Genomic DNA, 56,771 nt, shown 5'->3' with positions numbered 1-56,771 from the left:
GCCCAGTCTACCCAGGTGCACGGTCGCGATAATGCGCCGCAACCGCGTCGGCGAGCCCCGCGTCACCGCCGTCGAACCAACGGATTCGCGGGTCGCGCCGGAACCAGGAGCGTTGGCGGCGCACGTACCGCCGCGTGCCGATGAACGTCAGCTCGCGGGCGCGGTCGACGTCGTATTCGCCGTCGAGATGAGCCACGACCTGCGCGTATCCGATGGCCCGGATCGCTGTCTGCCCGTCGCGCAGACCGGTCGCCAGCAGCCCTTCGACCTCGTCGACGAATCCGGCGTCGAACATGTCGTCGGTCCGCGCGGCGATGCGACGGTCGAGAGCCTCGGTGTCGCGGTCCACGCCGACGATCACCGCGCCCCACCGCGGATCCCCGATCTGCGGCTGCGAGGCGGCGAAGGGCCGTCCGGTCAGCTCGACGACCTCCAACGCTCGGACGATCCGCCGGCCGTCGGTGTCCAGGATCGCACCGGCCGCCACCGGATCGACCTCCGCCAGCCGCCGATGCATCTCCGCGGTCCCTATGCGCGCCAGCTGATCCTCGTATCGCCCTCGAACGGCAGGGTCGGTGGGCGGCAGGGCCCACTCGTCGACGAGCGCCTGGAAGTACATCATCGATCCCCCGACGACGACCGGCGTGCGCCCGCGGGCCATGATCGCCTCGACGTCGGCGATCGCCGCGCGCTGATAGCGGGCCACCGTCGCCGTCTGCGTCACGTCCAAGACGTCGAGTTGATGGTGGACGATTCCCCGTCGTTGCGACGACGGCAGCTTCGCCGTTCCGATGTCCATGCCGCGGTACTGCTGCATGGCGTCGGCGTTGACGATCTCCCCGTCGAAGCGCTCCGCCACGTCGAGGGCGACGTCAGATTTTCCGCTCGCCGTCGGGCCGACGACGACGATCGGAACCGGTCGGGTCATCGGAACCGCCAGGTCACGACGTTGTACCCGACCCCCAGCGGTGCTCCGCGGTAATGCACGTTCGCCTCCGCGGTCGCTGGCGCACAGCGGGCGGCCACCTCCCATGCCCCGCGGCCGGAGACGCCCCATCGCGAGCACTCGCCCCAATCCAACGACCGCACGGCCGCCGGGTCGCCGGAGCCCAGGGCGGCGTCGATGCGCGCCTGAAGCGCTACCGCTTCGGATTCCCTGCCGCCGCCGGGCGCGCGGTCGCTCAGATGAATGGCGCCATCTCCGACGACCAGTAGGGCGACCGGCACAGACCCGGTGAGACGCTCGTTCAACTCATCGGCGATCCGCTCGCAGTCATCCGGATCGGAATCTGCCCGAAGCACGGTCGGCACGACCGTCACCCGGTCGGCGTCGGGAACGCATTCGCGCGCCCAGCCGGCCAGCAGCATCGAGGTGGGCAGGGAGCCGACCAGCCCGGCCTCGACGCCCGGGCGCAGGGCCACGCGTCGGTTCACCCCGAACCCGCCGAAGGAACCGGCGTCGGGGTGAACCGCGTCCGGACTGGCGATCGACCCGGCGTCGTCGGGGCCGACGGCCAGCCAATCCCCGGTCAGCGCCGCTTGGTCGGCAGCCGCCGCCCGCACCGCTTCCCGGACCGGCGCGACTTCGACCGCTCCGGCACCGGACACCTCGGGAACCAGCGCCGGGGCGCCCGGGACGAAGACCACCGAAATCAACACAACCCACGACGCTAGTCGACCTGCTTGAATAGAGCCCAGCGCCCCGGGCCTCCGGGCGCGCACCGATGAGATCCAGGCAGCCGTGACGCGCGGCACGACAACGGTGAGGACACCGCCATGACGACCTCCGACTCCGAGAACGCGACCGACGCAACGCCCGCGGCCGCACCCAAACCGGCTCCGAAACCCGGACCGCGCCCCGGGCCGCGACCCACTGCGCGCCCGGTGACCCATGCGCCGATCACCCACCAGCCGACGCACGCGGGAGATCCGCACGAGTTCGGCCGGGTCGACGAGAAGGGCGTGGTCTGGCTCAAGACCCCCGACGGCGAACGCGAGATCGGCCAGTGGCAGGCGGGCAGTCCCGACGAAGGCCTGGCGCACTACTCGCGGCGCTTCGAAGATCTGGCGACCGAGGTGGAGATCCTGGAGGAGCGGCTGGCCGCCCGGTCGGGTGATCCGCGGAAGACACGCACGGCGGCACAGCATCTCCTCGACGCACTGCCGACCGCTCATGTCATCGGTGACGTCGCAGCGCTCGAATCCCGGCTGCGGGCGATCACCGCAACAGCGGAGGACGTCGCCGAAGAGGTCAAGGCCGAACGCGCGAAGGAGCGCGAGGCAGCGATCGCGCGCAAGGAGGCGTTGGCCGTCGAAGCCGAGCAACTCGCCGCCGATTCGACCCAGTGGAAAGAGGCTGGCGACCGAATCCGCGCCATTCTCGACGAGTGGCGCGAGATCAAGGGCATCGACCGGCGCACGGATGATGCGCTGTGGAAGCGCTATGCCCGCGCCCGCGACAAGTTCAACCGCCGTCGCGGCGCGCATTTCGCCGAACTCGACCGCGACCGACTCGCGGCCAAGGAACGCAAGGAAGCGCTCATCGAACAGGCCGAAGAGTTGTCCTCGTCGACCGATTGGGGCCCAACCTCCGCACGATTCCGCGAGTTGATGAACGAGTGGCGTGCCGCCGGCCGCGCCCCGCGCGACGTGGACGATGCGCTGTGGCAGCGGTTCAAGGCCGCCCAAGACGTGTTCTTCGGCGCGCGCAACGCCGAGACGGCGCAGCGCGACGAGGAGTTCGCCGCCAACGGCGAGGCCAAGGCGAAGCTCCTCGACGATGCCGAGCAGGCGATCGACCCGGTGGCCGACCTACCCGCCGCACGGCGCACGTTCCGCACGCTGCAGGAGAAGTGGGACGCCATCGGCAAGGTGCCACGCGACCAGATGGGCCGTCTCGACGGCCGGTTCCGCGCCCTCGAGCGCAAGATCCGCGACGCGGAACAGGAGAGCTGGCGCCGCGAGGACCCCGAAGTCGCCGCACGCGCAGCACAATTCGCGGAGAAGGTCGCGACCCTGGAGGAGCAGGCGCGCAAAGCCGAGGAGCGCGGCAAGGCCGGCGAGGCCAAGAAGCTGCGCGAGCAGGCCAAGCAGTGGCAGGAGTGGGCCGACGCGGCGAAGAGCGCCGTCTCCGACCGCTGACCGTGCCCACATTTCCGCCGACCGTGCCCAGTTTCTCGCCGACCGTGCCCAGTTTCGCGTCGACCGTGCCCAGCTTTGCGTCGACCGTGCCTTTGTGACTCAGCCGGCAACGACCGATCCCGACTGGGCTATGTGGCCGGCGACCTGATCAGGCTCGGCACGAATCGATCGCCGTAGCACTTGGGAGCCGGTCCGATGAGTTCCGCGGAAGTGGTGCCAATCGCCCTCCCGCAGGATTCGTCATGCGCCTGTCGTCGGGCTTCACCAGCTCGCGAGCCAGAGCCGGGCACGGTCGACGTAGATCTGGGCACGATCGGCGGGAATGTGGGCACGGTCGACGTAGATCTGGGCACGATCGGCGGAAATCTGGGCACGATCGGCGGGATTCTGGGCACGATCGGCGCTATTGGGCCCCGTCGGTTCAGTCGCTGTCGGTGCGGTCGCGGCGAGGGGAGTCGGTCAGGCCGCGCATGCGCTCCTCTTCCCTCGCGGCGGCTTCGCGCCGTTGTGACTCGATCGCGAGCTGGTACTCGTTGCGCGACCAGACGACTCGCGCCCAGTGGAACGACAGCACGATCATCGCCAGCAGGCCGAGGATCAAGCCGACGCCGACGCCACCCGGCGGGGGCAGCAGCTGGCCGTCGGGACCGGGGATCGCGTTGATTCCGGCGGTCGTCCGCGACCACCACGCCAACATTCCGGCGACCACCGAGACCATGCATCCGCACAGCGCGATCCAGGCCAGCGTCCACCGACGGGTCACCAGCGCCAAGGCCGACAACAGCACGCCGAAGATCAGCAAGAGGTAGACGAAGACCCGCGAGGTGATGATGATCTGGGCCTTTTGAGCCGCATCGTTGAAGCTCAGCACGTCGAAGCCGTTGACCGAACCGGTGTGCGGCAGCGCGAGCGATACGACGGCGACGAGAACCGCGACGGCCACGACGAGCGCCCGGGCGCCCGGATCGATCTCGCCCGCGACCTTCTTCTCGGCCTTGCGGAGATCTTCCTCGAACTGCTCGAACCCGCCGCTCGGCTGTGTCGAATCGCTGCTCACATCGTGTCCCGTCGTTTGGTGTGGTCGGTGGCCTAGGAGCAACCGCCCGACGAGCACCCGGAAACCGCGGGCTCGGCGGGCCGCGCACCGATCGTCGGCAGGCCGAGGCCCACACCCGAAGCGGTCGTCGGGCGCAGGTTCGCCTCGTGGGCGTCGCCGGCGCGTGTGTTGCGGATCGTGCGCACCCCGCCGTCCGCCATCAGGTGATGGGGTGCGGCGGAGGTGATGGTGGTGGTCACGATGTCACCCGGGCGAATCTTGACACCCGGAGCCGAACCGTCGGCACCGGGTGCGAAATGCACCAGCCGACCGTCGCGGGCCCGCCCGGTGAGCCGTTCGTGTTCGGCGCTCTTACGGGAGGAGTCGGCGGTGACCAACAGTTCGACCTCGGTGCCGACGAGGGTCTCGTTCTCGGCCAGGCACACTTTCTCCTGCAACGCGATCAGCCGCTGATAGCGCTCGGTGACGACCTCCGGCGGAACCTGGTCGGGCATGGTCGCGGCCGGCGTCCCGGGGCGCGGCGAGTACTGGAAGGTGAAGGCCGAGCTGAACCTGGCCGCCTCGACGACGTCGAGCGTGGCCTGGAAATCCTCCTCGGTCTCACCCGGAAAGCCGACGATGATGTCGGTGGTGATCGCGGCATGGGGCATCGCGGCGCGCACACGGTCGAGGATGCCGAGGAACTTCGTCTGCCGGTAAGAGCGGCGCATCGCCTTCAACACGCGATCGGAGCCCGACTGCAACGGCATGTGCAGCTGCGGGCACACGTTCGGCGTCTGAGCCATCGCCTCGATCACGTCGTCGGTGAACTCGGCGGGATGCGGCGAGGTGAAACGGACCCGCTCCAGGCCGTCGATCGTGCCGCATGCGCGCAGCAGATCGGCGAAGGCGCCTCGGTTGCGCGGCTGCTCCGGGTCGGCGAACGACATGCCGTAGGCGTTGACGTTCTGGCCGAGCAGCGTCACCTCCAGAACCCCCTGGTCGACGAGGGCCTGCACCTCGGAGAGGATGTCGGCCGGGCGACGGTCGGTTTCCTTCCCGCGCAACGACGGCACGATGCAGAACGTGCAGGTGTTGTTACAGCCGACCGACACCGACACCCAGCCCGAGTAGGCCGAATCGCGGCGCGCGGGCAGCGTCGACGGGAAGCGCTCCAGCGATTCGAGGATCTCGACCTGGGCCTCGTCGTTGTGGCGCGCCCGATCGAGCAGTGCGGGCAGCGAGCCGATGTTGTGCGTGCCGAACACCACGTCGACCCAGGGCGCGCGGTCCAGGACGGTGGACTTGTCCTTCTGCGCGAGGCACCCGCCGACGGCGATCTGCATGCCCGGCTTGCGCCGCTTCACCGGCGCCAGGTGCGACAGGTTGCCGTACAGCTTGTTGTCGGCGTTCTCGCGCACGGCGCACGTGTTGAACACGACCAGATCGGGCTCGTCACCGTCGGCCGCCGCTACGTAGCCGGCCTCCTCCAGGAGGCCCGAGATCCGCTCCGAATCGTGCACGTTCATCTGGCAACCGAAAGTGCGCACCTCATAGCTGCGCCGGTCCTCGCCGGGGCGCAACGTATCGATGGGCAGGCTGTCGGTACTCACCTGTACCAGGATAGTGCGGTGGACAAACCGACTTGCACTGCCTCGGCTTCGCACCGGTACTAAGGTGGTCGGTTATGACAGCAGCGGCGTCCCCCGATCCCCAAGCCACCCCGATGATCTCGCTGCGCCACGTCGACAAGCACTACGGCGATCTCCATGTGCTCAAAGACATCAACATCGACATTCCCACCGGTCAGGTCGTCGTGCTCCTCGGTCCGTCGGGTTCGGGAAAGTCGACACTGTGTCGCACCATCAACCGGCTCGAACCCATCGACAGCGGTGAGATCTATCTCGACGGAACGCTCCTGCCCGAGGAAGGCCGGGGGCTGGCCAACCTGCGGGCCGAGGTCGGAATGGTCTTCCAGTCCTTCAACCTCTTCGCGCACAAGACGATCCTGGAGAACGTCACGCTCGCGCCGATCAAGGTCCGCAAGAAATCCAAGTCCGACGCCGAGGCGATGGCGATGACCCTGCTGGAGCGCGTCGGGGTCGCCGAGCAACGCGACAAATACCCCGCCCAGCTGTCCGGCGGCCAACAGCAGCGCGTCGCGATCGCCCGGTCACTCGCGATGGAGCCGCGGGTGATGCTGTTCGACGAGCCCACCTCCGCACTCGACCCGGAGATGGTCAACGAGGTTCTCGACGTCATGGTGTCGCTGGCGCACGAAGGGATGACCATGGTCGTGGTCACCCACGAGATGGGTTTCGCCCGCAAGGCGGCGGAGCGCATCATTTTCATGGCCGACGGGGCGATCGTGGAGGACACCGACCCGGATTCCTTCTTCACCTCGCCGACCAGCGCGCGGGCCAAAGACTTCCTCTCGAAGATCCTGGACCACTGATGGGCCGCCCAGTCACGTCGCGGCCGATGCGCCGCGCGGCACGCATTCTCGGCGCATTCGTCGTCCTCGCCGCCTGCGCCGGGATGCTGACCGCGTGCGGCAGCAATCCGCGGAACCTGCTCGACTCGATCCGGTCGGGACACGTCATTCTCGGCACGAAGTACGACCAGCCCGGACTCGGCCTGCGCGACCCCACCAAGGACACGATCATCGGCTTCGACCCGTCGGTTTCCACTTTCGTGGTCAACCACATCGCGGACAAGCTTGGCGTCGCCCGCCCCCGCATCACTTGGCGGGAGACGCCGTCGGCGCAGCGCGAGGCCCTCATCAGCTACGGCGAGGTCGACATGATCGCGGCCACCTATTCGATCAGCGCGAGTCGCGCGGAAAAGGTCGACTTCGCCGGCCCCTACCTGATCAACTACCAGGGGCTGCTGGTCCGCGGGGAGAACTCTCCGGTGCGCACCCTCGGCGATCTCGACAACCCCGACCGCATTCTCTGCTCGGTGACCGGCTCCACCCCGGCGCAGAACGTCAAGCGCCAGCTACCCGGTGTGCAGCTGCAGGAATTCGACTCCTATTCGTCCTGTGTCGAGGCCCTCAGCAACGACAAGGTCGACGCGTTGACCACCGACGAGGTGATCCTCGCCGGCTACGCCCACTTCTTCCCGAAATACGACATGAGGGTGCTGAGCATGACGTACCCGCACGACACCTGCAGCCCCAAGGGTGACTTCATCCCCGCCGGGCGACCGTTCTCCACCGAGCGCTACGGCATCGGCATGGCGAAGGGCCAGCCCGACGCGGTGGCCGCCGTCAACGAGGCACTGCGCGCGATGCTCGCCCCGCGCGACGGCCACCCGTCGCGATGGGAGGAGGCGCTGCGCGGCGCCATCGGCGACGAGACCGTCGACCAGATGATCAGACGCGCGGCCGAGCCCGGCTCGCGTTTCGGATTCGAACCATCACCTGGCGACCTGAGCTTCCTGGAGTCGACTTCCACACCGTGTCCGACGGGAATGGCCCGATGAGCACGCTGTGGGCGGACATGGCTCCAGCCTTGTGGCCGGCTTTCTGGACCACGCTGAAGCTGACGGCGCTGTCGGCGGTCGGCGCCACGATCTGGGGCGTGATCCTCGCCGGCATGCGGGTCTCCCCGGTCCCGGTGATGCGATGGTTCGCCACCGGCTACGTCAACGTCGTGCGCAACACCCCGCTGACGCTGATCGTGCTGTTCTGTTCCTTGGGCCTGTACACGAATCTCGGTGTAGCGCTGGCTCCCGCCGGCCCCAGCTTCGTGGCCAACAACAACTTCTGGCTGGCCGTGCTGGCCTTCGTGCTGTACACGGCCACCTTCGTCTGCGAAACGCTGCGGGCCGGCTTCAACACCGTGCCGCTCGGACAGGCCGAGGCCGCACGATCCCTGGGCCTCGGCTTCCTGCAGGTCTTCGGCGTCATCGTGTTGCCGCAGGCGCTGCGCTCCGTCATCGCCCCGATGGGCAGCGTCCTGATCGCGTTGACGAAGAACACGACGATCGCCTCGGTGATCGGCGTCGCCGAGGCCGCTTTGCTGATGAAGACGCAGATCGAGAACCACGCCAACCTCGTGCTCGCGATCTTCGCGGTCATCGCGGTCGGCTTCATGATCATCACGCTGACCGAAGGCTTCGTCTTCGGCTGGCTGGCCCAACGATTCGCGGTGAAACGATGAGCGCAGAAGCCACCGTTCTTTACGACGCCCCCGGCCCGAGGGCGCGGATCCGCAACGCGGTCATCGCGGCGGCGTTTCTCGCCGTTATCGCGGTCGTCAGCGCCTGGGTGATCATGCGGCTCGGCGATCGCGGCCAGCTCACCGGAGACATGTGGCGCCCGTTCATCACCGCGTCGACGTGGACGGTCTACATCCTCCCGGGACTGTGGGGCACGATCAAAGCCGCCGTCGTGTCGATCGTCGCGGCACTGGTCCTGGGTGCGTTCCTCGGCATCGGCCGGCTGTCCGAACACCGGGCGGTGCGGTTGTTCTGCGGCGCGTTCACCGAGGGCTTCCGCGCCATCCCGGTGCTGCTGCTCATCTTGTTCACCTACTACTTCTACGCCCAGTACGGCATCGTCCCACCGTCCCAGCTGGCCTTCGCGGCCGTGGTCACGGGCCTCACCCTCTACAACGGCACCGTGATCGCGGAGATCTTGCGCTCCGGAATCAACTCGCTGCCACGCGGGCAGAGCGAGGCCGGAACCGCGCTGGGTTTGCGCAAGTCCCAGTTGATGCGGATGGTCTTGCTCCCCCAGGCGGTGACCGCGATGCTGCCGGCTCTCGTGTCGCAAATGGTGATCGCGCTGAAGGACAGTGCGCTGGGCTACATCATCGGCTACGTGGAGGTCGTCCGCTCGGGCATCATGTCGGCGTCCTTCTACGGCAACTACATTCCGGCGCTCATCGTGGTCGCCCTGGTGATGATCGCCATCAACTTCTCCCTGTCGGCCTTCGCGACCTGGCTGGAGAAGCGCATGCGCAGCGGCCGCGGCAAGCGCGGAAAGGTGGAGGCCGTCGACCTCGAGGAAGCCGTCGCGCCGTGACGGCGGTCAGCTGCGGGAGTGCTCTCGCAGTTGCTCCCCGACCACGTCGTGGACCAGCCCCTGCGGGAAGCCGCGCCGCAGCAGCATCCCGCTGAGCCGCCGCTTCATGGATTCGCGGACCTCGCGTTCGCTCAGATCGGCCTTCGACGACGAGAGCTTGCGCTCGACCAGTTCACGCGCACGGCGGTATTCGTCGTCCGGGTCGACCTCTTCGAGGGCCGCTACGACGAAGACTTCGTCAATTCCTTTGGCCCGCAACTCGTGCCGCAGACCGACACTGCCGCGCCGCGAGTACTCGGCCCTCGAACGAACCCACTCGCGAGCGAACTCCTCGTCGTCGAGCAGCTGATGCTTGTCGAGACGGGCCATGACGGCCTCGATCTCCTCGGAACTGAAGCCGCGCCGCGTCAACCGCTCGACCATCTCGCTGCGGCTGCGGGCGCGCACGCCCAGCAGCCGCAACGCGGCGTCCCATGCGGATACCTTCCGAGGCCGCTCCGGCTGGTCGGCGGTATCCGCCGGCTCGGTCACTCCGGTTCCCTTCTAGAACTCGACGGGGGCCGGTGCCAGCGCGTCCGGATCGACCTCGGCACCCGCCCCTTCAGCCGGAACTCCGACGCCGAGCTTGTCTTTGATCTTCTTCTCGATCTCGTCGGCGATATCCGGGTTCTCCTTGAGGAAGTTACGGGCGTTCTCTTTGCCCTGCCCCAACTGATCGCCCTCGTAGGTGAACCAGGATCCGGATTTGCGGATGAATCCTTCGTTGACGCCGAGATCGATCAGCGACCCCTCGCGCGAGATGCCCTCGCCGTAGAGGATGTCGAATTCGGCCTGCTTGAACGGCGGCGCGACCTTGTTCTTCACGACCTTCACGCGGGTCCGGTTGCCGACCGCGTCGGTGCCGTCCTTGAGGGTCTCGATGCGACGCACGTCCAGCCGCACCGATGAGTAGAACTTCAGGGCCTTACCGCCGGTCGTCGTCTCCGGCGAGCCGAACATCACTCCGATCTTCTCGCGCAACTGGTTGATGAAGATCGCCGTGGTGTTGGAGTTGCTGAGCGCCGAGGTCATCTTGCGCAGCGCCTGGCTCATCAGCCGCGCCTGCAGGCCGACGTGGCTGTCGCCCATCTCGCCTTCGATCTCGGCCCGCGGCACCAGGGCGGCGACGGAGTCGATGACCAGGATGTCCAGTGCGCCCGAACGGATCAGCATGTCGGCGATTTCCAGCGCCTGCTCACCCGTATCCGGCTGGGAGACCAGCAGCGCATCGGTGTCGACCCCGAGCTTCGCGGCATAGTCGGGGTCCAGCGCGTGCTCGGCGTCGATGAACGCGGCGATCCCGCCCTGGGCCTGAGCGTTGGCCACCGCGTGCAGCGCGACCGTCGTTTTACCCGAAGACTCCGGGCCGTAGATCTCGACGACGCGGCCGCGCGGCAGTCCGCCGATTCCCAGCGCGATGTCCAGGGCGACCGACCCCGTCGGGATGATCTCGATGGGCTGGCGGGTCTCCTCGCCCAGTCGCATGACCGAGCCCTTGCCGTAGTTCTTGTCGATCTGGGCCAGAGCCAGATCGAGCGCCTTCTCGCGGTCCTGCGATGCGGGGGCCATGGTGCTCTCCTTGCGTGCGCTGTCGGTGGTGCTTGGTTGTCGTTGGGTCTGTGTGTGCGTCACGGTATTGGCGCGGTCGGACAATTCCGGTCCGGCGACCGGTTCACCCAACCCCGGCTACAACTTGGACGCGCTGCGGTCGGTTTCGGTTCCACCGCCGAGATTACACAACGTTCGAACGTCTGTTCGTCAACGACACACTGGGCGTGTCCTACCACTTCGTTCGCGGCACATCGAAATCGCGGCACAGTGCGCGCCAGACGTCGCGGGGGTCGACCCCGTCCTCGATCGCTTGGGCACCGGTGCGCCCGCCGAGATCGGTCAGCACATGATCCACCAGCATCGATGCCGCTGCCTGCTCGCCGAACTGGTCGTACATGAGTTCGGTGAAGTCTGTCAGGCGCATACCGCCGACCCTACGACAGCCGGTCCGAGACCGCCCGTTGCACCACCGCGACCGGATCGACCACCGACGCCCCCGACGCCGCGACGCGTCTGGCCGCCGTCGCGAAACCCGGTTCGTCGAGCACCCGGCGCACCGCGTCCGCGATCCGCGCCGGATCGGGTTCTCGGACCGTCACACCGGCGCCCAGTCGCTCGACGCGCGCCGCCAATTCCTGCTGATCTCCCCCGCCGGGCACCATCACCACCGGCACCCCCGCTCCGAGCGCTTTCGCCAGCATGCCGTGACCGGCACCGCACACCGCCGCCGACGCGCGCGCCAGCACCTCGTCTTGACGCCCGGTGCCGGCGACGAGCTCGGCGATCCCCGACCCCGCACCGTCGCGCAGCTCTCGCACCGAGGGCAGATGCAGCCCCGACAGCACGACGCGCACGGGTCGTCCGAGCACGTTCACACCCAATCCGCGCAGCGCTCCGTCGGCGAGCCCGCCCTGTCCGGTCACCGCGGTCGACGGCGCGACCACGACGAGAGGATCCGGGGTCTGGCCGACGTCGAACAGCTCCCGCGTCGGCTCCCAGAGCAACGGGCCGACGAGGTGGGCATCGGCCGGCCAGTCTGGCCGGCGCACCTCCAGCGCGGGCAGCGTGGCGACCAGCCTGGCCACCGGTCGCTCTGCCACGGTCAGCCCGATCGAGGCGCGCGCCTGCTCGCGCTGCCGCGCACCCGAGGCGATGGCTCGTGCGCTCATAGCGCGGAGCGCGCGGTCGCGCAGCCGGCCGACGCCGCCGCGCCCGGCGGCCAGGCCCATGCCGATCGGCGGCAGACCCCGGGACTGGTCGTAGAGCGGGTGCGGCGAGAGTTCGGCCCACGGCAGCCCCGCGAGCTCGGCGCCCCAGGCTCCCGCACGGGTGATGATGTCGCTCACCACCACGTCGAATCGTCCGCACAGCCGCGGTGCCAGCAGCAACGCCATCCGGGCGGCACGAGTGCTGAGTTTCGCCCCGGCGTCGGCATCGTCGTCATCGTCGGCGGCCGCCAGTCCCGGCAGTTCGGCGACCTCTCCTCCGGTCAGAGCCGCCCCGGACCATCGGGTCCCGGTGAAGACGGTGGCTTCGTGACCGGCCGCGGCCAATCGCTCGGCAAGGGCGAACGCGGGAAACGCGTGGCCGGCCTCGTCACCGGCCACGACGGCCACGCGCATCGAAGGTACTTTAGTCCGCGGGATTCGCCTGCGGCTTCGCCTTCTTCTCCAGCGACGGCGCCGCCGCGGAGTCACCCTTCGGCAGCTCGCCCATGCTGGCGCGGATCTGCTCGAGCCGGGCGTGTCCGGCCAGCTTCGTGCTGGACGCCTCGACCTCGGCCATGCGCCCGGACACCGAGTTGCGCGCCAATTCGGCCGAACCGAGGGCATTGGCGTAACGCTGCTCGATCTTCTCGCGAACCTGGTCGAGGTTCGGGGTGTTGCCCGGCACGGTCAGTTCGCTCATCTGCTGCAGCGACGCGCTGACCTGCTCCTGCATCTTCGCCTGCTCGAGCTGCGTGAGCAGCTTGGAGCGCTCGGCCAGTTTCTGCTGCAACATCATGGCGTTGCGCTCCACGGCTGTCTTAGCTTCCGCGGCGGCGTGCAGCGACTGGTCGTGCAAGGTCTTGAGGTCCTCGACCGACTGCTCGGCGGTGACCAGCTGTGCGGCGAACGCCTCGGCGGCGTTCGTGTACTCGGTGGACTTCGCGGTGTCGCCGGCGGCCGTCGCCTGATCCGACAGGGTCAGCGCCTGGCGAACGTTGGCCTGCAACCGCTCGACGTCTTCGAGCTGGCGGTTGAGCTTCATCTCCAACTGGCGCTGGTTTCCGATGACGGCCGCGGCCTGCTGAGAAAGCGCCTGGTGCTGTCGCTGAGCGTCCTCGATCGCCTGCTGGATCTGGATCTTGGGATCGGCCTTCTCGTCGATCGTGGCGTTCCCCCAAGCCTTCATGTAGTTCCACAGCTTCACGAACGGGTTGGCCATCGCTTTTTACTCTTTCGTCTCGTTGTGCACGCCACACGACGGTCCGTGGACGGCTGATGGGATCAAATCTAACGTGCCGGATGCCTACGCGGCAGCCAGCTGGTCGGAATGGCCGCTCGACGGGCCCGTGGCGGCGACGACGACGGGCGCGGCCACCGGCGATGCGTCCTCGCCCCGCAGCGCGGTTCCCGCGTCGACGAGCAGGTCGGCCAATTCCAGGTCGAGGGCCTCGCAGATCGAGGCGAGCAACTCGCTCGACGCCTCCTTCTGCCCGCGCTCAACCTCGGACAGGTAGCCCAGCGACACCCGTGCGGCGGTGGAAATCTCCCGCAGGGTCCGCTGCTGAGAGGTCCGGGCTTGACGCAGGCCGGCGCCCAGCACCTCTCGCAGAAGCACGCCTTGCTCTGCCATCAAGCCTCCTTCGTCGCGCTGCTGTCCGCGCGCACCATCGTCAACAGTTCCTCCAACGCTCGTCTGGCCGAGGTTAGTCGAATTTCCCAGCGGCTGCCGGTCAGGTCCCACCGTTGGGTCACGACCTCGTCCGAGAGGACCCGTCGATGCGCGATTCCGCAGAAGACGGTCCCGGGCTCGTGTCCGTCCTGCGGCTCCGGTCCGGCGACCCCCGTAAGGGAAACGCCCCAGTCCGCTCCCGCATTCCGCGCGACGCCCAGCGCCAGTGCCCTCGCGGTACTGGCCGCGACCGGTCCGTCGGCGGCCAGCCTGCCGGGATCGGCTCCTCCGAGAGTCGCTTTGAGGTCCGTCGCGTACACGACGACCCCGCCTCGCAGGACCGCGCTCGCACCCGGGATTCCGGCGATCGTCGCCGACAACAGTCCGGCGGTCAAGGATTCGGCGGTCGCGACCGTGTCTCCGCGCCGGCGGAGCTCGGCGACGACGTCGGCGGCGACGGTGCCCGAACTCAGCGGATCAGTCACCGACGGACCCGCTTCGTGCGCGACGCCGCAGGGCCAGCGCTTGGTAGACGTAGTCGACGCCGGTCGCGACGGTGACGACCACGGCCGCGCCCATGACGATGTGAGCCGACCATTCCCACGGATGCGGCAGCGGCATCACGTAGAGACCGATCGCGATCGATTGCAGCAGCGTCTTCAGCTTGCCGCCGCGACTGGCCGGGATGACGCCGTGGCGCAGCACCCAGAACCGCAACACGGTCACGCCGACCTCGCGCGCGATGATGATCGCCGTGACCCACCACGGCAGGATGCCCAGGACCGACAGCCCGACCAGCGCGGCACCGATCAGTGCCTTGTCGGCGATCGGGTCGGCGAGCTTTCCGAAGTCGGTGACGAGGTTGTACTTGCGCGCGAGCCGCCCGTCGACCTGGTCGGTGACGGCCGCCACCGCGAAGATCACGAAGGCCGCCCACCGCCAGAAGGTCGACTGCCCGTCGTCGACGAGAAGCGCGACCACGAACACCGGGACGAGGAACAGACGAAGCACGGTCAGCAGGTTGGCGATATTCCACACCGACGGTGCGACCGGCACGGGGTCGCCGGCGACAGCCTCCCGGGCGCCCGGGGCGGTATCGCGCGCCGTCGCGCCGCCCTCGCAGATTTCCACCGCCTCAGCCTAGCTGCACGCCGATCGATCCGAGCGGTCGGGCAAACGGCAGTGCGTCGCCCTGCCGGGGCTACGCTGTTTGTCCATGACGTCTGAATCCGTTCCATCCGCCGTGCCTGTGGTCCGCCGCGCCCGCACTTCGGATGTGCCGCGGATCAAAGAGCTGATCGACGTCTACGCCGGCCGGATCCTCCTGGAGAAGAACCTCGTCACCCTGTACGAGTCGATCCAGGAATTCTGGGTGGCCGAGACCGACGAGGGCGTCGTCGGCTGCGGCGCGCTGCACGTCCTGTGGTCCGACCTCGGCGAGGTCCGGACCGTGGCCGTCGACCCCGCGTGTTCTGGCCGCGGCGTCGGCCACCGGATCGTCGCGCGCCTACTGGCCGAGGCCCGCAGCCTCGACCTGCACCGAGTTTTCGTCCTGACCTTCGAGACCGAGTTCTTCAGCAGGCACGGATTCGCCGAAATCGAGGGCACGCCGGTCACCCGCGAGGTGTTCGAAGAGATGTGCCGCTCCTACGACACCGGTGTCGCCGAGTTTCTCGACCTGTCCTACGTCAAGCCGAACACGCTGGGCAACACGCGGATGCTGGCCGTCCTCGACGACAGTCACGACCTGCCGGCAGCCGACTAGTCCGGCACGGGAACGCTAATCCCGTGTCTCGCCGGCGCGGGATTTCCGGACCGACGAGTAGACCAGGCTCGCGACCGTGGTCACCACCAGTGTCGCGCCGATCACTCCCAGCGACAGTCCGGTGGAGATCTCCGGGACCGAGACGTGCTCGCCACCGTTGATGAAGCCGAGCGTGTTCTCGTGCAGCGCGTGCAGGACCAGCTTCACACCGATGAACGCGAGGATGAACGAGAGCCCGTAGGAGAGGAACACCAGTCGGTCGAGCAGTCCGCCGATGAGGAAGTAGAGCTGTCGCAGGCCCATCAGGGCGAAAGCGTTGGCCGCGAACACCAGGTAGGGCTCCTGGGTCAGGCCGTAGATGGCCGGGATCGAGTCGAAGGCGAAGAGCAGGTCGGTGAAGCCGATGACGATCAGCACCAGCAGCAGCGGCGTCGCCATGCGGCGGCCGTCGACGCGGGTGAACAGCTTGTCGCCGTCGTAGTTCTCGCTGGTGCGCAAGTGCCGTTTCGCGAATCGCTCGATGCGGCCCTCTTTCGCGGGCTCGTCGCTCTCGCGAAGCATGTTGATGGCCGTCAGGATGAGGATCAGGCCGAACGCGTAGAACACCCAGCTGTACCGGGCGATGGCCGCGGCGCCGGCCGCGATGAAGACGCCGCGCATGACCAGCGCCATCACGATGCCCAGCAGCAGCACCTTCTGCTGATAGATCCGCGGTACCGCGAACTTCGCCATGATGACGACGAAGACGAACAGGTTGTCGACCGAGAGTGCCTTCTCGGTGACGTAGCCCGCGAAGTATTCACCGGCGAATGTGCCACCCCAGCGCCACCACACGAAGAAGCCGAAGGCTATCGCGATGCCGATGTAGACCGTCGACCAGAAGCCGGATTCGCGCAGCGTCGGCTCATGCGGGACGCGGACGTGCGAGACGAAGTCGAAGACGAACAGACCGAGTACCACCGCGCAGGTGATCACCCAGGTGAGCAGTGAGATATCCAACGGTTAAACCCTCCAGCGCGCAACACAAGGAAGCGATGCTGGAGGTCTCTCCCATCCGCGAAGCGGACCGGCGTCCCGGGAGTCGCGTTCCGGCGCGATCGGCGCACCGGATCTGCGACGCCGTACTGACGAGAGCGCCGTCGGTGGGGATACTCCCCTCCTGATCGTGCCTTCCAGTCTAGCCGGTCAGCCGGCGCCCGCCGACGGGTCCCCGCCGTTGATCGACGCGATGACGCCGGCCAGGTCCTCGGGCTTCACCAACACCTCGCGGGCCTTGGATCCCTCCGACGGTCCGACGATGCCGCGCGTCTCCATCAGATCCATCAGGCGGCCGGCCTTGGCGAATCCGACGCGCAGCTTGCGCTGCAACATCGACGTGGAGCCGAACTGACTGCTGACGACGAGTTCGATGGCCTGCAACAGATCGTCGAGATCACCGCCGATGTCGGCGTCGATCTCTTTCTTGTCGCCGGCCTTGGCCTCGGTGACGCCGTCGACGAACTCCGGTTGTGCCTGCTCTTTGGCGAATTCGACGACGGCGCTGATCTCCTCGTCGGTGATGAACGCGCCCTGCAGCCGGATGGGTTTACTCGCCCCCATCGGCAAGAACAGACCGTCGCCCATGCCGATGAGCTTCTCGGCCCCCGGCTGGTCGAGGATGACGCGGGAGTCGGTCAGCGACGAGGTCGCGAACGCCAGTCGCGACGGCACATTCGTCTTGATCAATCCGGTGACGACGTCGACCGACGGCCGCTGGGTGGCCAGCACGAGGTGGATTCCCGCCGCGCGCGCCTTCTGCGTGATGCGCACGATGGCGTCCTCGACGTCGCGCGGAGCGGTCATCATGAGGTCGGCGAGCTCGTCGACGATGGCGACGATGTAGGGGTACGGCTGGTAGACGCGTTCGCTGCCCAGCGGCGCGGTGATGTCACCCGAGCGGACCTTGGCGTTGAAGTCGTCGATATGGCGGACGCGACTCGCCTTCATATCCTGGTAGCGCTGCTCCATCTCCTCGACCAGCCAGGCCAGCGCGGCCGCGGCCTTCTTCGGCTGCGTGATGATGGGCGTGATCAAGTGCGGGATGCCCTCGTAGGGGGTCAGCTCGACCATCTTCGGGTCGATGAGGATCATCCGGACGTCGTCCGGCGTCGACCTGGCCAGCAGCGAGACCAGCATCGAGTTGACGAAACTCGACTTACCCGAGCCGGTGGAACCCGCGACCAACAGGTGCGGCATCTTCGCGAGGTCGGCGGTGACGAAGTCACCCTCGATGTCCTTGCCGAGACCGATGACCAGCGGATGCTTGTCCTTGCGGGTCTTCGGCGCCTTGAGGACGTCGGCCAGGCGGACCATCTCGCGATCGGCGTTAGGGACCTCGATGCCCACCGCCGACTTCCCCGGGATGGGCGCCAGGAGCCGCACGTTGTCGGTGGCCGCCGCATAGGCGATGTTGCGCTGCAGCGCGGTGATCTTCTCGACCTTGACGCCTGGTCCGAGCTCGACTTCGTACCGGGTGACGGTCGGTCCGCGCGTGTAGCCGGTGACCGCGGCGTCGATCTTGAACTGCTCCAGCACGCCGGTGATGCGATCGATCATCTCGTCGTTCGCGCGGCTTCCGCGCTTGGGCGGATCGCCGTCGATGAGCAGCTTGGCCGGCGGCAGCCGGTACGCCCGCTTGCGCGGCGGGCGCGCGGCGGGCGCCGCTCCCTGCTGTGCTCGACCCGCACCGACCGGAACGATCGGCTGAGTCACCTCGTCGCCGATGGGCATGGTCACCTGATTCGCGAGTTCGACGTCGTCGAGCGATCCCATCACCGCGGCCGGGGCGGGCACACCGTCGGGCGGATAGTTCTCGTGCGGCGTCGGCGCCCGCCGGGGAGCGCGCGGCGCACGGGGAATGCTCCCGTAGCCGAAGTCCACGTCGGAGGCGTCGGCGGCGCCGTCCTCGTCGGGGACGTCGTCATCCCACGGCGCCGGTACGGCGACCGGCTCCTCCGCGTCGTAGTCGTCGTAGGCGTACTCGTCGCCGTCGTCATATTCGTCGTAGGCGTACTCGCCGTCTTCGCCGTCGTAGTCATCGGCGAAGTCGTCGGCGCCCACCACGCCATAGCTTCCGACACCGGTGCCGAGGCCGAGATAGCCGCGGATGCCGTGGAAGATCTCGCGCGCCGAGTGGCGGCTGATTATCACCGCACCGCTGAGGCAGACCAGAACGAGCAACGGGACTGCGAGCCACACGGTGACACCGCTGGTCAGCGGCGTGCCCGCGGCGAAACCCAGAAATCCGCCTGCGGCGCTGCGGCCGTCGATGTCGGCGGGCTGTCCGGCCATCAGATGGATGAGCCCGAGGACGGCCAGTACGACGAGGAGCGCGCCCACCATGATCCGCGGCCGACGCACATGGTCGGCGGGACGGCGCATGAGCACCATGGCCGCCAGGAACAGGAGGACCGGAATCGCGAAGGCCCCGATGCCGACGGCCGCGCGAACCAGCGCGTCGATGAACGGGCCGACCGGCTCGGCGACGTGGAACCAGACGAACGCGACGAGTGCGGCCGCGAGGACCAGAAGGATCAGCGCGATCGAGTCGCGGCGCGGCTCGGGCGCCGCCGCGGACTCCTCGCCGTAGACGTCGGGGTCATCCGTGTGCTCGTAGTCGCTGCCGATCCGGGCGACGGACCCGACCGCCCGCGCGGCGAAGCCCCACACCGTCGCGATGCCGTGACCGACACGCGCTCCGGCAGTCGGGCGGTGCAGATCGACCGAGGCGTTGGAGACCCGGGTAGCTCGTTTGGACTGGTTGGCCCGACCGGTGCCGCGGGAATTCGCCGACCGCGTCGTCGAATTACGCGCTCCGCTGCGACTACCGGACGCCGCCGTGCGCCCGCCCGACGAGCGGGTCTTCGCCTTGGTCGATCCAGACCGGGCCGGTTGGGACTTGCCCGACCCGCGCGAAGCGGCCGAGCGCGCAGAAGAACGACTGGGTGCCTTCGAAGCCATGGGGAAACTCTAACGCCCCCGTTAACAAGAGTCACATACGCCACACAGGTTACGTATCCGCCGTGTCGTTTTCGTGACATCCGGTTCCTCCCGCACGAATTCGCAGATCCCGACGGGATCGCGTCGGGATATGTGGAACGGTGCGGGAGGAAGCACGTCGACGCCGCCGCGGAACCGTCCCGGACGCTGCTGCGTCAAAGAAGGTATGGACACACCGCCCTCTGATCCGAACGGAATCATCTATCGAGCGGCAGCGCTTGCGCACGGACTGAGCGACCGTGAACTGCGTCGAGCCAGCCAACCGGGCGAAGATCTGATCAAACTAGCCCCTGGCTGCTTCGCCCACACCATGCCGGGAAGCTACCCCGACGAACATCACCGTCGGTTCGCCTTGGCGGTCGCGGGCAAGCCCGACGCCGCCGGCGGAGTGCTGAGCCACCAATCTGCCGCCGCCGTGCACCGACTCGGTCTCCTGCACTGCGACTTTCGTCGCGTGCACTTCACCTCGGGAACCAAGTCGGGCGACATTCGGACAGTCCGGCACACCCACTCCGGGCAGCTGTCCGAGGACGAGGTCACCGTCGTCGACGGCGTCGCCGTGACGACTCTTGAGCGCACCGCTGTCGACCTGGCCTGCGCGAGCAGATTCCCGGGCGCACTGACCGTCGTCGACTCCGCGTTGCGCGCGGGCGCCGATCGCGAACTGATGGCCGACATCTGCGGTCGTCGCCGACGCGCAGGAGTCCGCATGGCCCGTCGTGCGATCGCGGTGGGCAACGCGAAGGCCGATAACCCCGGTGAGTCGTGGTGCCGTGCGCAGATGATCGCCGCCGGGCTCCCCGAGCCCACACTTCAGCGCGAGTTCTGGGCCGACGGCGCACAGTATTTCGTCGACTTCGATTGGGAGGGAAAGGTGGTCCATGAGTTCGACGGCGAGACGAAGTACACGAAGCTGCGTCGTCCGGGTGAGGATGCCTCGCAGGTCGTCATCCGGGAAAAGGTCCGCGAGGACCGGCTGAGGGGCTTGGGACTCACCGTCGACCGATCGACCTGGTCGGATCTGAAGTCCAACTCGATGATCCCGCGCCTCACCAAGGTTCTTCGGGCTCGCGGACTCCTGCCATAGCCGGTTCCTCCCGCACGAATTCGCATATCCCGACGGGATCGCGTCGGGATATGCGGATCGATGCGGGAGGAAGGCTAGCGGTTCACTTCGAGGACCGTCGGAATGATCATCGGCCGACGACGGTAGGTCTCGGCTACCCATCGGCCCACTGCACGCCGGATCGCCTGCGCGACCGCATGCGTCTCGGTGATGCCTTCGGACGCCAGCACGTCGAGCGCCTTGTTCACCACTTCGGCCGCCTCTTTGAGCGCGTCGGGATCGTCGGAGAAGCCCCTGCCGGAGACCTCGGGCACCGATACGGGCTTGCCGGTGGCCGCGTCGACGGCGACGGTGATCGCGATGAAACCGCCTTCACCCAGCACGAGGCGCTCCGAGAGCGTCGACTCGCCGACGTCGCCGACGGACAACCCGTCGACGTAGACGTGCCCGACTGGCACCCGGCCGACGATGCTCGCCAGGCCGTCCACCATGTCGACGACGACGCCGTCCTCGGCGAGCACGATCCGCTCCGGGTCGACGCCGGTCGCCTCGGCCAACGCGGCGTTGGCGCGCAGATGGCGCCACTCGCCGTGCACCGGCATCGCATTGGTCGGGCGGACGGCGTTGTACAGGTACAGCAGTTCGCCGGCCGAGGCGTGCCCAGAGACATGCACCTTCGCGCTCTGCTGGGTGATGACCTTCGCGCCGCGCCGCACCAGACCGTTGACCACGGCGAAGACCGAGTTCTCGTTGCCCGGGATGAGCGACGACGCCAGGACGACCAGGTCGTTCTCGCGGATGTTGATCTGCCGGTGCTCACCGCGCGCCATCCGCGACAGCGCCGAGAGCGGCTCGCCCTGCGACCCCGTCGAGATGAGCACGAGACGGTCGTCGGGCAGGGACGCGGCGGTATCGAGGTCGACGACGACGCCGTCGGGTACCGAGAGGTATCCGAGATCCTGGGCGATCTGCATGTTGCGGACCATCGACCGGCCGACGAAGGACACGCGACGGTTGTGCCGGTGGGCGACATCGACGATCTGCTGGATCCGGTGCACGTGGCTGGCGAAGGACGCGACGATGACGCGCTGGCGCGCCTGGCCGATGACCTGGTCGAGCACGACGCCGATCTCGCGCTCGGGAGTGACGAATCCAGGAACCTCGGCGTTGGTGGAGTCCACGAGGAACAGGTCGACGCCGTCGTCGCCGAGTCGGCTGAACCCGGCCAGGTCGGTGAGACGGCCGTCGAGTGGCAGTTGGTCGAGCTTGATGTCGCCGGTGTGCAGCGCCAAACCGGCGGGAGTGCGGATGGCGACGGCGATGGCGTCGGGAATCGAGTGGTTCACCGCGAAGTATTCGCAGTCGAAGGCGCCGTGCTGGGTCCGCTGCCCCTCGGTCACCTCGACGAGCTTGGGGCGCTGTCGGTGCTCGCGGCACTTGGCCTCGACCAGTGCCAAGGTGAACCGCGACCCGACGACGGGGATGTCGCCGCGCAGCCGCAGCAGGAAAGGCACCGCGCCGATGTGGTCCTCGTGTCCGTGGGTGAGGATGATCGCGGCGACGTCGTCCATCCGGTCTTCGATGTAATGGAAGTCCGGGAGGATGAGGTCGACGCCGGGCTGAGCATCCTCGGGGAACAAGACCCCGCAGTCGACGATGAGCAGCTGGCCGTCGTATTCGAAGACCGTCATGTTGCGGCCGATCTCGCCGATGCCGCCGAGCGCGACCACCCGCAGTCCGCCCTTGGGCAGCTTCGGCGGAAGCCCGAGCCGGTCGACCGGCAGGGGCCTGGCCGCTGGTGCTCCCCCGCCCGGCCCGCCGGACTTCTTCTTCCGCTTCTTCGGCTTCTTCGACGCCGCCTCGGCCGACGGCTGCACATTCGCCGTGTTGTCCGCGCGGGCTGGTGCCGCTTGCGACTCTTCCGACGGTCGCCGATCGGCGGGCTGATCCTCCCGGGCGGCCGGCGGCTCCTGCGCCGAGACGGCGGGCGGCTCCACCGGCGGTCCGGACGGCCGGCTCGCGCTACGCCGCCGGCGTCGCGCGCCGGGCTGATCGGTGCCGGGCTGCTCGGTGCCGGGCTGCTCGGTCACGAGAGCACGCTCGCGGCTCGAAGGTCGGCGATGAGGGCCTCGATCTGTTCACCGTCGGCGGGTACCTGCGGAAGGCGCGGGTCGCCGACGTCGAATCCCTGGATTCGCAGCGCGGCTTTGACCATCGTGACGCCGCCGAGTCGCGACATGGCCCGGTAGAGCGGTGCCATGGACAGGTTGAGGTCGCGCGCCTTGTCCAGATCACCGTTACCGACGGCGATGTGCAGGTCGCGCAGCCGGTCGGACACCAGGTGGCCGATCACGCTGACGCAACCGACCGCGCCGACGGAGAACCACGGCAGGTTCAACCCGTCGTCGCCGGAGTAGTAGTCCAGCCCGGTCTCGGCGATCATCTCCGCCCCGCCGACCAGATCGCCCTTCGCATCCTTCACCGCGACGATGTTCGGGTGCTCGGCGAGCCGCCGCATGGTGTCGTCGGCGACGGGCACCACCGAACGCGGCGGAATGTCGTAGACCATCACCGGCAGGTCGGTGCCGTCGGCGACGGCGGTGAAATGCGCGAGCAAGCCGGCCTGCGGGGGCTTCGAGTAGTACGGCGTGACGACCAGCAGACCGTGCGCACCGGCCTTCTGCGCATCCTGCGCGAAGACGACGCTCTCGGCGGTGTCGTAGGTCCCGACGCCGGCGACGATCTTCACACGATCGCCGACCGCGTCTCGGACGGCGTGCAGCACTTCGAGCTTTTCGTACGGCTGCGTGGTCGGCGACTCACCGGTGGTGCCGGCGAGGATCAGGCTGTCGACGCCCTTGTCGGCCAGGTGGTTGGACAACTCCGCGGCCTTCTCGAGGTCCAGCGAACCGTCGGCGGAAAACGGGGTCACCATGGCCACGCCGATCGTGCCGAAGGCACGCTCGGACGTCGGGGTCTCACCTGCGCTCATAGTCGGTAAGGCTACCCGCTCATCCCTCCAGAACGTACGGCGAGGTGGCCACTTCGGTGCCGTCGGGCAGCGCCGAAATCTCGAAGTCGCCGAACACCGTCGGAGCCGCGTCGACGAGCTGCCGCAGGCACTCGACGGCCAGCTGGCGGATCTCCACGTCGGCGTGCTCGGTCGCGCGCATACCGATGAAGTGCCGCCACGCCCGGTAGTTGCCCGTCACGACGATCTTCGTCTCGGTGGCGTTCGGCAGCACCGACCTGGCAGCCTGACGCGCCTGCTTCCGCCGCAGGATCGCATTGGGAACGTCGGCGAACTTGGCTTCCAGCCGCGTCAGGAGTTCGGTGTAGGCGGCGCGGCTCGCGTCGGTCGCCTCACGGAACAACTCCTCCAGCTCGTCGTCGCCCCGGATCGCGGGCGGCGCGACGACGCTCGCGTCGTGCTCGGGGACGAAGCGCTGCGAGAGCTGCGAGTAGGAGAAGTGCCTGTGCCGGATCAGCTCGTGCGTGCACGAGCGCGAGATGCCGGTGATGTAGAAGGTGACGGTCGCGTGCTCGAACAGCGACGTGTGCCCCACCTCGAGCACGTGGCGCAGGTACCCGGCGTTCGTCGCGGTGCGCGGATTCGGCTTGTCCCAGCTCTCGTAGCAAGCGCGGCCGGCGAACTCGATGAGGGCCTCGCCGCCGTCGGTGTCGGTGCTCCACGGAACGTCGGGCGCGGTGAACTGGGTCGACGCGACCAGCTGCACCTTCAGGGGGACGATCTCGGACACTGCTGATTCACTGCCTTCTTTTGGCCAATGCCATGGTCGGAGTAGGGGGTGATTCACTAGATTAGCTGTATGTTCACCACCGCCGGATCGGTGCGCCGCGCACGAGGGCCGCTCGTCGCTCTCGTCGCGCTGGTGATCGCTCCTGCCGCGACGACCGTCACGGTCGCACCCGCGCAGGCCGCGCCGCCGCCGGCCCGGGTGAAGATCGACGGCGCGTTCAACACCCGCACGCTGGCGAACTACAAGACCAACCAGGGCAGGGCGATCTCGGCGAAGGTGATCCGCAGCAGCGATCTGGGCGGGCTGACCCCGGCCGGCGAACAGGACCTCAGGCGGCTCCGCGTGCGCAGCGTCATCGACCTCCGGTCCGACCCCGAACGCCAGCTGCGGCCCAACCGTCCGGCTCCCGGCGCCCCGACCTTCGTCGCCGACGTCATGCGCCTCGCCCCGTTCTCCGGCTACTCGAACTTCCCCGGCATGTATCGCACCTTCGTGGACAACCCGGGCGCGCTCGAGGCGTGGCGGAAGATGCTCCTGAAGGTGACGCAGACCGCTGGCCGCAACGACGCCGTCGTCATCAACTGCACGGCCGGCCGTGACCGATCCGGTTGGGCGATGGCTCTGCTTCTGCGGCTGCTCGACGCACCGATGGCCACGATCGAGGCCGATTTCCAGGCACAACGGGACGGGGTCGACGTCGAGTGGGTGCGTGGAGCGTTCCGGCACGCCGACGCGCTCTACGGCAACTGGGACAACTACGTCCGGATCGGCCTGCGGATGACACCGCAAGACGTCAACGCGTTGCGCAGCGCTTTGCTCGCCCGCTGAGCGAACCGGACTCGATTCCATTTACAGTCAGGGCATGCGGATGCTACCCCGACTTCTCGCTCTCCCCCTCGTTGCCGCGTCACTCGCTTTCGGCGCGCTGGGGGCGCCCGCCGCGCTCGCCGTGCCGCCGGTCAAGTCCGATCCTCGACTGGTCAAGCTGGTCGGTACCGAGAACACGCGCACCTTCGCGACCTACCGGACGACCGACGGTCACTCGCTGAACCCGCGGGTGCTGCGCAGCGACAACCTGTCCAAGCTGACCAACGGAGACGAACGGAAGCTCGCCCGCCTCGGATTGGCGACGGTGATCGACCTGCGCACGACGGTCGAACGCCAGATTCAGCCGGACCGGTCGATTCCGCGCACCCGCCACTTCGACGAGGACATCTTCGGCCTCGACCTCGTCGAGGCGGTGGACCTCGACTCCGCCTACGCCTACTTCGTCACCGACGCCGGGGCGCGCGCCGGATTCGCCAACACCCTGCGACTCGTGTCCAGAACGCTGGACCGGGGCCGTACCGCCCTATTCCACTGCAGCGCCGGCAAGGACCGCACCGGCTGGACCGCCGCGTTGCTGCTCACCATCGCCGGGGTCGACCGCGCCACGGTCGAGCGCGACTACCTTGCGTCCAACAAGTTCCGGCACACTTCGCCCGCCGATCCTCTTCAAGGCGTGCGGCTGTCGTACCTGCGCACTTCGTTCGCCACCGCGAACCGCGTATACGGGAGTTTCGACGGCTACCTGCGCAAGGGGCTGCGCCTGTCCGACCAGGAGATCACCGCACTGCGCGACCGCCTGCGCGCCTGACCGGTCCAGCACCGTTTCGGCCAACCTGCACCGATCGATGCAGGAGCGGCGAAACGAGGCGGGATCGGTGAACTCAGCGGACCGGACTAGGCCAGGATCGCGCTCAGCCGCGCCGCGGTGTCTTCATGGCCGTGGACGGCGATCGAGTCGATTCCCAAGTCCGCGACCGGGCGGTCGTTGCCGCCCTCGTCGAGCCGGTCGCCGAAGAACAGGATGTCCGCGGTGCCCAGGTCGAGAATCTCCATGAGCCGTCGGGCTCCGTAGGCTTTGTCGATGCCCTTGCGGGTGATGTCGACCGATGTCGATCCGCCGCTGCGGACCTCCAGGTCGGGCAGCCGTTCCGCGGCGTACGCGCGCAGCGATTCCTTCTTGCGGCCATCGGGATCCCATGCGGCCTTGGCGTCGACCGGCGCCTGTTGCCCCAGCGCGCTGAACGTCACCTGGCTACCGCGATCCTCCAGGATCGGGCCCCACGTCTTCGACTCCCAGAGGCCCAGTTCGCGGGCCCCCTCTTCGACGACGGTCAGCGCGCGGCGCTTCTGGTCCTCGCTGAGGTCCTCCTTGTACACCGTCTCCCACTCACCATCGGCAAACCTCATGTAGTGGGTGCCGCACGTCGGCATCAGGTGCAGATCCGCCAACCCGTCGAAGATTCCGATCCGCCCCAGAACCTGGCTGCGGAACTGGGTCTCGTTTCCTCCGGAGATGATGCAGACGGCGGCCTCGCCGAGCAGTCGGCGCATCAGGTCGACCATCTCGTCGGTCAGTGGGCTCTTCGACGCGGCCAAGGTGTCGTCGAGGTCGAACATCACCAGCGAATAGGACTTGCCGTCAACTGAAACCGCCACCAGTACCCACCTCGTCGTGCGCCGGCAGGCCGCTCCTGCCGAAAGACCGCTCTACTTTGTCATTTTCGGTGAGCACATGCCAAAGCGGGCGTCAGGCAGTCGGCTGCGTCTCGTCGGCGCCGGCGGTTGCGCGCCCCTTGTACCAGTTGGTGAAAGTGATCGGAATGATGAAGCCGAGCGCCTGGGCGACGATGTCCGCGGTGTCGCCGAGTTCGCGGCGATAGATCACCCACACGGCGATCGCGGTCGCGGTGAAGGCGAGGGCCCAGACCGTGGTGATCGCGCGATTGATTCGGCGGAACTTCTCGGTGCCCCAATACTCTTGGGGTACTTCACGTTTCGCAATGCCTTCGGTGAACGGCTTGCCGATGGCGAGCGATCCCCACGCGGTGAGCGCCAGCCAGCCGAAGGCCAGGGCACTGTCGTACCGGTGAAACTCCGAGTTCTCGGTGACGAAGCCGACGATGGCGACCAGGACGAAGAACACGATGGCGCTGATCTCGAGGATCTGGGCGTCGGGTGTGATCCCGTGACGGCGGTCGTCGAGGATCAGCGCGAGGCCCACGATCACGGCGGCAACCGCCGCCCAGCGCCAGGACGTGTCGCTGATACTCGCGACGACGGCGTAGGCGATCCAGGGTGCGAACCCGCGCAGAATGGTCATGCCCGCTCCTCGCATCGGCTTTCGGTGATGAGACGAGGCTAGATCCTCACCGCTTCCCGGCTCGGCGCTTTGCCCCAGAAGCGCTGCTATCGCACAGGCCGGTAGTTCACGAAGCGGTAGCGCTCCCCCGACTTCGAGAGCAACCAGTCGCCGGTGTAGAAGGCCTCCCATCCGGGGCCGATCGGCGGCGCGAAGGCGTCGGCATCGGGGACCTCAACGTCGATCTCGGTCACCCGCAGCTCGGTGGCACGATCCATCGCCACCCGGTAGACCTCGGCGCCGCCGATCACCGAGACCGGCTCGCCGTCGGCGAGGACGAGCGCCTCGTCGAGGGTCCGCGCCCGGACAGCCCCCTCGGCGCTCCACGCGTCGTCGCGGGTCAGCACGATGTTGCGCCGGTGCGGCAGCGGACGGAACTTCGGCGGAAGCGAATCCCAGGTCTTGCGGCCCATGATCACCGGATAGCCGATGGTCAGTTCCTTGAAGCGCGCCATGTCTTCAGGAACGCGCCACGGAATCGCGTTGTCCCGCCCGATCGCCCCGTCGCGCGCCTGCGCCCACACGAGTTGGACCCTGACCGGAAGCGCGACCCAACTCTCGCTCACACGGCCACCGGCGCTTTGATCGCCGGATGCGATTGGTAGTCGAGCACCTCGACGTCCTCGAACTCGTAGGCGTCGATCGAATCCCGCTGACGCAGACGGAGTTTCGGGTATGGGAACGGCTCGCGGGAAAGCTGCGTCGTCACCTGTTCGACGTGGTTGTCGTAGATGTGGCAGTCGCCGCCGGTCCATACGAAGTCGCCGACGCCCAGACCCACCTGCTGAGCCACCATGTGCGTCAGCAGCGCGTAGGAGGCGATGTTGAACGGCACGCCGAGGAACAGATCCGCGCTGCGCTGGTAGAGCTGACAGGACAGCTTGCCGTCGGCGACGTAGAACTGGAAAAAGGCATGGCACGGCGGCAGCGCCATCTGCGGGATCTCGCCGACATTCCATGCCGAGACGATGTTGCGCCGCGAGTCGGGGTTGGCCTTGAGCATCTCGATGGCGTTGGCGATCTGGTCGACGTGCTCCCCCGACGGTGTCGGCCAGCTTCGCCACTGGACCCCGTAGACCGGGCCCAGGTCGCCGTTCGCGTCGGCCCACTCGTCCCAGATCGTCACCCCGCGCTCCTGCAGCCAACGGACGTTGGAATCGCCGCGCAGGAACCACAGGAGTTCGTAGACGATCGACTTGAGGTGCACCTTCTTCGTGGTGATCAGCGGAAAGCCCTCACCCAGGTCGTAGCGCAGCTGGTGCCCGAAGACGCTGCGGGTGCCCGTGCCCGTCCGGTCGGCTTTGGGGGTGCCGTTCTCGAGCACGTGACGCAGCAGGTCCTCGTACGGGGTGGGGATGGACGCGCTCATGGGTCGAGTCTATCCAGCACGCCACCAGGCGCGTCGCAGGCACGACGACGGCAGCGGACTATCCGCTGACTGAAACCGGTGACATCGGCGCCCGAACTCCTTACTCTCAATGTTGAGACAGAAATCTTGATCCGTTTCATTCTGTCGGATCCAGTCCAGCCCACGGGGAGAGCGGCGATGGCGCCAAATCTGAAGAACGTCCAGTCCGACGCGAGGAGAATGATCCGGTCTGCCTTGGCGCAGGTCAGTTCTGCCTATCCCAGCCGGCCGGCGCCGCTCGCGCAGCCGCCGGCCGAATCCGGGCTCGAGCCTGTGATGGGCGAAGCCGGCATGCCGTACTTGGGCAGTGTGTTCGAGATGCTCAACGACCCGCTCAAGGTGTCCATGGAGCGCTATGAGCGTTACGGCGGAGTTTCCTGGGGCCGCAGCATCGGGATGAACCTGGTGACGCTCGTCGGGCCGGCTGAGGTTGAGGCTGCGTGGATGAACAAAGAGAAAGCACTCTCCTCCGAGCACGGCTGGGAGCCAATGATCGGCCCGTTCTTCCGCCGCGGGATCATGCTCATGGACTTCGAGGAGCACATGCATCACCGGCGCATCATGCAGCAGGCGTTCGCCCCGGCCCGGCTGCGCGGCTACCTCGGGATCATGACCCCACATATCGACAAGACCCTCGCCAACTGGGACGTTGGTGCCGGATTCCCGGTCTACTCCCGGGTGAAGGACCTGGCGCTGACCCTCGCCACCGAGGTATTCATGGGCGCGGCGGTAACCGAGAAAGAGGCGCACCGACTCGAGTCGTCGTTCGAGGCCGCCGTGCGCGGTGGACAAGCGTTGATACGGGCCGATATCAAGGTCGGCACCTGGGCGCGGGGCCTACGGGGGCGCGAGGCGCTGCAGGAATACTTCCGCTCCGAGATCGCGACGCGGCGGGCCGGAACCGGCGACGACCTGTTCACCGTCCTGTGTCACACCGAGAGCGACGACGGTGAGACCTTCACCGACGAAGACGTCGTCAATCACATGATCTTCGTGATGATGGCGGCCCACGACACCAGCACGATCGCCCTGTCGATGCTCACCTACTTCCTCGGCCGCAACCCCGAGTGGCAGGACCGCCTCCGCTCCGAATCGCTGGCGCTGGGCAAAACCGCCATAGACTACGAGGACATCGACAAACTGCCCAGTCTCGACTTGGCACTCAAAGAGACCTTGCGCATGAACGCCCCCGTCGGGATGCTGTTCCGGATGGCGATCCGCGATACCGACATCCTCGGCAAGTACATCCCCAAGGGCACCCTCATCGCCATCCACCCGTGGGCGACGATGCTGCTCGACGAGTGGTGGCCCGAACCCACCAAGTGGGATCCGGAGCGCTTCTCCCCCGAACGCCGCGAGGACAAGGTGCACCGCTTCGCCTGGTCGCCGTTCGGCGGCGGCGCCCACAAGTGCATCGGCCTCTACTTCGCGGGCATGGAGATCAAGGCGATCATGCACCAGATGCTGCAGCGGTTCGAATGGTCGGTCCCTGACGACTACCGGCTCGAACTGACCTATGGAACCGGCCCTACCCCGGCCGACGGCCTGCCCGTAGATTTCCTCCGACGTAGCTAGCGGCACGGGGGAGCAGCGCCCGTCTGAGCAGCCGATCCGTGGTGGGCTCGCGCTCGGGTCGTTCGACCATCGGAGCCGTTGCCACGGACTCATTTCACCGCTACGAACGCGGCGCCCCTCTCGCGGTCCAGGTAGGTCTCGGCCTTGTTGCGGAGGAAGAAGACGTACACGCCGAGCGAGATCGCGATGGTCACGGTGACGTAGGCGATGAACCACGGCACCCGGTCGGCGTTCTTGGCCGCCTGGTAGATCAAGGGTGCCGTGCCCCCGAAGATCGAATTGGCCAGGGCGTAACCCAAGCCGACGCCGAGTGCCCGGATGTGCGACGGGAACAACTCCGCTTTGACGAGCGCATTGATCGATGTGTAGCCGGTGATGATCACGTAGCCGCCGCACACCATCGCGAGCGAGGCCAGCGCGGTATGGAAGGTGGGCAGGAACGTGATGAGGAAGTACGTGTAGACGACGCCGCCAACGCCGAAGAAGACCAGCATCGGTTTTCGGCCGATCCGGTCGCTGATAGCGCCCCCGATGGGCTGGATCAACATCAGGAAGATCAGTCCGATCAGATTGACCCACGTGGCCGTCATCGCACGGTCGTCGGCGTAGGCCGCCTTCACGATCGCTGGCGCGTTCACGCTGTAGACGTAGAAGGCGAGCGTGCCACCCATGGTGATGAGGAAGCAGAGCACCAGCGACCGCCAGTAGCCGACGAGCAGTTCGCGCACGGTCCCCGACGACGTGTCCTCCCCCGCCCGGACGGCCGCCAGCTGCTCGTCCGACAGCGACTCGTCCATCGTCCGGCGCAGCCAGAACACGACGATCGCGCCGAGCCCGCCGATGAAGAAGGCGATCCGCCAGCCGAACTCGGAGACCTGGTCGGCGGTGAACAGCGACAGGAGTACGAGCAGCGTGAACTGCGCGAGGACGTGTCCGCCGACGAGCGTCACGTACTGGAACGACGAGAAGAAGCCACGACGCTCACGGGTGGCCGCCTCGGACATGTAGGTGGCCGACGTTCCGTACTCGCCGCCGGTGGCGAACCCTTGCACCAGCCGGCACGCCACCAGGATGACGGCGGCGGCCACGCCGATCGTCTCCCGACCGGGCACCAGCGCGATGACGAACGAGCACGCCGCCATCAGCGAGACGCTGACGGTGAGCGCGGCGCGGCGACCGCGGCGGTCGGCGAAGCGGCCGAAGAACCACGACCCCACCGGCCGCATCACGAAGGTGACCGCGAAGATCGCGTAGACGTAGACGGTCGAGTTCTTGTCGGCCGCGTCGAAGAAGTGGCGCTCGAAGTAGGTGGCGAACACGGTGTAGACGTAGACGTCGTACCACTCGACCAGGTTGCCGCTCGATCCGCGCAACGTATTCCAGATGGCGCGCCGGGTTGCCGCCGGCGTCGAACGTGGCGGCGCGACTTCGGTTATCGTCATTCGCCTGCCCGGGCCGCTCCCGGCCCTACTCCCCCATCAGTTGCGCGGCAACCGTCGCACCCAGCTCCCAGCACGCTTCGCGGTCCTCCTTGGTCGGCGCCCCGGACACCACCACGAATTCGGTGGCCTTGATCCAGCCGAGCCCCGTCGTGATCGTCGTGATCGCCTTCTCGGCACCCTCGGTGCCCTGGTTACCGTGAAGGTACGCGCCGAACGGGCGCCCCTGCGTCGAATCCAGGATCTGGTAGTACGCGGAGTCGAACGCATGCTTCAACGCGCCGCTGATGTACCCGAGATTCGCCGGGGTGCCGAGGAGATAGCCGTCGGCCTCCAGGAACTCGGCGGGCGACACGTGCAGCGCCGCCCGGCGGACCACCTCGACGCCCTCGATGTCCGGGTCGGTGGCCCCGGCGACCACCGCCTCGAACATCTCCTGGCAGTGCGGCGACGGTGTGTGGTGGACGATGAGCAACCGGGCCATGGGTCTGCCCCTTTCAGCGACGTTCGGGGTCCGACGAGCGGTACTGCGCGACGGCCGTCTTCATCATCTGACGGGCGCGGGTCCGGTCGCCGGCGTAGTCGTAGGCGCGGGCGATCCGATAGGTGTTGCACCAGTCGTCCGGGTCGGCCTCCCATTCCGCGCGGACCTGGTCGAACAGGGCATCGGCCGCGTCGCGTTCGAGGCGTCCCGACGGGCGCCTGGGCAACCCGGACACGTCGAGATCGCGTCCTTGTTCCCCGGCGGCGGCGGCCAACCGCTGGTGCCACAGGCCCGCCGAGAGCGTCGAATAGATCATCCACGCACCGAGCACGGGCAGGATCAGCACACCGAGCCCGACACCGATTCCCGTCGGCGTGCCGGCGGCGATGAGCTGCACGCCGCGCCAGCCGAGGATCGCCATGTACATGATCAAGCCGAGCACGAGGAAGCCGATCATCAGCAGAATCGGCAACGAACTGCGTTTGGAGGTGTCGGCGCTCATCGTCGCGAATCCCTACGAGAGGTTCATGAACTTGTCGAGGCCGACGGTCAGCCCCGGGTGCCCGCCGATCTCGCGGACGCCGAGCAGCACGCCCGGCACGAATGAGGTCCGGTCGATCGAGTCGTGCCGGATGGTCAGGCTCTCCCCCTGGGTGCCGAACAGGACTTCCTGGTGGGCCACGAGCCCCGCGAGCCGCACCGAATGCACGTGCACGTCGCCGACGAGTGCGCCTCGCGCACCCTGCAGCCCGGTCGACGTGGCGTCGGGCATCGGTTCCAGGCCGGCCTCGGCTCGCGCGGCCGCGATGAGCTCGGCCGTGCGCGTCGCGGTGCCGGACGGTGCGTCGGCCTTCTGCGGATGATGCAACTCCACGACCTCGGCGGAGGTGAAGAACCGCGCGGCCTTCTCGGCGAAGTACATGGACAGGATGGCGCCGATGGCGAAGTTCGGGGCGATCAGCACACCGACACCGGGTTTGGCGTCAACCCACGACCGCACGGTTTCGAGGCGGTCGGCGGTGAAGCCCGTGGTCCCCACGACCGCGTGGATTCCGTTTTCTACCAGGAACTCCAGGCTGTCCATCACGACGTCCGGATGGGTGAAATCGACGACCACCCGGGTCTCGCTGTCGACGAATGCCGACAGGTCATCCCCCTTGTCGACGCCGACGGTGAAGTCGGTGTCCGGCGCCGCGTCGACCCCCGCCACGATCGCCTGCCCGACCTTGCCCTTGCTGCCGAGCACCCCGACGCGAATGCTGTCCGCCATTTGCCACTCTCCTCCGTCGCTGATCGTCGTCGAGTCTAGTGACCGCACCACCGCCCGGGCGACGCGCGGCCACCCCGACCGTGCCGCTACTGTCCAAGAATCTGGACACCTGTGACCGCCGCCACGGGCGACAATCGCCACGTACCGGATACGGCGCGCGGTTTCTGCTCGCCCCGACTCACGTCGGGGGCACACCGCCGCACAGCACCAGAGGGAAGCGAGTGAAACGATGTTGAGGTTCGACAACAAGGTCGCGGTGGTCACCGGAGCGGGCCGCGGTTTGGGGCGTTCACACGCCGAGCTGCTCGCTTCGCGGGGCGCATCGGTCGTCGTCAACGACGTCGACGCGACCGCAGCCGAAGAGGCGACCGCCGCTATCAATGCCGCGGGCGGGAAGGCAGTCGCCAACAGCGACGACGGCGATGGTGTCGGCGACGGTCGCCTACCTCGCGAGTGACGAGTGCAGCGTCGCCGGCGAGATCATCCTGACCCAGGGCGGCCTGATGCAACGACTGGCCTTGGCGATGAACGAGGGTTACACGAACCCGGAATGCACGCCCGAAGACATCCAGGCGCACCTCAACGAGATCCTCGACGACTCGACGGCCAAACCGCTGGGCGGAATCGGCACCGACGACGAGACGTCACTGCTCGACATCGTCTGATGACGGTTCGGAACGGCCCGCGACTATCTCGTCGCGGGCCGTTTCGATGGCCAGATCGACCGGTTCAGCTCGCCAGGTGGTGGCGCGGCTCAGCCGGGAACCGGTCGATCCAGGGCTGCGCCTCCTCCAATTGGGCGGCGAGCTGCAGGAGTGCGGCGTCGGCGCCCAGCGTGCCGTTGAACTGGACGCCCAGCGGCAGGCCGTTGTCGGTCCAGTAGGTCGGGACGGTGATCGCCGGGCGGCCGGTCAGGTTCGCGAGTTGCGTGTAGGGCACCCATCCGATGTTGTCCTCGATCATCTGGTCGATGACTCCGCTGAGGACCAGCGCTTTCCCGGCGCGGACGCGATGGACGACCCGCGCCGCCACCTGCAGCGGCGCCGGCGTGTCCAATTCGCCGACCTTGATCGGCGGGCGGGCCATCGTCGGGGTGAGGTAGAAGTCGTGGTCGGCGTAGAAACGTTCCATCGCGTGCGTGTACTCGGTGGTCCTTCGCAAGGCCTGCATAAGTGCCGCGACGCCGTTCGCCCGTCCGATCTCGGCCACCGCCAGGGTGTCCGGTTCGAAGTCGCCGTCCTTCGCGCCCGTGCGCTTCTTGATGTCGGCGATCTGCCCTTCCAACTGCGCGAACCAGATCGTCAAGAAGGTTTCCGCGAGCGCCTTGTCGTCATAGGGCGGCTTGACCTCCTCGACCTGGTGGCCGAGATCGGTCAGCAGCTGCGCCGTCGCCGCCATGGCCTTGACCGCCTCCGGTTCGGCGCGGCCGGTGATCGCCGAGTGCGCCGAGAAGCCGATCTTGAGCTTGCGCGGCTTCTTCTTGATCGCCTCGGCGAACTTCCGCGTCGGCAGTGCCGCCTGGTAGTCGGCGAGGCGGTTGCGACCGACGATCGCGTCGAACAATCCCGCGTTGTCGCGCACCGACCGCGATACGACACCGTCGACGGCCATGCCGAACATCAGCTCGCCGGTCTGCGGCCCGTACGGCGCGAGGCCGCGGCTGGGTTTCAAGCCCACGAGTCCGTTGCACCCTGCGGGGATGCGGATCGACCCGCCGCCGTCGTTGGCGCCCGCGGCCGGCACGACACCTGCCGCAACCGCGGCGGCGGACCCGCCCGACGAGCCGCCCGGAGTGCGCGAGGTGTCCCACGGGTTGCGGCACGGACCCCACAACGCCGACTCGGTGATGCCCTTGGACCCCAGCTCCGGCGTGGCGGTTTTACCGAAGACGACCAGGCCAGCCGCCAGGAATCGGTCAGTGATCAGTGCGTTCTCGGTGGCGACATCGTTGCGCAGTGACTGCGAACCCGCCGTCGTCGGGTATCCCCGATACTCCTGGCCGAGGTCTTTGACGAGGAATGGAACACCCGCGAACGGTCCGGTCAACTCGCCGTCGACCTGCTCGTCGGCTTCCTTGTCGATGTCGATGACGATGGCGTTGAGCTTGCCGTTGACCTGGCTCGCCCGTTTGCGGGCCAACTCGAGCAGTTCTTTCGCTGTGACCTGCTTGCTTGCCACCAGCTCTGCCAAGCCGGTCGCGTCGTAGCCCATGTACTCGTCCAGATTCACTCGACCCTCCATCGCCGATCACCGATTCCGCAGCGCCCGCAAACGACCGCCCGCGACCGACCCTATCGGTTCGTTCGGCGCACACCGGGTGAAAGCACGAGCAGGGGCGGTGAATTCGCGTCCACGACCCGCGCTAATCTTCTAGGAATTGCAACCTGTTCTAACCAGGAGTTGTGGCTTGCCGAACCTGTCGCGCCGAAGTCTCATCCAGTCCGTCGCCGTGACCGCCACCGGGTTGGGCATCGCGAATGCCGCGGGGCCGGGCGCCTCGGCGGCCTCCCCCGGCGGCTATCTCGTCGGAGCGGGGAAAGGTGACTTGACCGGCGCCATCGCCGGACAGGGCATGATGGGCTACTCCGATATGGACCAGGTGGCCAACGGCCTGCTTCAGCGCACCTGGGCCCGGGCGTTCATCGTCGCCGACGCGGCGACGGGAAAGCGGGTCCTGTTCATCAACGCCGATCTGGCGTGCGTGTTCACCTCGCATCACTCGACGCTGCTCGCGGAGCTGGCGAAGCGTTACGGCAACACCTACAACCTGCACAACGTCAACATCAACGCGACGCACAACCACAACTCGTGCGGTGGGACGTCATGGGACTACGCGTACGTGCTGGCCGCGAAGGGCCACCGCCGCAACTCTTTCGCCGCGGAGATGGCAGGGCTGCTCGAAGCGGTCGCCCAGGCTCACGACAGTCTCGCCCCGGGAACGGTCGAACTGGGCCGGACCGAACTGCACAACGCGAGTGCCAATCGATCGCAGCCCGCCTTCGACCTCAACCCCCGGTCCGATAAACGCCACTTTCCCGACAAGATCGACCCGCAGGTCACGGCTCTCCGACTGCGCCGCGGCGGCGAGGTGATCGGCGAGATCACCTGGTTCGCCACCCACGGCACCTCGCTGACCGACGCCAATTTCCTCATCTCGTCGGACAACAAGGGCTACGCGGCCTATCTCGCCGAGCAACGGAGCCCGGGCGTCATCAGCGCACACGCGCAGACCAACGCCGGTGACATGTCCCCCAATCTGTGGCTGCGCAAGATGAATCCAGGCGGCCCCACCGAGAGCAACCGGGCCAATCGCGTCATCATCGGCCGTCGCCAGGACCGGGCGGCGCAGAACGCACTCGGGCAGGCCGGACCGATGACGCGCACCGGCGTCGACGCATCGGCGCGATACGTCACGCTCTCCGACATCACCGTCAGCGGCGACTTCACCCCGCACGGGCGGACCGTCCGCACCACGCCGGCCATGATGGGCGCCGCGGCGGTCGCCACGAGCCAAGAGGAGAACACGCGCAGCCAACTCGGATTCATCCACGAGGGCGCCCGCAACGAATTGGCTATCGCGCTGGGCGCCGACGCGGTGCCGACCCCGGAACCGTGGATCGCCGACAGCCAAGCGCCCAAGGCGATCATGTTTCCGCTCGGGCTCCTGCCGCCCCAGCCGTGGGTCGAGCAGACGCTGCCGATTCAGCTGATCCGCATCGGCGACCTGGTGCTGGCGGCCATTCCGGCGGAGGTGACGATCGTCTCGGGTCTGCGCGTGCGGCAGGTCATCGCCGACGCATTGCGGGTGCCGCTGGAGAATGTGCTGGTCCAGGGCTACTCGAACGGGTTCAGCCAGTACGTCACCACGCCCGAGGAGTACGTGTCACAGCAGTACGAGGGTGGCGCGACATTGTTCGGCCGCTGGACGTTGTGCGCCTACATGCAGGAGTTCCACCGGATGGCGGCGGCGATGGCCGCCGGACGGCGCCTCTCGACCGGGCCCCGTCCGGCCGGGAAGACTCGGCCACAACCCGACCTCCTCGGTTCCCAACCGGCCGACTCTCCGATGCCGGGCCACCGTTTCGGTGATGTCGTGGCCGCACCGAAAAGCAGGGTGCGCGGCGGCGAAACGGTCCGGGCGTCGTTCTGCGGCGCCTATCCCACGAACCGGATCCGGCGCGGGCGGGGCACCGCGGGCTACTTCGCGGTTGAGAAGCGCACCCCGGCGGGCTGGACGGTTGCCTTCGACGACGACCACGAGTCGACCGAGCTGAAATGGGAGCGTCCCCAGGGCAGCACCTCGGCGTCGAAGGTGACCATCACCTGGCGCGTTCCGCGGAACGCCGCCGGCGTCTATCGCATCCGCTACTACGGCGACGCGAAGTCCGCGGCGGGCGCACTGCGGGCGTTCAGCGGGACGGCCGGGCCGATCGACGTCGCGTAATCTCGCTCGTCAGACGTCCGCCAGCGGAATCGACGGATCCGCTAGGCGCGCCGGATCAACCCTGCGCTGAGACTCAATGAGCGTCGCGATGTCGTCGCCGCGATCCCAGATGTTGACGTTCATCCCGGCCCGGACGACTCTGTCGGCCAGCCAGAACGCCAGATATTCCAGGTCGTCCTCGCTGCCGCGGACCACGACCTGGTCCTCGCCGGACGCGTAGCCGCGATACTCCATGCCGAACTCGTACTGGTCGGTGTAGAAGTACGGCAGACGTGCGTAGGTCTCGTCGCCGCCGAGCGCGTTGGCCGCGGCGACGGCAGGCTGGTTCAGCGCATTAGCCCAGTGCTCGACGCGGATCCGGCCGAACAGCGGATGGTCCTGGTTGGCGACGTCGCCGACGGCGAAGAAATCGGGATCGCTCGTGCGCAGCCCCGCGTCGACGTCGATCCCGTTGGACACGACCAGACCGGCATCGGCGGCCACGTCGGTGATCGGTTCGGCTCCGATGCCGACCAGGACGGTGTCTGCCGTCAACTCCTCCCCGCCGTCGACCGTGACCGTGCCGGATTCGATCCGCTCGACTCCGGTGCTCAGGCGCAGGTCGACGCCGTGCCGGCGATGCAGTTCGGCGATGACGCCGCCCTGCTGTTTGCCCAGTACCTTCTCCAGCGGCGCGTCGGCGGGTTCGACGATGGTGACCGCCGTGCCGGCGCCGCGCGCGGCCGCCGCGGCTTCGAGCCCGATCCAGCCGGCGCCGACTATCAGCAGCGACCTGCCCTCCCCGAACCGTGCCCGCAGGGCATCGGAGTCGTCGAGGGTGCGCAGATAGGCGACGTCGGGATCGCCGGGAAACCGGCGGGGCCGCGATCCGGTGGCGATCACGACCTTGTCGTAGTGAACCGCGGAGCCGTCGGACAGCGCGACTTGGCGCGCGTCCCGGTCGATCCGTTCGACGGTCACCCCGACCCGCAGGTCGACGTCGTGCTCGTCGTACCAGGCGCGGTCGTGCACGAAGACCGAGTCGCGGTCGTCGGAGCCGGACAGGTACCCCTTCGACAGCGGCGGTCTCTCGTACGGGAGGTGGGATTCGGCGGCGAGCAGGACGATCGCCCCGTCGTAACCCCGTTCCCGAAGCGCTTCGGCGGTCTTCGCGCCCGCGAGGCCGCCCCCGACGATGACTGTTGATCCACCCATGACTTCACGCTACGCGCGATCTGCGAGCAGTAGAGGCGGCCCGGCGTCGACAGTAAGCCGTCGACGAACAACGCGGTGGTTGCGACCCGGTATCGGTCACAACCACCGCGTTGTCGCAGTGCTTCAGATCAGGCGTCGTCGGCGACCGGGACGAGGCTGATCTTGCCGCGCTCGTCGATGTCGGCGATCTCCACGCGCAGCTTCGAACCGACGTTGACCACGTCCTCGACCTTGTCGATGCGCTTGCCGTTGCCCAGCTTGGAGATGTGCACCAGACCGTCGCGGCCCGGAAGGAGCGAGACGAAGGCGCCGAAGGCGGTGGTCTTGACGACCGTGCCGAGGAAGCGCTCGCCGACCTTGGGCAGCTGCGGGTTGGCGATGGCGTTGATCTTGTCGATCGCGGCCTGCGCCGACGGGCCGTCGGTCGCGCCGACGAATACGGTGCCGTCGTCCTCGATCGAGATGCTGGCGCCGGTCTCTTCGGTGATGCCGTTGATCGTCTTCCCCTTGGGGCCGATCAGCTCGCCGATCTTGTCCATCGGGATCTTCACGGTGGTGATCCGCGGGGCGTACGGGCTCATCTCGTCCGGCTCGTCGATGGCCTCGGCCATGACGTCGAGGATGGTGAGACGGGCGTCGCGCGCCTGGCTCAGCGCTCCGGCGAGGACCTTCGACGGGATGCCGTCGAGCTTCGTGTCGAGCTGCAGCGCGGTCACGAAGTCCTTCGTTCCGGCGACCTTGAAGTCCATGTCGCCGAACGCGTCCTCGGCGCCGAGGATGTCGGTCAGTGCGACGTAGCGAGTCTCGGACTTGCCGTCGACGGTCACCTCGTCGGACACCAGACCCATCGCGATGCCAGCGACCGGGGCCTTCAGCGGCACACCGGCGTTGAGCATCGACAGAGTCGAGGCACACACCGAGCCCATCGACGTCGAGCCGTTGGAGCCCAGCGCCTCGGACACCTGACGGATCGAGTACGGGAACTCCTCGACGCTCGGAAGCACCGGAACCAGCGCGCGCTCGGCGAGTGCGCCGTGGCCGATCTCGCGACGCTTCGGCGAGCCGACGCGGCCGGTCTCACCGGTCGAGTACGGCGGGAAGTTGTAGTGGTGCATGTAGCGCTTGGAGGTTTCCGGACCGAGCGAGTCGATCTGCTGGGCCATCTTCATCATGTCGAGGGTGGTGACGCCCATGATCTGGGTCTCGCCGCGCTCGAACAGCGCGCTGCCGTGGGCGCGCGGGATGACCGCGACCTCCGCGGACAGCGAACGGATGTCAGTGATGCCACGGCCGTCGATGCGGAAGTGGTCGGTCAGGATGCGCTGGCGGACCAGCTTCTTGGTCAGCGACCGGTACGCGGCGCCGATCTCCTTCTCGCGGCCCTCGAACTGGCCGCCGAGCTGCTCCAGCAGCTCCGCCTTCAACTCGTCGGTCTTCTCGTCGCGCTCCTGCTTGCCCGCGATGGTCAGAATCTTGGCCAGTTTCTCCGACGCGGCCGCCTCGACGGCGTCGAAGACGTCAGCCTCGTACGGCGGGAACAGCGGGAACTCGCCGGTCGGCTTGGCAGCCGCCTCGGCCAGGCTCTTCTGCGCCTCGCACAGCCGGGCGATGAACGGCTTGGCGGCCTCGAGGCCCTCGGCGACGATCTCCTCGGTCGGCGCCTGCGCACCGCCCGCGATCAGCTCGAGCACGTTGTCGGTGGCCTCGGCCTCGACCATCATGATCGCGACATCGGCACCATCGCCCTCGCCCGAGGTGATCCGGCCGGCGACGACCATGTTGAACACGGCGCCCTTCAGCTGCTCGACGGTCGGGAAGGCGACCCACTGGCCGCTCTTGTTCTCCTCGGTGGGGATGAGTGCGACGCGCACACCGCCGACCGGGCCGGAGAACGGCAGGCCGGCGATCTGGGTCGACGCCGAGGCCGCGTTGATCGCGACGACGTCGTAGTACTCGTTGGGGTCCAGCGAGAGGATGGTCTCGATGACCTGGATCTCGTTGCGCAGACCGTCGACGAAGGTCGGGCGCAGCGGGCGGTCGATCAGTCGACAGGTCAGGATCGCGTCGGTCGACGGGCGGCCCTCGCGACGGAAGAAGGAGCCGGGGATACGGCCAGCGGCGTACATGCGCTCTTCGACGTCGACGGTGAGCGGGAAGAAATCGAAGTGGTCCTTCGGCGCCTTCGAGGCCGACGTGGTCGACAGGATCATGGTGTCGTCGTCGAGGTAGGCGACGACGGAGCCCGAGGCCTGCAGCGCGAGGCGCCCGGTCTCGAAGCGGATAGTGCGGGTGCCGAAGCTGCCGTTATCGATGATCGCGGTGGCTTCGGTGACGTCGTCTTCGTAGACGTCGAGGGTGTCAGACATGTGTGGGGTTCATCCCTTCGATGCGGCGCGCCAGTGTGGCGGCCGGTGAATATACGTAACGAGGCCGCTGACCAGGCGTGAGTGCGTGGCACGGCTTCGGGAGACATGCGCTGAGGTGCACGATTTCGCCACTGTGCTGGGCGGGCATGCGTCGCATGCTGTGCAGACGGCCTTCGATCGAAGCAGCCGGAATGACGAGGGGAACCCATGCCTTCCGGCGGCCACTACCGAGGACCGATCCGACTTCGATCTGTCCAGCAGTTCGGGCGACATCGGCAAATCGCGATGTTCCGCTGAGCAGCTTATCACTCGGCCTGCGCAAAACCCGCTTCCAACACGACGACGCCACCGCGGCGCATCGCCTCGCCGCTATTCGAGAAGCCCGACCGTCAGCGCGATCCCGAGGAACAATGCCAGCTGATAGGCGCTGTTGATGACCGTCAATCGCACCGGCTTCTGCTCGAAAGCGTTGTGCTGCGCCAAGGTCGTCGCCGAGAGCCCCAGCCAGGCGACGAATCCCACGGCGAGCGCGAGCCACGGCGACTGGTCGTCGAAGAACCCCGCGGCGAGCGAACAGGCGATCGCGAGGGCGATCGCGGTGAGCACGATCGACGCCAGCAGTACGACCACCGGACGTTTGCCGACTCTCGCGGAGTCCTCCTGCGTCACGCCGGTCAGTTCCCGCCACACGCGTCCGAAGAGGCCCGAGTCCGCGTACCAGACCCACGCTATCGCCATCCCGACCGCGGTCCCCGCCACGACGGCCAGCCAACTGATGCTCAACGTCATGCGGGTCTCCTCGGATCGACATTCATCTTTCGTAGTTGATATAATCAACCACGATGGAGAAAGTCAACCAACATTCGCGCGGCGACCGCTCTTACGGGCAGTTCTGCGCACTCGCGCGCTCCCTGGACGTGGTCGGCGACCGCTGGACGCTCCTGATCGTGCGCGAGCTGCTGCCCGGGCCGTTGCGCTACTCCGAGTTGAAGACCTCGCTCGGCGAAATCGCGTCGAACCTCTTGGCAGATCGGCTCCGGAGCATGGAGGCCAACGGGCTCCTCGAACGCCGCCTGGAAGATACGAGTGTCGTCTACGCCCTCACTCAATGGGGTGCGGGACTCCGCGAACCGATGGAAGCACTCGGCAGGTGGGGCTCCCCCTTGCTCATGACGGGACCGGGCGACGACCTGTTCCGGCCTCGCTGGCTGACCCTCGCACTGCCCGCGCTGCTCCGGGGCAGGGTCGCCTCGCCACCTGTCGAGATCGGCATCGAGACGGACGGATTCTTCATGACGCTTCGAGTCGACGAGGAGGGGCCCAGCGCGTCCACACGCGCCGACCCGAAACCCGACACGGTGTTGGTCGCCCCACCAGAAATCGTTGTCGGACTCGCGGCCGGCCAGCTCACCGTCGACCAGGCGCTCGCGGCAGGCGACCTCCAGGGCGACAGAAGCGTTCTCGACAGGGTGTTCACGGACAACGCGCGACCGGACCGCTGACCAGGCATGACACCCGTGGTGGGAATATTCGGACCACGGTCCGGTTAGTAGGCGATATGAAGAACATCGGATTCCTGTCCTTCGGCCACTGGTCGCCGGCACCCGGGTCACAGACCCGGTCGGCGTCGGATGCGTTGCTGCAGTCGGTCGAGCTGGCGGTCGCGGCCGAAGAGCTCGGCGCCGACGGCGCGTACTTCCGCGTCCACCATTTCGCGCGTCAGCTCGCGTCGCCGTTCCCCTTGCTGGCGGCGATCGGAGCGCAGACGGACCGGATCGAGATCGGGACCGGCGTGATCGACATGCGCTAGCGCATGCCTGGGTTGTAGCACTTGTTGTCAGCGTCGGCGCGCTCTACAGCACAACGTTGACGGCAATCCTGGCTGGTTTTCGATGAAGGCGGCTCTTCCTGCGCTGAGCGTCGGTGCGATGATCGCGCAACCCGGCGGTGCTCCACCCTCATAGAGGCGCATCGAGTACTTCGCGCAGCTGATCGACGGTGGGCGAACCAGCCAGCCCGGCAGGAGTGCGGAACACTCGACAGGCGAGCCCCACCGGCGTGTGCTCGTCGGCGAAGGGGTCGGAGCCGTCAATGAGGACGGTCGGGGACCCGTGGAACCCGAGGCGGGCGGCGTCCTCGGCAGTCTCGACTCGCTGATGCACGACGCGGACGTCCGATCGGCCGTCGAGGGCCTCGGTGAGCCGCCGGTCGAGCACCTCCCAGTTCGGGCACCCGTCGAAGTACTGCAACGTGATCTCCACGATCCACTCCTCTCAGGCTCTGTCCGCGCGGACCGCGGCCGGTGACGCCGTCTCAGGCGACGCAGCCGCCGCTTGGCTCTTGCGGGCACGCGCGGCGCGCAGCCCGTTGGCGATGACGACGACCTCGGCGACTTCGTGGACGAGGACGACTGCGGCCAGGCCGAGCACGCCGGTGATGGCCAGCGGCAGCAGCACGGTGATGATCGCCAGGGACAGCACGATGTTCTGGTTCATGATCGCCCGGCCTCGGCGGGCGTGCCGCAGAGCCTGCGGGATCAGGCCGAGGTCGTGACCGGTGAAGGCGACGTCGGCGGACTCGATCGCGGCGTCGGATCCGGTCGCGCCCATCGCGATGCCCACGGTCGTACCGGCCAGGGCGGGGGCGTCGTTGATGCCGTCGCCGATCATCGCCGTCGGCGAGGCCTTAGAGAGCTGGGCGACGATGCGGGCCTTGTCCTCGGGCCGCAGCTCGGCGTGCACGTCGCCGATCCCAGCGAGCTGCGCGAGCGCGTGCGCGGTGCGGGCGTTGTCGCCGGTGAGCATGCTCACCTCGACGCCCTGGGCCCGCAGCGTGCGCACGACCTCGGGGACCTCGGGGCGCAGCTCGTCGCGGACGCCGATCGCCCCGGCCAGTTCGCCGTCGACGGCCACGAGCACGCAAGTCTGGCCCTCGGCCTCCAGGTCCTCGACCCGGGCCTTGAGCGGCCCCGCGTCGATCCAGCGGGGGCTGCCCACCGTCACCCGGCGGCCGTCCACCATGCCGCCAATGCCGTGCCCGGCCTCCTCCGTCACGTCCTGCGCGGCGGGCGCTCCTTGGCCCGCGGCGGCGATGGCGGCGGCGAGCGGGTGCGTCGAGTGCTGCTCCACGGCCGCTGCCCAGGCGAGCACCTGGGCGTCGTCGAACCCGTCGGCGGCGACGACGGCGGTGACCTCGGGCCGGTTGCGGGTCAGGGTGCCGGTCTTGTCGACGGCGAGGTGGCGGATGCCGCCGAGGCGCTCGAAGGCGGCACCGCTCTTGATGACGACGCCGAACTTCGTCGCCGCGCCGATCGCGGAGACCACGGTGACGGGCACCGCGATCGCCAGCGCGCACGGGCTGGCGGCGACGAGGACGACCAGGGCGCGGGTGATCCAGGTCTCGGGGTCGCCGAGCAGCGAGCCGAGCACGCCGACAAGGACGGCGAGGACCATCACGCCGGGCACCAGCGGGCGGGCGATCCGGTCGGCGATGCGGGCCCGGTCGCCCTTCTCGGCCTGGGCCTGCTCGACCAGCTCCACAATGGTGGTCAGCGAGTTGTCGGTGCCCGCCGCGGTCGCCTCGACCTCCAGGACTCCGGCGGTGTTGATCGCGCCCGCCGACACTGCATCATCGGGCGCGACCTCGACCGGGATCGACTCGCCGGTGATCGCCGACGTGTCCAGACTGGAGCGGCCAACGCGGACCAGGCCGTCGGTCGCGACCCGCTCGCCCGGGCGGACCAGCAGCACGTCGCCGACGGCGATCTCCTTCGCCGGGATCTCGACCGAGGCACCGTCGCGCAGCACGGTGGCGGTCTCCGGCACGAGCTTGAGTAGCGCGCGCAGGCCGCCGCGGGCGCGGTCCATCGCCTTGTCTTCCAGGGCCTCGGCGATCGAGTACAGGAACGCCAGCGCGGCGGCCTCTTCGACGTAGCCGAGGATGACCGCGCCGACGGCGCTGATCGTCATCAGCAGCGCGATCCCCAGCTTCCGCTTGACGAACAGGTTCCGCAGCGCGCCGGGCGCGAACGTGTACGCGCCCAGCAGCAGGCCCGCCCAGAACGCGACCAGCGCCGCGACGTGCAGCCCCAACCACTCCAGCAACAGGCCGATGCCGAACGCGACGCCGGAGAGGATCGGCACCACCAGGCCCGGGTCGCGCCACCACGGGCGCTCGGCCTCCTCCTCCACCTCCTCGGCGGCGCTGGCGGCCGGCTCGTCGCAGCCGCAGGCCGCGCTCACGAAGCGTCCTCCGAGCCTGTCGCGGCGCAGCAACCGGGCACCGAGCAGTGCGGGTCGATGCACGGCGCGCTCTCGTCCACCGCCAGCGTCACGTCCACCAGCGCCGTCAGCGCCGCGGCCAGGTGTGGGTCGGCGATCTCGTAGCGGGTCTGGCGGCCCTCGGGCTCGGCGACCACGATCCCGCAGTCGCGCAGGCAGGTTAGGTGGTTCGACACGTTCGACCGCGTCAGCCCCAACTCGCGCGAGAGCACGGCGGGGTGGCTCGGGCCGTCGAGCAGGGACATCAGTATCTTGGAGCGCGTCGGGTCCGCCATGGCCCGGCCCAGCCGGTTCATGACGTCGAGGCGCGAAGCAATAGTCAGCATGCACTGAACTATACAGTGTGTGCTGACCTATCGTCCAGTTGCAGGGCTGCCGCACGCGCTCTGCGCGCTTGCCCTCGGGAATCACGGTCACCTCTTGCGCCAGCTCGGCCACGTCGGCATCCCGCGACCCTTCCACGTCTCCACGAGACCGGCGGCCCACCGGACGGACGCGAAGAGCCCGTAGCCGGACCCGGCAAGGCCAGCGCCGACCGCGAGCCACCGCCCGATGCCGAGCCACACGCTCCCGTCCACGTCCAGCGCCCACTGAGCGCCGGTGATGAGCCCGGCGATACCCATCCAAAGCCCGGCGACGACCACGACCACCGGCAGGAGGGCGAGGCACATCGCCGCGGCCGCCGACCAGAGCTGACGCGCTTCCAGCTTCGCCGTCGCCGCGATGATCCGCTCGGCCCGTTCGTTCGACGCATCGAGGTTCGCGGTCATCGTGGTCGAAGCCTCCCCGGCGACCTGCTCGACGGCCTTCTCGACCCGTTCCTCGGTGCGCTTCTCGATCCGCTGCACCGCGCCGCCGACCTGGCTCAAGAGCTTCTGGTTCGCCGCGGCCTGCGCCTTGAGCCCCTCAATCGCCGAGGCCGTAGCCGCGCGATTCTTCTGCGCCTCCGCGACCAAGCTCCGCGACGCGGCGTTCAAGCTCTCGCCGTTGAGACTCTGCGCGAACTCGCCGAGCGTGCTCGCGATCTCGTTCTGCCTGCTCTCGATACTCGCGATCCTCGCGGACACGTCGCTGGAGGGCGAGGAGGTCGACGCCGGGGCCGTGATCCGCTCCAGCCGCCTCGTCGTCTCCTCGTCCATGACCTTCACGAACCCCGCGAGCTTCTTCTGCTGCTCGGCCAGCGTGGCGATCCTCGTATTCTGCGCCTCGACGGCGGCGAGGATCGAGGTCAACAGCTCCATCGTCTCCGGACTGCCGAGCGGCGGCGGCGACTGCACGGGCCCGTTCTGCTGCTTCAGCCTGTCGAGTGCTGCGCTCATGTTCCTGCTCCTTCTGCTGCTGGTGGTAGTCGAAGAACGCCTGCGCGCCCTCCGGGGTGAAGTCCGCCGAGAGTGCGCTCGCGCGCTTGCGGCGCTCGGCGCGCCCGGACTCGCCGCGGCAGTCCTCGATGTAGAGCGTCCAGGTCTCCTGCCCGGCGCGCTTGCCCTTCTTGCTGACGGGGCTGTGCAGCCGCATCCGCGGCACCCTCTCCCCGTCATCGCCGAGCTGCTGGTTCTGCTCGTCGATCACCGCTTCGAGACCGGCCTTGTCCACCGCGCGGGGATCGGTCAGGGCAGCGCTCATCCGGTCGCCCATCTCGCGGTCGAGCGATCCCTCGGCGAAGTCCTCGCGGCGCAGCTCCCAGTCCATCGGCGCGTGCTCCAGACGCTTCACGACCGAGAGCCCGTGCTCTCGCATCAGCTCGTCGTTCGCCGACTGCACGCCCCGCTGGTTCCCGGCCTTGCGATCGTGGAACGTCCGGTAGTCCGAGAGCGCCTTTCCGGTCCGGTTGCTGTGATTGATGACCAAGATGTGGTTATGCGGCTTTCTGCCCCGGCCATCCACGTGACTGACCACGAGGCAGTCCGAGTCGGGGTGCATCCTCTTCGCGAGCTGATAGCCGAGATCGTTCACCCGCTGCACGTGCTCCGGGTTCTTCGGGTCGAACTCCTCGTCGCTGAAAGACTGCCGGTAATGCAGCGCCTCGACCTCGCGCGTGGTGTTCTGCGTGAGCGCCCGTGCGCGCGCCGAGAATGCGCCAGGGCCTCCCGGCACTTCGCACGTGATCGCGACGCCCCGCTCGTCCTCCTTCCCGCGGATATAGCGCTCGGTGTCGGCGGCGCTGGTGCTCGGGCTGTAGTGGGTGGTGCTCATGCGGCCGTCCGATCCCCGAGCAAGGCGCGGACCTCGCGCAGCAGCTCGATCAGCTCGGGCACCTCCGACGACAGCGCCACCGCCTCACCGGCGCGCGCGCGGCGATCCAAGTCGTTGACGTTGATCGCCAGCGGGCGCACCTGGGCAGCCAGCTCACGAGCGTCCGCCGACGCCTGCACACGCGCCTCGACCCCGAGCAGGTGCGCCGCCACGGCGGCGTCCAACTCCTCCGAGCGGGAGGCGTGGAGGGCATCGCGTACGACGGTCCGTACCCACGTGCTCGGAGCCAGTCCGAGCCGCTTCGCACGAGTGCGAAGCGCCGCGAGCGTCTCCTCCCCGAAGTCGGTATCGAGCTTCGCGCGGCCCCCACGACGACGCTTCGCGCCGCCGTGACTCTGACGCACAGCCTCCGCATCAGCCCGACCGGTGTTCACCTGGGAGTCGGTCTGCTGCTCCACCTGTACGCCAGAGTGGCAAGCAGTAGGCCTGTCGGACACATCGCTGACGCTCGTGTCCTCCAGCCCTGCTTGCGAGGGGCCTCCGGCCCCCTCGACCCCCTGGAAGAGCGAATGCTGATCGGTGCTCATGCGGCACCTTCGATCAGCGCCAGCGGCACGTCCGGACTTCGCACCGCGAGCCCGCTGAGCAGCTCCGCGACCGCACCGTCCGCGTCGTGTTCCGCCGAGGTCTCCGGACCGTACGTCAGTTCCCGCGACCCGGCGTTCTGGTGGTACGCGTTGCCGTACATGCCGGGCGTGTGCGCGGCGGTCGGGATGCTGCACTGGTGCCACTCGTAGGGCTCGATCTTCCCGATGTGCTGCACGAGGTAGCGGTTGATGTCGTCGGCGCGGTAGACCTTCACGACCGACGCCAGGCGGCGGATGAACTGGTCCAGCGCCTCGTCCACGTTGCCCTTCTGGCGGGCGTAGTAGAAGAACTCGACCGGCTCGATCGTCGCCGTAATCACGATGAGGCGCGGAGCCACCTCGCCCTTGTACCGAGCCTTCGCAGGCGAGGCGTTATACGGATCGAGCAGCAGCAGCCAATCGTTCGCGTCCATCGCCGAGGCCCGCAGATCGTCCAGCAGCAGCACCTCCTCGCCCCGCCAGTCATCCAATGGGTTCCCCGTCGCGGCACGGTAGACCTGCCACCGCTCGCCATGTGCATTGGCCGCGCTAATCGCCTCGGTGATGAAATCCGTTGCGAACCGAGTCTTGCCGATCCCGGCATCCCCGTGGACGAACACCACGTGCGTCGAGAAGGCACCGGCGCGCAGCTTCGCGGCCGCCCGGTACGCGCGGCGCTGGCCGTAGGCCGACAGCGCGTCGTCGATCTCCCGCTGATGCCGCGAGTAGATGTCGAACAGCTCGTCCGTGAGCATGATCTGATCCCGCGTGATCTCACCCTGGAGCACGCGCTCCCGCATGTCCTCGAAGTTCTCGGCGACGACCTTCTTCTTCACGTGGGCGCGGCCCTTCAGCCACGTCTCCCGGCGCTGGGCGTCGATCCCGAGATACTCAGGCCCCCGCACCGTGGCAACCTCCGAAGGCGCGTACTGGTGCTTGTCCGCGTACTTCACGTGCGTCAGATACGACAGCATGTTGTCGAAGGCGTACCGCCCGCGGCCAGGCTTCTCGACGTACTGAGGCTCGACACCGATGCCGAACGCGAGCCGATCCAGCGGCGCACTCTTCGCACGGCTGGCGAACTTGATCACGGCGTGCAGGTGCTCGGGCTTCAGTTCGACCACCAGGGCCTTCTCCGTGTCGCTCCAGACCTCGCGCTCGTCCTTGTCGTGCACGATGCCGTAGGCCTCGACGACCTCGCAGCCGGTGGCCTCGAGCCGCTGCACCACGTAGGCGAGGATCGCCTCGGCACCCTGCTGGAGCAGCGCGGCCCCGTTCGGGTCCTCGGCAGCCCAGGCCCAGTACGACGGATCGAGGTATTGCGTGAGCCCGATGCTCGTCGGGTTGTTCTCCTGCTTAGCCACGGCGACCACCCCCGCCGCGGGCGGCGCGGAGGGTCTCAGAGGGAGTGCGGCGCCTAAATGACCCCCTATTGACCGCCAAATGAGACCCAAAATGATCCCACGAGGCCACGCGACGGAGCGAGGGCGGAACCGGCTGCTGACCAGGCACGTTGTTGCATGGCGCGGCAATCGACAAGCCCTTGCCGCGCCCGTAGGAACGAATGAGGGTCTCGTAACTCTTGGAGTGCGAAGCACGGCTACGGGCAGTCATCACGACGACGGGCAGCCCGCCTTCGGCGGGTGCCAGGCCAGGCCCTCCGGGCGGGGTCAGGTCGGTGGGAGCGGTGCTGAGGTTGCGTGCGTCGGCGTACATCAGCGACCACCGCCCCGGCCGTAGCGCTTGATGACAGCCTGATGCGTGACGCCGAGCGCGTCGCCGATCCTGGCCCAGGTCACCCCGTCGGCGCGGGCGTCGGCGACGGCGATCTCGACCGCCTCCTCCAGTACGGAGCGGAGCACGCCGAGGTCGTAGAGCTGGGCCTCGGCGTCGGCGAGGGACGGGTCGCCCTGACGCCAGCGGAAGCCGGTCAGGTGATCGAAGGCGGCGGAGTTCGCGCTCATCAGCGACCACCACCCATCACAGAGGCAACGGCGGCGCGCTGGCGCGGGGTCAGCGGAGTGAGTGCCAGGCGCTCACCGGCTCGGCGGCCAGCGGCACGGGCGGCGGCGATGACGGGATCGTGGCCGTCTGCCTGCGGCGAAGGAGTGGAGCCCTGATCGAGGCGAGGGTGGTCGAGCGCGGATGCGCGGGGGACGTCGATAACGACAGACATCGGAAGTCCTCAGACATGAGTATCTTCCGGTTCCCCGCCACGGTAATTGGGCTGTTTGACCGGCTACTCATCCGGGAGCAGAACCCCGCGCTTCTAAGTCGCGGCCCCGGTGGGATCTTCTTGTCTGCAACCATTCTCCCATGACTCGACTCACCAGTGCAATGACGAGTCGAGTCATGAGTCAGTCGCTTCTCGGCTCGATCCGCACGAGATCGGGGTCGAACTTCACGTGACCCGGCATTATGGGCTCGATGGTCACCGTCACCAGCTCGTCCACGAGCATCCGGCGACGGTCCATGTCCAACGCCTTCCACTTCGACTCGACGACCTCACGACGCTCCGCGGTGCCGACCGCCTCCTCCACGCCCGCCAGCAGCTTCGCCGCCACCGACACCGAGCGGTCCAGCAGCTCCGTGTCGATCTCATCGATGCGGGCCTTCACGTCGTTGATCGCCGCGGTGATCTCCAGGACCGGCTGATGGATGTCGCGCAGCAGCGGGCTCAGCTCTTTCACACGCTCGACCAGGGCGTTCCGCTCGGTCAGCAGTTCCTCGCGATCCGGCCCGTCGTCCTCCTGCGGCATCACGAGGTCGTGCACGTCCACGGACGACAGGCGCGTGAGCACCGCCTCGGTGACCATCGCATCGACGGGCTCGCGCTGGCGGGTGAGGTGGAACTGCTCGCCACAGCGGTACGTCGGCTGCTTGCGGCTATTTGTCCCCGAGACGAGCGTCGCGCCGCACTTCCCACAGAGGCCGATCGTGGACAGGAGGTACTTCGGCTGATTGCCCTGCCTCGCCGACCTCCGCACGTTGTCCTCCAGCTTCGCCACCGCGGCCCGCCACGTCTGCTCGCCGACGATGGGCGGGAACGCCTCGCCCTGCACCGGGTACAGCTCGCCGGTCTTGTAGTGGCGGATGAAGCCAGCGTAGAGCGAGTTCGCCAGCAGGTACCGCACGGCATCGACGGAGAACTCGGACCCGCGCGCGGTGAGATGACCGGCGTTGTTCAGGTCCTCTCGGATGCGCCGGATCGACAGCGATGGCTCGCCGAGGAACGCGTCGAAGGCCCGCCGGACGGCGGCGGCCTCCTCCTCGATCACTTCGCCCTCCCTCGTCCAGCCGAACGCCTTCCATGTGGACGCGGGGATGCCCTCGGCACGTCGGCGCTCGTTCGACCTGATCTGTCGCTCGGCCTTGCGACGCGCCTCGAACCGGGCGAGAGCGGCGAGCATCGTCGCCCGGAACTCGCCGTCCGCCGTCGAGAGATCGATCTCGCCGTCCACGGTGACGACGCGCAGACCGAGGTCGATCAGCGTGTTCAGGTCCTTCGTGCTGCGCAGGAGCCGGTCCATGTCCACGGCGACCACCATCGAGAACCGGCCCGCGCGGGCGTCGTCCAGCATCTCGGCCCACCGGGTGCCAGCGCGGCGCTTCTTCGTCGCCGACACCGCGTTGTCCTCGTAGACCTCGACGACGTTCCAGTCCTTGGCCTCGGCCAGCGCCCTGATCTTCCTCAGCTGCGTATCGACCGTCCAGCGGTCGCCCTTGCGGTCCATGGAGGCGCGGACGTACGCGGCCACCTCGTTCGTCTTCCTCAGCGCTACCAGTTCGACCATGCAACCAAGCTTACGTGAACGGGCGTTGCAACCACGATATGCAGTACGAGAATCCCCTGTACATGGCTGAGGACGCAGGTGCCGCCGACCTGCTCGCCGGTGGCCGGCTGCAGTTGGGCGTCAGCCGGGGATCGCCCGAACAGGTCATCGACGGCTACAAGTACTTCGGCTACGTCCCCGACGAGGGATCGTCCGACGCGGAGATGGCACGCGACCACACCGCCGCCTTCCTCACCGCCATCGAGGGCACCCGATTCGCGCAGCCGAACCCGCGGCCGATGTTCCCGAACCCACCCGGGTTGCTCGGGATCGAGCCGCAGTCCACCGGCCTGCGCGACCGCATCTGGTGGGGTGCGGGCACACGGGCCACCGCCGAATGGACTGCCCAACAGGGCATGAACCTGATGAGTTCGACGTTGCTCACCGAGGACACCGGCATCCCGTTCCACCAGCTGCAGGCAGAACAGATTCAGCGGTTCCGCGACACGTGGCGTGAAGCCGGTCACGAGCGCGAGCCGCGAGTGTCGGTCAGCCGCAGCATCTTCGCGCTGGTCGACGACCGCGATCGCGCCTACTTCGGCGGCCGCGCCGACTCCGACCAGGTCGGGATCATCGACAATGTGAAGGCCCGCTTCGGACGCACCTACGCGGCCGAGCCCGACGAACTGATCGCACAGCTGCGCGAGGACGAGGCGATCGCCGCGGCCGACACGCTGCTCCTAACGGTTCCCAACCAGCTCGGCGTCGACTACAACGCCCACGTGATCGAGTCGATTCTGACGCAGGTCGCGCCGGAGCTGGGTTGGCGGTAGGGAAGCATTACCATTACTGGGATACAACGAGAGAGTACCCATCAGAACAACACTCGGACCTAAATGATCTGCATCGGGCGGGATGGGCACCGAATTTCGAAGTTTATGACACCTCCGAACCAAAGTCGACGACAGCTCCCCGATAAGTCCGTTCAGCGGACACGATGCGCGCGCACCACGGACAGTGGTTCTTGGGTTGTTTCCGGAATGAGAGCGACGGCGGTAATGACGGCACTACTGGCTGGGGCTTTAACATCGTGCTCCAGTACCGGCACTGATCGGGGTGCGGTGAATTTCGCGAGCCGCATCGGTGTGAGCGTGCCTGCCAACGCGTCACACATCAAGGTGAATGATCCACCTTTCACCGTGCAAGGTGGTTGCTCGAGCCTAGAATTCCTGATTCCCGAAGCAGACTGGGCGGCATACGTCACCCCCTACTTCGGAGCGGACGAACTCGACGACTTGAGTTCCGCCCCGGGCTTCTGCGGCCATGCCTTGATCGACTGCGAGGGAGGCGCGTTGGTCAAGGGTTTCCAGGCATCAGGCCAACACGACGGAATTGGGCGGTCGATAGAAGTGATCCCCCATTGCGTTAATGGTCAGGCGAGGATCGCCTGGGGGACGACTGAGTGAGATCGACCGGTGGGCAAGAGCATTGCTGGCGGTGAGGGCGCACGTATTGTCGTCCCATGGGGAGTTCTGATGTGCACGCGGTCGTGTTCGACGTCGGCGAGACCTTGATCGACGAGACCGGAATCTGGATGCGCTGGTCGCAGCGCCTCGGGGTGACGCCCCTGACGTTTCTAGGCCTCATCGGTGCCGTCGCCGCGACTGACCGCCCGGTGTCCGCGGCCTTCGATATCGTCCGGCCGGGAATCGACATCGGTGATGAGGAAACGGCGTGGGCCGCCGAAGACCCCAACGGACTGCGCAACGGGTTCGACGGAGACGACCTCTACCCGGATGCCCGTCCCGCACTTGCGGAGTTGCGTCACCGAGGTCTGCGCGTCGTTATCGCCGGCAACCAGCCTCCGCGCGCACTCGAGGCCCTATGCGCCATGGAACTTCCAGTCGACGAGATCCGCAATTCGGCCGAGCTGGGAGTAGAGAAGCCTCTCCCCGGCTTTTTCACGGCCGTCGCGAATCTTGCAGGCTTCCCACCCGAGCAGATCGCCTACGTCGGCGATCGCACCGACAACGACGTCCTTCCCGCCACCGATGCCGGCATGAGGCCGATTCTCATTCGGCGCGGACCGTGGGGGCATCTCCACGCGTTGCGCCCCGAAGCGTCACGCGCGACGATCATCGACTCGTTGTCCGAGCTCGCGGAGATCCTCTAGCCACCGAACTAGAGCCCGACCCCGCCAAGCCCGACCCCGCCAAGCGAGCGAACCTCGCGTTCGAGATTCGTACGGGCCGACTCCTCCCACATCTGTCCTGACTTGGCCTGAGCGACGGCGTTCATCTTCCAGGAACCCTCGTGTCATAGTCGTGCTTCGTGGTGTCGCACCGGAGCTCGGTCGGCGCTGATGGGCTGGATAGAGCTAAGGATTCGCTAGCTCCCAAGCGAGCTTTGTCCTGCCATCCTGACAATTGACGAATACCTTGAGATTCCCCCGGCCGACGTTTTCGCCGACATATCCGTGGAGCATAATCACAGGTCGCCGAAGGTCTGTACCACACTCGATAAGGTTGCGCCCACACGCGTCGTTTCGAGAAACGTCTCCTCTCCATCCGACTCGCCGAAATATTGAGCGGCATACCCTCGCCACTCACTCTCGGGAAGTAGAAACTCCAAGCCAACGCACGACCCCTGTATCTCGATGAGGGATGCGAGTGCTTGAACATCTGCAGCTGATTCAGGAATGCCGACATTCAGCCTGTCCGTCGCCCGAGCCACGGCGCCCGAAGATGTCGAGCATCCGGAAAATAGGGCGACCAATAGGCAGCACGTGAGGGATCGAGAGCTTGAGCCAAGTCTCATCGGCCTGGGTCCCCTTTCGTGCTGCAGACTCCGGATGTACCGGTTGTATCAAAGTCTTGGGCCAACCGGCACGATGTAACTGATTTAGTTCGCGGAACGCCAGGCCGGTCGGGTCCTCAGTTGCGATAGTTATAGATGCTCGTTTGTCTGCGATACTCGAACCCCAGCACCATTCGGCATCCTGACGCCGAATGGACTTCGAATTGATTCCCCACGCAGGTCGAGGTCGTGTGAGATTCCGGTTGGCACCGAAACTCTCAACCTAAGGACCGACAAGCGCCCACGCGATTTTCGTCCGAGCCCCATGGCAATTCTCAAGAACCTTTAGCCCGCGATATACGCCGTCAACCCTATCCGACCACCTTTGGGCAGGAACCCGAAATTCTGGACCACAACGAATCAGATTCTGTCCGCAAGTAGTGCCGTCGTCATATGTCTCCTCCGACGCGGCTAGATCGAAATACTCGTCTACATAGTCGCGCCACTGCTTGCTTGGCATAAGAAATTCGAGTCCAAGGCAGGATCCCTGAACGGAAAAAAGAGGAGCATCAGCTCTCACTTCAGTCGCCGATTCAGGCAATCTAACGCCCAGCTTATCCGTGGCACGAGATACAGGATCGCCGTAGAATCCGCAGGACGCGACAACAGTCACTACAGCAATCGTCAAAATCGAAAGGAAGAATCTCTTATCACTTCGGAGCATTTGTAGCATATACATTCCCCGTTGTTCCAAAGGTTTCAAAGTTCTGCGCCATCCCAGCCTTGTGCAGTTCATTCAGCCCAGAGGTCAGCTGGTCGTCCGGATTCCAATTGTAGTAGTCATATATGCTAGTCTTGTACGTAATACTGACACTACCGTCCGATTCAGGAGTGGCCACGCCACTGGACTGCAGAGTGAACGTACCAAGTGCCGCCCAGAGGTCCGGATTCTTAGTCTTACTTGGTCGGTAACTATCCTCACCAGATGCCCAGTCGGACTGGAATGCGATAGGACCATCGTACCCTTCAGGCATCACGCTCCGAGCTTTTGCGTAGCCGACATGCGCACGCTTTTCTGCTCGCTCAGCAAATCCCCTATCACTCTGGATTATTTCATCGACATTCCATTTGCTGTGACCTTCCGGAACCGTTTAGAAAGTGTTTTAATAGCCGTGATGCGTTGGGCATCTTCCCCTTCGCTGCCTCCGCTCCTGCGTTAGCGTCCAACCACAGTTGCTGCAGTATTCCTCGATCGCGAACACTCGGACGCGACGTTCGATAGTCGTCGGGCCCGGAGCCATCTTTGTTCGCGGCTGCTATCGGACCCGTTGGTGGTTGTATCCGGTCCGGTATCCTAGGCCGAAACGGGCGCTGCGCCTTGTCGACACCTAGTAGCGCATTTTCAACCTGCCAGTCGTAGTACTGACTGT

The 56,771-nt window shown here is 67.3% G+C and carries 53 protein-coding genes and 3 pseudogenes; 17 read left to right on the top strand and 39 right to left on the bottom strand.

From position 1 onward, the window contains the following. Positions 1-7 precede the first annotated feature (7 nt). Positions 8-928 carry a tRNA (adenosine(37)-N6)-dimethylallyltransferase MiaA gene (gene miaA, locus GOARA_RS05850; RefSeq protein ID WP_007321405.1) on the bottom strand — a complete coding sequence of 307 codons (921 nt, stop codon included), beginning with the start codon at positions 926-928 and terminating at the stop codon, positions 8-10. After that, a complete protein-coding gene (locus GOARA_RS05845; RefSeq protein ID WP_040521904.1) occupies positions 925-1,659 on the bottom strand; it encodes a class III extradiol ring-cleavage dioxygenase family protein in 735 nt (244 codons plus the stop codon). The genes miaA and GOARA_RS05845 overlap by 4 nt, the downstream gene beginning before the upstream one ends. Before the next feature lie 117 nt (positions 1,660-1,776). Here GOARA_RS05845 and GOARA_RS05840 point away from each other — a divergent pair, with 117 nt between their 5' ends. Then, positions 1,777-3,141, top strand: coding sequence for a DUF349 domain-containing protein (locus GOARA_RS05840; protein WP_007321403.1), 1,365 nt, complete (start codon positions 1,777-1,779; stop codon positions 3,139-3,141). Between the two features lie 421 nt (positions 3,142-3,562). Here the strand turns inward: GOARA_RS05840 and GOARA_RS05835 are convergent, their stop codons facing one another. After that, positions 3,563-4,198: an Rv2732c family membrane protein gene (locus tag GOARA_RS05835; protein WP_007321402.1), complete on the bottom strand. Its 636-nt coding sequence runs from the start codon at positions 4,196-4,198 to the stop codon at positions 3,563-3,565. 32 nt (positions 4,199-4,230) lie between these two features. Next, positions 4,231-5,790, bottom strand: a complete 1,560-nt coding sequence (gene miaB, locus GOARA_RS05830; protein ID WP_007321401.1) for a tRNA (N6-isopentenyl adenosine(37)-C2)-methylthiotransferase MiaB — start codon at positions 5,788-5,790, stop codon at positions 4,231-4,233. Between the two features lie 113 nt (positions 5,791-5,903). Between miaB and GOARA_RS05825 the strand changes: the two genes are divergently transcribed. Genes GOARA_RS05825 through GOARA_RS05810 form a run of 4 tightly spaced genes read left to right on the top strand, consistent with a single transcriptional unit; the run spans position 5,904 to position 9,209 of the window. Next, positions 5,904-6,632: an amino acid ABC transporter ATP-binding protein gene (locus tag GOARA_RS05825; protein ID WP_040521902.1), complete on the top strand. Its 729-nt coding sequence runs from the start codon at positions 5,904-5,906 to the stop codon at positions 6,630-6,632. Continuing rightward, a complete protein-coding gene (locus GOARA_RS05820) occupies positions 6,632-7,663 on the top strand; it encodes a transporter substrate-binding domain-containing protein (protein ID WP_007321399.1) in 1,032 nt (343 codons plus the stop codon). The genes GOARA_RS05825 and GOARA_RS05820 overlap by 1 nt, the downstream gene beginning before the upstream one ends. Beyond that, the gene (locus GOARA_RS05815; protein ID WP_007321398.1) at positions 7,660-8,343 is read left to right on the top strand and encodes an amino acid ABC transporter permease; all 684 of its coding nucleotides are present in this window, start codon (positions 7,660-7,662) and stop codon (positions 8,341-8,343) included. The genes GOARA_RS05820 and GOARA_RS05815 overlap by 4 nt, the downstream gene beginning before the upstream one ends. After that, positions 8,340-9,209, top strand: coding sequence for an amino acid ABC transporter permease (locus GOARA_RS05810; protein WP_007321397.1), 870 nt, complete (start codon positions 8,340-8,342; stop codon positions 9,207-9,209). The genes GOARA_RS05815 and GOARA_RS05810 overlap by 4 nt, the downstream gene beginning before the upstream one ends. Positions 9,210-9,215: 6 nt before the next feature. Here the strand turns inward: GOARA_RS05810 and GOARA_RS05805 are convergent, their stop codons facing one another. The 8 genes from GOARA_RS05805 to pgsA all read right to left on the bottom strand — a co-directional run bounded on the left by GOARA_RS05805 (position 9,216) and on the right by pgsA (position 14,807). Beyond that, complete coding sequence (locus GOARA_RS05805; protein WP_007321396.1) at positions 9,216-9,740, bottom strand: regulatory protein RecX; 525 nt, start codon at positions 9,738-9,740, stop codon at positions 9,216-9,218. A 12-nt stretch (positions 9,741-9,752) separates the two neighbouring features. Further along, positions 9,753-10,817, bottom strand: coding sequence for a recombinase RecA (recA, locus tag GOARA_RS05800; protein ID WP_007321395.1), 1,065 nt, complete (start codon positions 10,815-10,817; stop codon positions 9,753-9,755). Between the two features lie 211 nt (positions 10,818-11,028). Beyond that, complete coding sequence (locus GOARA_RS05795; protein ID WP_007321394.1) at positions 11,029-11,223, bottom strand: DUF3046 domain-containing protein; 195 nt, start codon at positions 11,221-11,223, stop codon at positions 11,029-11,031. 10 nt (positions 11,224-11,233) lie between these two features. Then, a complete protein-coding gene (locus GOARA_RS05790) occupies positions 11,234-12,421 on the bottom strand; it encodes a glycosyltransferase (protein ID WP_007321393.1) in 1,188 nt (395 codons plus the stop codon). Between the two features lie 10 nt (positions 12,422-12,431). Then, positions 12,432-13,226 carry a PspA/IM30 family protein gene (locus GOARA_RS05785; RefSeq protein ID WP_007321392.1) on the bottom strand — a complete coding sequence of 265 codons (795 nt, stop codon included), beginning with the start codon at positions 13,224-13,226 and terminating at the stop codon, positions 12,432-12,434. Positions 13,227-13,310: 84 nt separating this feature from the next. Next, positions 13,311-13,637: a helix-turn-helix domain-containing protein gene (locus GOARA_RS05780; protein ID WP_007321391.1), complete on the bottom strand. Its 327-nt coding sequence runs from the start codon at positions 13,635-13,637 to the stop codon at positions 13,311-13,313. Continuing rightward, positions 13,637-14,161, bottom strand: coding sequence for a CinA family protein (locus GOARA_RS05775; RefSeq protein WP_007321390.1), 525 nt, complete (start codon positions 14,159-14,161; stop codon positions 13,637-13,639). The genes GOARA_RS05780 and GOARA_RS05775 overlap by 1 nt, the downstream gene beginning before the upstream one ends. Beyond that, positions 14,154-14,807, bottom strand: coding sequence for a CDP-diacylglycerol--glycerol-3-phosphate 3-phosphatidyltransferase (gene pgsA / locus GOARA_RS05770; protein WP_007321389.1), 654 nt, complete (start codon positions 14,805-14,807; stop codon positions 14,154-14,156). Before pgsA ends, GOARA_RS05775 begins: the two co-directional genes overlap by 8 nt. An 85-nt stretch (positions 14,808-14,892) precedes the next feature. Here pgsA and GOARA_RS05765 point away from each other — a divergent pair, with 85 nt between their 5' ends. Then, entirely contained in the window at positions 14,893-15,441 is a 549-nt protein-coding gene (locus GOARA_RS05765; protein WP_040521900.1) for an amino-acid N-acetyltransferase, read from the top strand. Positions 15,442-15,456: 15 nt separating this feature from the next. On the opposite strand, the gene GOARA_RS05760 is transcribed toward GOARA_RS05765, so the two are convergent. Both GOARA_RS05760 and GOARA_RS05755 read right to left on the bottom strand, forming a co-directional pair. Beyond that, on the bottom strand, positions 15,457-16,440 hold the full coding sequence (locus tag GOARA_RS05760) for a TerC family protein (RefSeq protein ID WP_007321387.1): 984 nt from the start codon (positions 16,438-16,440) through the stop codon (positions 15,457-15,459). 186 nt (positions 16,441-16,626) lie between these two features. Continuing rightward, a complete protein-coding gene (locus GOARA_RS05755) occupies positions 16,627-19,440 on the bottom strand; it encodes a DNA translocase FtsK (RefSeq protein WP_138947563.1) in 2,814 nt (937 codons plus the stop codon). Positions 19,441-19,645: 205 nt separating this feature from the next. Here GOARA_RS05755 and GOARA_RS05750 point away from each other — a divergent pair, with 205 nt between their 5' ends. Beyond that, positions 19,646-20,566, top strand: a complete 921-nt coding sequence (locus GOARA_RS05750; protein ID WP_007321384.1) for a type IV toxin-antitoxin system AbiEi family antitoxin domain-containing protein — start codon at positions 19,646-19,648, stop codon at positions 20,564-20,566. A gap of 74 nt (positions 20,567-20,640) precedes the next feature. Here GOARA_RS05750 and GOARA_RS05745 read toward each other — a convergent pair whose 3' ends face one another. Genes GOARA_RS05745 through thyX form a run of 3 tightly spaced genes read right to left on the bottom strand, consistent with a single transcriptional unit; the run spans position 20,641 to position 24,306 of the window. Next, positions 20,641-22,635, bottom strand: coding sequence for a ribonuclease J (locus GOARA_RS05745; protein WP_007321383.1), 1,995 nt, complete (start codon positions 22,633-22,635; stop codon positions 20,641-20,643). Then, positions 22,632-23,537 carry a 4-hydroxy-tetrahydrodipicolinate synthase gene (gene dapA, locus GOARA_RS05740; RefSeq protein ID WP_007321382.1) on the bottom strand — a complete coding sequence of 302 codons (906 nt, stop codon included), beginning with the start codon at positions 23,535-23,537 and terminating at the stop codon, positions 22,632-22,634. The genes GOARA_RS05745 and dapA overlap by 4 nt, the downstream gene beginning before the upstream one ends. 19 nt (positions 23,538-23,556) lie before the next feature. Next, positions 23,557-24,306 carry an FAD-dependent thymidylate synthase gene (gene thyX / locus GOARA_RS05735; protein WP_007321381.1) on the bottom strand — a complete coding sequence of 250 codons (750 nt, stop codon included), beginning with the start codon at positions 24,304-24,306 and terminating at the stop codon, positions 23,557-23,559. A 69-nt stretch (positions 24,307-24,375) separates the two neighbouring features. On the opposite strand from thyX, the gene GOARA_RS05730 reads away from it, so the two are divergent. Both GOARA_RS05730 and GOARA_RS05725 read left to right on the top strand, forming a co-directional pair. Then, entirely contained in the window at positions 24,376-25,134 is a 759-nt protein-coding gene (locus GOARA_RS05730; protein WP_007321380.1) for a tyrosine-protein phosphatase, read from the top strand. A 34-nt stretch (positions 25,135-25,168) separates the two neighbouring features. Then, positions 25,169-25,942: a tyrosine-protein phosphatase gene (locus tag GOARA_RS05725; protein ID WP_245548365.1), complete on the top strand. Its 774-nt coding sequence runs from the start codon at positions 25,169-25,171 to the stop codon at positions 25,940-25,942. An 86-nt stretch (positions 25,943-26,028) separates the two neighbouring features. On the opposite strand, the gene GOARA_RS05720 is transcribed toward GOARA_RS05725, so the two are convergent. From GOARA_RS05720 to GOARA_RS05705, 4 genes are all read right to left on the bottom strand, one after another. Then, positions 26,029-26,790, bottom strand: coding sequence for an HAD-IIB family hydrolase (locus GOARA_RS05720; RefSeq protein ID WP_007321378.1), 762 nt, complete (start codon positions 26,788-26,790; stop codon positions 26,029-26,031). A 91-nt stretch (positions 26,791-26,881) separates the two neighbouring features. Beyond that, positions 26,882-27,454 carry a DUF3159 domain-containing protein gene (locus GOARA_RS05715; protein ID WP_007321377.1) on the bottom strand — a complete coding sequence of 191 codons (573 nt, stop codon included), beginning with the start codon at positions 27,452-27,454 and terminating at the stop codon, positions 26,882-26,884. An 86-nt stretch (positions 27,455-27,540) separates the two neighbouring features. Next, the gene (locus GOARA_RS05710; RefSeq protein ID WP_007321376.1) at positions 27,541-28,059 is read right to left on the bottom strand and encodes a dihydrofolate reductase; all 519 of its coding nucleotides are present in this window, start codon (positions 28,057-28,059) and stop codon (positions 27,541-27,543) included. Further along, a complete protein-coding gene (locus GOARA_RS05705; RefSeq protein WP_007321375.1) occupies positions 28,056-28,862 on the bottom strand; it encodes a thymidylate synthase in 807 nt (268 codons plus the stop codon). Before GOARA_RS05705 ends, GOARA_RS05710 begins: the two co-directional genes overlap by 4 nt. A 219-nt stretch (positions 28,863-29,081) precedes the next feature. On the opposite strand from GOARA_RS05705, the gene GOARA_RS05700 reads away from it, so the two are divergent. Further along, positions 29,082-30,476 (top strand): cytochrome P450, encoded by a 1,395-nt coding sequence (locus GOARA_RS05700; protein ID WP_040521896.1) that lies wholly within the window; start codon positions 29,082-29,084, stop codon positions 30,474-30,476. Positions 30,477-30,565: 89 nt separating this feature from the next. Here GOARA_RS05700 and GOARA_RS05695 read toward each other — a convergent pair whose 3' ends face one another. Genes GOARA_RS05695 through dapB form a run of 4 tightly spaced genes read right to left on the bottom strand, consistent with a single transcriptional unit; the run spans position 30,566 to position 33,669 of the window. Then, positions 30,566-31,918, bottom strand: coding sequence for an MFS transporter (locus tag GOARA_RS05695; protein WP_040521894.1), 1,353 nt, complete (start codon positions 31,916-31,918; stop codon positions 30,566-30,568). Between the two features lie 25 nt (positions 31,919-31,943). Beyond that, on the bottom strand, positions 31,944-32,399 hold the full coding sequence (locus tag GOARA_RS05690) for a flavodoxin family protein (RefSeq protein WP_007321372.1): 456 nt from the start codon (positions 32,397-32,399) through the stop codon (positions 31,944-31,946). Between the two features lie 13 nt (positions 32,400-32,412). Beyond that, complete coding sequence (locus tag GOARA_RS05685; RefSeq protein WP_007321371.1) at positions 32,413-32,901, bottom strand: hypothetical protein; 489 nt, start codon at positions 32,899-32,901, stop codon at positions 32,413-32,415. A 12-nt stretch (positions 32,902-32,913) separates the two neighbouring features. Further along, positions 32,914-33,669, bottom strand: coding sequence for a 4-hydroxy-tetrahydrodipicolinate reductase (dapB, locus tag GOARA_RS05680; protein ID WP_007321370.1), 756 nt, complete (start codon positions 33,667-33,669; stop codon positions 32,914-32,916). A gap of 229 nt (positions 33,670-33,898) precedes the next feature. Between dapB and GOARA_RS20530 the strand changes: the two are divergent. Together GOARA_RS20530 and GOARA_RS05670 are read left to right on the top strand one after the other, a co-directional pair. Next, positions 33,899-34,081: pseudogene (locus GOARA_RS20530) on the top strand (SDR family NAD(P)-dependent oxidoreductase); the annotation flags it as partial. 13 nt (positions 34,082-34,094) lie between these two features. After that, positions 34,095-34,334, top strand: coding sequence for a hypothetical protein (locus tag GOARA_RS05670; protein WP_138947562.1), 240 nt, complete (start codon positions 34,095-34,097; stop codon positions 34,332-34,334). A 64-nt stretch (positions 34,335-34,398) separates the two neighbouring features. On the opposite strand, the gene GOARA_RS05665 is transcribed toward GOARA_RS05670, so the two are convergent. Then, complete coding sequence (locus tag GOARA_RS05665) at positions 34,399-35,898, bottom strand: amidase (RefSeq protein ID WP_007321367.1); 1,500 nt, start codon at positions 35,896-35,898, stop codon at positions 34,399-34,401. Positions 35,899-36,076: 178 nt separating this feature from the next. Here GOARA_RS05665 and GOARA_RS05660 point away from each other — a divergent pair, with 178 nt between their 5' ends. Next, complete coding sequence (locus GOARA_RS05660) at positions 36,077-38,113, top strand: neutral/alkaline non-lysosomal ceramidase N-terminal domain-containing protein (protein WP_007321366.1); 2,037 nt, start codon at positions 36,077-36,079, stop codon at positions 38,111-38,113. 9 nt (positions 38,114-38,122) lie between these two features. Here GOARA_RS05660 and GOARA_RS05655 read toward each other — a convergent pair whose 3' ends face one another. From GOARA_RS05655 to GOARA_RS05645, 3 genes are all read right to left on the bottom strand, one after another. Further along, the gene (locus GOARA_RS05655; RefSeq protein ID WP_007321365.1) at positions 38,123-39,307 is read right to left on the bottom strand and encodes an NAD(P)/FAD-dependent oxidoreductase; all 1,185 of its coding nucleotides are present in this window, start codon (positions 39,305-39,307) and stop codon (positions 38,123-38,125) included. Between the two features lie 128 nt (positions 39,308-39,435). Beyond that, on the bottom strand, positions 39,436-41,673 hold the full coding sequence (locus GOARA_RS05650; RefSeq protein WP_007321364.1) for a polyribonucleotide nucleotidyltransferase: 2,238 nt from the start codon (positions 41,671-41,673) through the stop codon (positions 39,436-39,438). Between the two features lie 369 nt (positions 41,674-42,042). Further along, positions 42,043-42,462: a DUF1761 domain-containing protein gene (locus tag GOARA_RS05645; protein ID WP_007321363.1), complete on the bottom strand. Its 420-nt coding sequence runs from the start codon at positions 42,460-42,462 to the stop codon at positions 42,043-42,045. Between the two features lie 53 nt (positions 42,463-42,515). On the opposite strand from GOARA_RS05645, the gene GOARA_RS05640 reads away from it, so the two are divergent. Then, positions 42,516-43,175, top strand: a complete 660-nt coding sequence (locus GOARA_RS05640; RefSeq protein ID WP_007321362.1) for a winged helix-turn-helix transcriptional regulator — start codon at positions 42,516-42,518, stop codon at positions 43,173-43,175. 56 nt (positions 43,176-43,231) lie between these two features. Then, positions 43,232-43,480: pseudogene (locus GOARA_RS05635) on the top strand (LLM class flavin-dependent oxidoreductase); the annotation flags it as partial. A 151-nt stretch (positions 43,481-43,631) separates the two neighbouring features. Here the strand turns inward: GOARA_RS05635 and GOARA_RS05630 are convergent. The 10 genes from GOARA_RS05630 to GOARA_RS05595 form a co-directional block, all read right to left on the bottom strand. After that, positions 43,632-43,934, bottom strand: coding sequence for a hypothetical protein (locus GOARA_RS05630; protein ID WP_007321360.1), 303 nt, complete (start codon positions 43,932-43,934; stop codon positions 43,632-43,634). 12 nt (positions 43,935-43,946) lie between these two features. Further along, positions 43,947-45,914 carry a heavy metal translocating P-type ATPase gene (locus tag GOARA_RS05625; protein WP_007321359.1) on the bottom strand — a complete coding sequence of 656 codons (1,968 nt, stop codon included), beginning with the start codon at positions 45,912-45,914 and terminating at the stop codon, positions 43,947-43,949. After that, a complete protein-coding gene (gene cmtR / locus GOARA_RS05620) occupies positions 45,911-46,279 on the bottom strand; it encodes a Cd(II)/Pb(II)-sensing metalloregulatory transcriptional regulator CmtR (protein ID WP_007321358.1) in 369 nt (122 codons plus the stop codon). Before cmtR ends, GOARA_RS05625 begins: the two co-directional genes overlap by 4 nt. An 87-nt stretch (positions 46,280-46,366) precedes the next feature. After that, positions 46,367-46,930, bottom strand: a complete 564-nt coding sequence (locus GOARA_RS19290; RefSeq protein ID WP_239376845.1) for a hypothetical protein — start codon at positions 46,928-46,930, stop codon at positions 46,367-46,369. Further along, positions 46,860-48,146 (bottom strand): relaxase/mobilization nuclease domain-containing protein, encoded by a 1,287-nt coding sequence (locus GOARA_RS19285; protein ID WP_007321356.1) that lies wholly within the window; start codon positions 48,144-48,146, stop codon positions 46,860-46,862. Before GOARA_RS19285 ends, GOARA_RS19290 begins: the two co-directional genes overlap by 71 nt. Next, positions 48,143-48,604: a hypothetical protein gene (locus GOARA_RS05610; RefSeq protein ID WP_245548363.1), complete on the bottom strand. Its 462-nt coding sequence runs from the start codon at positions 48,602-48,604 to the stop codon at positions 48,143-48,145. Before GOARA_RS05610 ends, GOARA_RS19285 begins: the two co-directional genes overlap by 4 nt. Before the next feature lie 125 nt (positions 48,605-48,729). After that, the gene (locus GOARA_RS05605; protein WP_007321355.1) at positions 48,730-50,136 is read right to left on the bottom strand and encodes a Rep family protein; all 1,407 of its coding nucleotides are present in this window, start codon (positions 50,134-50,136) and stop codon (positions 48,730-48,732) included. Between the two features lie 351 nt (positions 50,137-50,487). Next, a complete protein-coding gene (locus GOARA_RS05600; protein WP_007321353.1) occupies positions 50,488-50,736 on the bottom strand; it encodes a hypothetical protein in 249 nt (82 codons plus the stop codon). Further along, positions 50,736-50,948 carry a hypothetical protein gene (locus GOARA_RS19275; protein WP_007321352.1) on the bottom strand — a complete coding sequence of 71 codons (213 nt, stop codon included), beginning with the start codon at positions 50,946-50,948 and terminating at the stop codon, positions 50,736-50,738. The genes GOARA_RS05600 and GOARA_RS19275 overlap by 1 nt, the downstream gene beginning before the upstream one ends. A 181-nt stretch (positions 50,949-51,129) precedes the next feature. Then, a complete protein-coding gene (locus GOARA_RS05595) occupies positions 51,130-52,566 on the bottom strand; it encodes a recombinase family protein (protein ID WP_007321351.1) in 1,437 nt (478 codons plus the stop codon). Positions 52,567-52,601: 35 nt separating this feature from the next. Here GOARA_RS05595 and GOARA_RS05590 point away from each other — a divergent pair. Together GOARA_RS05590 and GOARA_RS05585 are read left to right on the top strand one after the other, a co-directional pair. Continuing rightward, positions 52,602-53,378, top strand: a pseudogene (locus GOARA_RS05590) (LLM class flavin-dependent oxidoreductase); the annotation flags it as partial. A gap of 689 nt (positions 53,379-54,067) precedes the next feature. Beyond that, a complete protein-coding gene (locus GOARA_RS05585; protein ID WP_007321348.1) occupies positions 54,068-54,718 on the top strand; it encodes an HAD family hydrolase in 651 nt (216 codons plus the stop codon). The last annotated feature ends 2,053 nt before the right edge of the window (positions 54,719-56,771 follow it).

It is taken from the genome of Gordonia araii NBRC 100433 (assembly GCF_000241265.1).
Taxonomy (GTDB): domain Bacteria; phylum Actinomycetota; class Actinomycetes; order Mycobacteriales; family Mycobacteriaceae; genus Gordonia; species Gordonia araii.
Note: the sequence above shows the minus strand (reverse complement) of the source record. Positions and strands in the feature narration are given on the sequence as shown.

Excerpts from the sequence above, each read along its gene's own strand:
- GOARA_RS05685 (WP_007321371.1), bottom strand. The coding sequence starts at position 32,901 with ATGAGCGCCGACACCTCCAAACGCAGTTCGTTGCCGATTCTGCTGATG.
- GOARA_RS05765 (WP_040521900.1), top strand. The coding sequence starts at position 14,893 with ATGACGTCTGAATCCGTTCCATCCGCCGTGCCTGTGGTCCGCCGCGCC.
- GOARA_RS05810 (WP_007321397.1), top strand. The coding sequence starts at position 8,340 with ATGAGCGCAGAAGCCACCGTTCTTTACGACGCCCCCGGCCCGAGGGCG.
- recA (WP_007321395.1), bottom strand. The coding sequence starts at position 10,817 with ATGGCCCCCGCATCGCAGGACCGCGAGAAGGCGCTCGATCTGGCTCTG.
- GOARA_RS19285 (WP_007321356.1), bottom strand. The coding sequence starts at position 48,146 with ATGAGCACCACCCACTACAGCCCGAGCACCAGCGCCGCCGACACCGAG.
- GOARA_RS05820 (WP_007321399.1), top strand. The coding sequence starts at position 6,632 with ATGGGCCGCCCAGTCACGTCGCGGCCGATGCGCCGCGCGGCACGCATT.
- GOARA_RS05655 (WP_007321365.1), bottom strand. The coding sequence starts at position 39,307 with ATGGGTGGATCAACAGTCATCGTCGGGGGCGGCCTCGCGGGCGCGAAG.
- GOARA_RS05595 (WP_007321351.1), bottom strand. The coding sequence starts at position 52,566 with ATGGTCGAACTGGTAGCGCTGAGGAAGACGAACGAGGTGGCCGCGTAC.
- dapA (WP_007321382.1), bottom strand. The coding sequence starts at position 23,537 with ATGAGCGCAGGTGAGACCCCGACGTCCGAGCGTGCCTTCGGCACGATC.
- GOARA_RS05795 (WP_007321394.1), bottom strand. The coding sequence starts at position 11,223 with ATGCGCCTGACAGACTTCACCGAACTCATGTACGACCAGTTCGGCGAG.
- GOARA_RS05840 (WP_007321403.1), top strand. The coding sequence starts at position 1,777 with ATGACGACCTCCGACTCCGAGAACGCGACCGACGCAACGCCCGCGGCC.
- GOARA_RS05700 (WP_040521896.1), top strand. The coding sequence starts at position 29,082 with ATGATCCGGTCTGCCTTGGCGCAGGTCAGTTCTGCCTATCCCAGCCGG.
- cmtR (WP_007321358.1), bottom strand. The coding sequence starts at position 46,279 with ATGCTGACTATTGCTTCGCGCCTCGACGTCATGAACCGGCTGGGCCGG.
- GOARA_RS05780 (WP_007321391.1), bottom strand. The coding sequence starts at position 13,637 with ATGGCAGAGCAAGGCGTGCTTCTGCGAGAGGTGCTGGGCGCCGGCCTG.
- miaA (WP_007321405.1), bottom strand. The coding sequence starts at position 928 with ATGACCCGACCGGTTCCGATCGTCGTCGTCGGCCCGACGGCGAGCGGA.
- GOARA_RS05815 (WP_007321398.1), top strand. The coding sequence starts at position 7,660 with ATGAGCACGCTGTGGGCGGACATGGCTCCAGCCTTGTGGCCGGCTTTC.
- GOARA_RS05690 (WP_007321372.1), bottom strand. The coding sequence starts at position 32,399 with ATGGCCCGGTTGCTCATCGTCCACCACACACCGTCGCCGCACTGCCAG.
- GOARA_RS05705 (WP_007321375.1), bottom strand. The coding sequence starts at position 28,862 with ATGAGCGCGTCCATCCCCACCCCGTACGAGGACCTGCTGCGTCACGTG.
- GOARA_RS05600 (WP_007321353.1), bottom strand. The coding sequence starts at position 50,736 with ATGAGCGCGAACTCCGCCGCCTTCGATCACCTGACCGGCTTCCGCTGG.
- GOARA_RS05640 (WP_007321362.1), top strand. The coding sequence starts at position 42,516 with ATGGAGAAAGTCAACCAACATTCGCGCGGCGACCGCTCTTACGGGCAG.
- GOARA_RS19275 (WP_007321352.1), bottom strand. The coding sequence starts at position 50,948 with ATGTCTGTCGTTATCGACGTCCCCCGCGCATCCGCGCTCGACCACCCT.
- GOARA_RS05725 (WP_245548365.1), top strand. The coding sequence starts at position 25,169 with ATGCGGATGCTACCCCGACTTCTCGCTCTCCCCCTCGTTGCCGCGTCA.
- GOARA_RS05645 (WP_007321363.1), bottom strand. The coding sequence starts at position 42,462 with ATGACGTTGAGCATCAGTTGGCTGGCCGTCGTGGCGGGGACCGCGGTC.
- GOARA_RS05825 (WP_040521902.1), top strand. The coding sequence starts at position 5,904 with ATGATCTCGCTGCGCCACGTCGACAAGCACTACGGCGATCTCCATGTG.
- GOARA_RS05715 (WP_007321377.1), bottom strand. The coding sequence starts at position 27,454 with ATGACCATTCTGCGCGGGTTCGCACCCTGGATCGCCTACGCCGTCGTC.
- GOARA_RS05650 (WP_007321364.1), bottom strand. The coding sequence starts at position 41,673 with ATGTCTGACACCCTCGACGTCTACGAAGACGACGTCACCGAAGCCACC.
- dapB (WP_007321370.1), bottom strand. The coding sequence starts at position 33,669 with ATGGCGGACAGCATTCGCGTCGGGGTGCTCGGCAGCAAGGGCAAGGTC.
- GOARA_RS05585 (WP_007321348.1), top strand. The coding sequence starts at position 54,068 with ATGGGGAGTTCTGATGTGCACGCGGTCGTGTTCGACGTCGGCGAGACC.
- GOARA_RS05750 (WP_007321384.1), top strand. The coding sequence starts at position 19,646 with ATGGACACACCGCCCTCTGATCCGAACGGAATCATCTATCGAGCGGCA.
- GOARA_RS05790 (WP_007321393.1), bottom strand. The coding sequence starts at position 12,421 with ATGCGCGTGGCCGTCGTGGCCGGTGACGAGGCCGGCCACGCGTTTCCC.
- GOARA_RS05730 (WP_007321380.1), top strand. The coding sequence starts at position 24,376 with ATGTTCACCACCGCCGGATCGGTGCGCCGCGCACGAGGGCCGCTCGTC.
- GOARA_RS05755 (WP_138947563.1), bottom strand. The coding sequence starts at position 19,440 with ATGGCTTCGAAGGCACCCAGTCGTTCTTCTGCGCGCTCGGCCGCTTCG.
- GOARA_RS05695 (WP_040521894.1), bottom strand. The coding sequence starts at position 31,918 with ATGACGATAACCGAAGTCGCGCCGCCACGTTCGACGCCGGCGGCAACC.
- GOARA_RS05785 (WP_007321392.1), bottom strand. The coding sequence starts at position 13,226 with ATGGCCAACCCGTTCGTGAAGCTGTGGAACTACATGAAGGCTTGGGGG.